The following is a 45130-nucleotide window of genomic DNA, read 5'->3' as shown; positions in this document are numbered from 1 at the left end:
ATAAAAAAGCGAGGTTTTATACCTCGCTTTTACCTTATTATCTTCCTTTGAAGAAATTGGTCGGCTGCGCCAGCCGCTCTTCAGGATCATCTTGGTTAATAAGCACAAACTCAAATTCAGTCACTGGCTTTTTCAAATCATATGGATCAATCACAACAGAGAGTGGCACATCTAATGTCGTGCCTGCAGCTAAGTGCACCTCTTGTTTACCGATCACCTGATAATTACTTAGACCCGTTATTGCAATAGAAAATTTCTGCTCAACTTGCGCTTTGTTTATCACTTTCAGGGTATAGGTATTTTCTACTAACCCTTCAATATTGACACGATAAAGCTGATTTCTATCACGAATAATATCAAGATCCATCGGTTTACGCATCGCAATGTTCGCAACTAATGCCCCCGTGATGACGACTAGAATCATTAAATAACCGATTAATTTACCACGTACTGGTTTAGTCTTTTCGCTAGATGATTCTAAATTGCGCTCTGTAGTGTAAGCAATCAATCCGCGCGGGTAGTTCATCTTATCCATAACACCATCGCAGGCATCGATACACGCACCACAATTGATGCATTCATATTGCAAGCCATTACGAATGTCGATACCGGTAGGACAAACCTGAACGCACAGGTTGCAATCAATACAATCACCTAGACCTAGCGCTTTTGGATCTTGTTTGCGTCCTCGAGGACCTCGACTTTCACCTCGTTCGCTATCATAGGCGACGGTAAACGTGTCCTTATCAAACATGGCTGATTGGAAGCGAGAGTAAGGACAGATGTGTAAACACATGATTTCTCTCATCCAACCGGCATTACCATAAGTGCAAATGGTAAAAACGATGATGCTAATGACGGAATAAAAGCCTGCAGAAAAAGTAAGTAAATCAGGGAGCAAAGAGCGGATTGGGGTAAAGTAACCAACAAAAGTGATTGCGGTATACAGTGAAAAGAGTATCCAGCTGCCGTGTTTTGCAGTTTTCCGCCAAAACTTATCAAAATCCATCGGTCTCTGATCTAGTTTTTTCCGCTGGTTTGCCGTTCCTTCAAACTTTTCTTCAAACCAAATAAAGATAAACGTCCAAACAGTTTGCGGGCAGGTGTAGCCGCACCATACCCGACCATAGAAGGTAGTCACCAAGAACAGAGCAAATGCCGCTATCATTAGAATAAAAGCAAAAATAGTGAGATCTTGTGGCCATAGAGTCATGCCAAAAATATTAAACTTCTGCTCAAAAATATCGAACAACACCGCCTGATGACCGTGAAAGTTTAACCAAGGCAAAGCCATAAATGCCAACATACCAATAAAGCCGATACGCCTTCTTAGCAGTTGGTGTAGGCCTGATACCGCCCGGACATAGATGCGATTGCGAGGATTAAAACGATCGGGCGTAGAGCTATTGAGCGATTTCCCTTCAGTGCCAGCTGTTGGCTTTTGAATTTTTACTTCAGACGGTATATTTTTAACCTTGATTCTTTCGTTCTCCATGGAAGCTCCTTAGTGCTTTGGAACGAGATGCACTTGCTACAGTGACCTTGAAAAATACAGGCTAAACTATTGCAATGTGCCCCATGACATAGTTTAGCGCTTACTATTATACGCTTTGAAACTCTATGATTAATAGTAAGTTGAGCTAAAACCCACCATAAATGATGAGAGACTTGTTGCGACCTGACAGACAAGTTTATTACACTAGGAACAAGATTTTTGTTAGCTAGATCAAATCAGCGTCAGATTATGAAAAAATTCTTAGTATTAGCCATTATAGTCGTTGCTCTGTTTACTGTGGATCATCCATTGATTAAAGAGCCAAGAGATAGATTGCTAGGTCAAGGCGTTGAAGTACTCAGCGAGTCCAGCAAAGTACAACGCAGCACGGCCGCAAGAATCGCCAGAGCCAATGTCGTAAAGACGATTACTATGACAGATGATGAAAAGCGCTATATTGACGAAGCCTTGGCAACAGATGAAAAAGTGAGACTTTTCCATCTCAAGTATTGTAAAGAAAATGACTATAACTTGTATTTTTACGGCCCTGAACTGGTAAAAATCTGTGAAATTGCAGAGCAAGCTATTCAAGAAGCGAAGGGGTTATAATGGATTTTAGTCAATTAAATAAAAAGTCGGCAAAATCCTTTAATGATCAAAAAGCGCTTATCAAAAAGCTTAGCCAAGGACGTGTTGTCAATTGCCCAGACTGTCAGCAACCCATTGTGCTCAGTCTAAGTCAATCGACATCAAATAGAGCTGTGGCTCAATGCCAACAGGGTTGCACATTTATCGAGTTAGATCTCGCATAAAGATTATTCAAATAGTCCGCTATTCACCGCGGCAACTTCGACTAACTCAGCATAAGATGCGGCAAACTCATCAGCTAATTGCGCCTGAGTCAGTTGAAACTCGGTCAGTGACTGTCCTACTTTGTCACAATAAATAGTTAGTTGTTGCTCGCCAAGTGCAAAAAGCCCAAGTTGTTCTGTGCTCACTTGCAAAGCTTGTTTGATATCGTCGGCGAGCGGACTGGACATCAATTGCTCATAAAAGGGCGTCGCCGCCATTAAAAATCCTTCGGCCCAATTAATTTTTTGCTCAAGTGGTGTTTCACCACTCCAAGGCAATTGAAATTCAGTTTCGTATACCTGCTCTGAAATCTCGTGATGTAAAGCCATCAATGCAAATGCAATACTCTCATCTAGTTCGGGATCTGCATTGGTTAAAGTCTTAAGCCACTTATCTACCTCGATACCGTTTGGGTCTATACAGGTAGCAAATAAATATCCTTGTAAAAAAGCAATATCAATAGAAAGTTTGCGCGCAGAAAAGTAGTTCTCTAGATTCAACTGATCCGCTGCGGTAAAAGAGAAGTCGTGCATAGTGTTGCCTTGAACTTAGGCGCCATATCAGCGCCTATAAAAATGCTTTTATATTAATAACTAACCTGAGATTAGATTAACTAAAGTCTGATATGACAGAAGTATATTATAAATTTACTGGGTAGCGACCTTCGCCATCCGGTCTACCCAAAAACTTAACCGCATCGTGTACTTCTTTTGGTAGGCTTGCATCTGGCTTAATATTACCAGAAACGCGAAATTGGAAATTGGCAGCCAGTGTTGCATCGGCCTGTAAACCCAGGCGGTTTTCAGGGTCAACAACCACAGCTATGTCTCCTGACTTACAATCGAGCTGACCACTGAGATCACCAATACTAAACCAACCATTCATGCCTTTCACGTCAATATTTGGACTACTGATCTCACCATTTAGTCCATCACAGTAAGGTGCACCACTTTGGTACTTCTTCACATTGACGATAACACGTCCTTTGGCATCAACCGGTAATGGCAAGGTTACTTGCTCCATAGCTTGTTCAACACTGAAACGAAGTAAGGCATTATTTACCGTCACTGATTTACTTACTAAATTCGATGAGAAGGTGGCTTTGCCCGAGATCTCATTTTTATCTCTCGGATTACCAAACTGTAGGTTACCTGCAAGATTACCCATTAATAGCGATGACGGTTCAAGCTCCCACTTAACCTGATTCAATTGAACGTTATTGAATCTCACACCGCTCACTTGACCATGCCAAACAGAGCCATTTACTGCACCTAGCTGCAAATTAGCTGGCAATTGACCTTTAAAAACTTGCAGCAATACTGCTGCTGGCATAGTAAACGCACTAAAAATAATAAATGCGAGTAAAAAAATAATGAGTAGAGATAGTGTTTTTTTCATAATTATTTCTCTAAAACCAAGCGACTAACACGCACAAAGCCAGGTAAATTCCCTTGTGTAAGGTCTAGGTTTTCTACTTTTACGCCATGCTTATTTGTCAGTTCATCTATCCAAGCAACAAGTTTATTAAATTCCACATCATCGATGGTTAAACGCAAACTTTCGCCACTAGGTTGCATTTTGCTGATATCAATTTGAAAACGGCCACGAGTGTTGTTGACTATCTGGCTGATATTACCGCCGCTGATCACCTGTGCAGGACTGCTAGATTTCAGCTTATTAACGCTTTGACCAACCCAATTTACGAGTTCGTGATTACGTTTTAGCTTAGCTTCGGCATCGCTGACAGCCTGATTTAGCGGTTTGAATATGCCCATTATCAGAACAAAAACGACAAAAATAACGCCGGCAACGATCAGCAGTTTTTGTTCTTGCTCTTTTAAACCACGCCAGTAATTAACTGCTTGCTGCTTCATGCTGCACCTCGAATACGAATTTCACCCACCACAAAGTCGCCATCATTGTTCAAGGCACCCTGTTCAACGCTCACACCACGTTGCTCTAAAATTGCTTTAACCTGACCAAATACTTGGAACTCTTTTGCGCGCGCTCTAATTCTGAGTTCATTCCTACGTTTGTCATAACGCAGCGTTTCAGGGGCAAAGGCATCAATCTCTTCATAAATCGCCACAAAGTGATTAGTTAATTCGAGCAAACCGCCCTGTTCCGTGCCAGATAACGCATCAAGCTCATTCTGGATCTGCTTTTTCAATAAGTGTGGACGCACTACTTTATTTGGAAATGCCTGTTGATACATAGTGACCGCTTGGGTTTCTAGCTGATTAGCTTGATGACTTATCACATACAGCTGTGTGCCTTTAATTGCGATAAAGCTTACTACTGCCACACTCGCCGCTATTAGGCCACTGCGCCAATCTCGCCACCACTGCGGCTGCTTTTTCTTGGCAGCAAACCGCCCTTGACGCAAATTAAAGTCAATACTTGATAGTGATTTCGCGAAGATGGCTAAAGGTAAGTCGTAATCTTGCTGTTGCGCAGTAAGCGTTATCGTTTTTGAGAAATCACTTGCTGGGCTAAAATGCGCTAACTGTTCAACACCCGCAATGGCGAGGTACTCATTGACCCAGCTAAGTTCAGCAGTGCCAATTTGCCAAGCGTTGTGTTTGAATAGCCATTGCTGACCCAACTGCACGGCACTAGTCATCTCTTCATGAAGGGGCAAACATAGGGCATCCGGTAATGCTTTATTTATACTTATCCCTGCATCATCGAAAGTACTAAACCAGCTTTGTAGCCAATTGTTATCACAAATCGCGACATCAATTGTATGTGTGTCGGCTCTCATGCCCGGCTTACCAATTGCGATAAACAGCGCATCAATGTCGGTCGCAACGTGTTCCTCAAGCATAAACGGTAAGGCTTGTTCTAGTTTCCTATTCCATTTTGCTGGTAACTCAAGTGTGCGTAACTGCACCGCTGTCGCTGGTAGTAACAAAACAACCGGTCTTGTATGCGCTTTTTCAGCGAGGGTGCCAAGTTGTTCACTCCCTTCAAGTTCACCACTGGCAATAATTTGTTGTTGTTCTGTTGACCACACTAACCAGTGTATTGTCGCCTGGTGTGACTGATCCACACGGATCAATAATTGTTCTGTCACTCTACGCCTCCAAATTTACGAGCAAGCACGTACGCTTTACCATCTTTTGTTTCTATAATTGATGTGAGAGAAAAGCGTCGCTCATCAAACACAGCAGTTGCTCGCAACTGAAAATAATTGCTGTTAATCGTAAAAATTTTGGAAGTCTTGTTAGGGTTTTTGACCCCTTGATTCGCGACTTCCGTGTAAAATTCGTTGATATCTGTAAAACCTTTTTTTGGTCTTGCAGAAATAATAGCTTCAGCACCTGATTTCGATAAACCTGGTATAAGCGCACTGAGTAAAAGTGCTTGCTCTGGCAGTATCGTATTGACGTTTACTGCGAGCTCCTCACTCCCAGGGATCACACAAACGTAAGGCTTAATCTTTTCCATCACCAGCGGATTAAAGCCCTTAATTACTCGTAGCTCACTAACAGACGCCATCAAATTATTAGCCGTTAAATAAGGCGTCTGATTAGACATATATTCGTCTTCCTCTGCCCCGGAGCGGTAAGTAATGCTGTCTTCATCAAGCCAATCGTAGACACTATCAGCAAGGGCTTCCTCGCTTTCGTTACTCGGCAAATCCTCAATATTCTTCAAAAGCTCCAATAGCGCAGCATGGGCTGGGTTAGTATTCTTTCCACCAACCTGCTTACTACCTTGGTCATTTCCATTTGTTTGTGACTTTGCTCTCAAAGCATTTAGGTTTAGGCATGCCTGTAAGTCTGTAACTTTACCGCTCAACGTACCATGGTCAACAGGGTAAGGCACTTCTTCACGGGCCCAAGGCTGGTCTAGATTAACGGTATCAGGATCATCTTTTTTCGCTTGTACTAATGCTCTTTTGACTAATTCCTCAGCGCCATAGCTATACCACTTGGCTTGTTGCTGAGTTTGAATATTCGAGGCCTTTTGTACCTGCACCATTAAACTACTCGCCATTTCAGCTGCAATTGTCGCGGCCAAAGCGACAATAAAAAGCACTATAACGAGCGCCGCACCTTGCTGCTTCATGGCTGTTGTCCCTTGTCGTCAACAACGCCACTACCTGGCGTTAAAAATAAACGGCTAATCGGATCTGAGTCTTTTCTTTGTAATGTCACTCTAACCGCTTTAGGTAACGATTTAGACTTCCAATCAGCTTGCCACTTTTGCTTGTCATCCAAAAATTCAAACTTTAATTCTTCGACGTCTTCCAAAATAACTTGAGCACGAGGCTCTGTCCCATCTAGTTGATCAACGTATATCCGATAAATACGTTCAAGCTTGTCATCGATAACCCGGTAGCCCACAGCCTGGAGTTCGGAGCGTGGTAATAAACTAATAGGGTTAGTCCAACCATCACGAACAAAAGCGATACCATCATATTGGCTCTCAAGCTCATAACGGCCATGGATGATATAAGTTGGGCTAAAATCCCCAGCTTCATTTCTGACTTCTCGCTTAGTGATCTGATTAAAATCCTGATCCATCAAGCGGAAAGTTGTTTGTAAACCTTCAATTTCGGCTATTTTTTCCGCTGAAGCCGCTTGAGCCTTCAGCGTTGAATCTAAAATCTGATGCGTTGCCGTTACCACTACCGCTAGAATAGCCAGTGCCAACAAGACTTCTATAAGCGTGAAACCACGCTGTGGTGTATGCACTGTCACTACTTACTCCGGTACATAAAAGTGGTGATGTCATACACTGAATTTTTAAGTTCTGGCTCACGAAACACATGAACAGTGAGTTTTACAAAGCTGGGATCTGTGGTCTGTTGGATATGCTGTTGCCAATACCATGTAACCCCTGCCATTTCCTCTTCGCCTTTGTTACCATTCTTCCCATGCCAGTCATCGCCTTGTGCACGTAAAAATACCAAGCGATTTTCTGCTACCCATGACGCATAGGTTTGCTCCTCAAGCGAGCTGATATGATTTATATGTTCGCTCGTTGCTTGCATTGCGGCAATACCAGCAACGGCGCAAATACTTAGTGCAACCATGACTTCAAGCAAGGTAAAGCCTACGCTTTTTCTAGCGTTCATTCTTCAGGTTCCCGCTTAAGCCCGACTGGCGCCATAAACTCACCTTCAATGAAAAATATGGGCTCTTGCAGATCTTTATTTTCCACACTTAACCTAAATGCGCTGACTTCACCGGAAGATAAAATAAGTACTTGCGGGATCTTAAGCTTTTTAAGTTCAAGTAAATTGTCGTCGTCACCACCACTCATCAGCTCTCGCCAATTCGCTTGCTCAAGTAAGTTATCTTGAGACCATGGCAGATCTTCTAGGATCAATTCCACTTTGTACTGCTCAGGCAGCTCAATTGGTTTGTAGATATCGTCGGCTTCGAAAGTTCGCCACTTCTCACCGTCAAAAACCAAAAACTCAATCACACCTTTATCTAAGTGAAAACCAAGTTCAACCTGATTAAGTACCGCAAATTCTGAGGCGAGATTAACCGTTCCCTGCACACGCATAGCCATGGTTTCCAGCTCTTCCTCATCACTATCACTGACAGTATAAGTAATGAGGTTTACTGAAAAAGCAATGATCACCAAGACGATAAGGACTTCAAGTAAACTGAAGCCCTTTGCCTTAGCTAATGCCGGTTTGTACAGGGTGGCTAACATAGATTAACGTTCGTCTTCCGAATCCCAGTTACCAATATCATCGTCGGTTCCAACTTCGCCATCAGGGCCCATTGAAAAAATATCGATTTGACTCATTTCGCCTGGGCTTACTAATTGGTAAGGGTTACCCCATGGATCTTCTGGAAGCTTAGAAATGAAGCCACCTTCAGGGAAACGCTTCGGTACAGGGTCAATATTTGTTTGCGTTACTAGAGCTTCTAGACCTTGCTCTGTGGTTGGGTAGCGCTTGTTTTTTAACTTGTACATCTTCATTGCGTCTTCAATCTGACGAATATCTAGACGTGCCTTTTCTTTTGCAGCTTCTTCTTGTTGGCCCATCACGTTAGGCGCAACGATAGATAAGATCATACCGATGATAACAAGTACCACCATCACTTCTAGTAGTGAGAAACCTGATTGTTTTTTCACAATGTTTACCTCAATGCTGTTATTGATGACCATGCAAAAACATGCGATGGCCTTTCCTTTTTGACTACAATCCTACGGCTTTGTTCATCGCCATAATCGGCTGAAGAATCGCCATAACTATAAACAGTACAATAATTGCCATCGTCGCTATCATCGCAGGTTCTAGCAACTTCAGCGAGACATTTACCATACTTTCAAATTCTCTTTCTTGGTTATTCGCTGCACGCTCAAGCATCTGCTCTAATTCACCCGACTTCTCACCGCTGGCAATCATATGCAGCATCATAGGTGGGAACATTTTAGTCTGTTGCAACGACGCTCTAAGGCTTGCACCTTCACTCACCCGAGTCGCTGCTTCTGCAACAGATGCTTTGATTTTTTCGTTCTCAAGTACTTGGCCTGATATCTTCATACCCTCAAGCAGTGGAACAGAACTCGATGAGAGAATACTTAAGGTACGCGCAAATCGTGCAGTATTCACGCTGCGAGTTACCTTACCAAGACCCGGTAAACTCAACAACTTGCTATCATACCAAAAGCGGATCTTAGGTTTTTGTAATGCTTTTTTAATCGCGTAGGTACCAATGACAACCACTGCCAACGTGATCATCCAGTAGTTTTGTACAAAATTACTGGCAGCCATAACCCACTCAGTTGTCCAAGGCAGTGCTTGCTTAGACTTCTCAAAGGTCTTCAAGATCTTTGGTACTACCGTCCCTAATAGAATGGAAACAATCGCGATAGCAAAGATGACCAAAATAATGGGATACACCATCGCTTGCGTAATTTGGCTACGCATATGTTGGCGCTGCTCAGTGTAATCGGCCAAGCGATTTAGTACTTCATCTAAGTGCCCCGACTTTTCTCCAGCGGCAACCATTGAGCGGTACAAGTGATCAAATACGTGAGGAAATTCCGACATTCCATCTGCAAGCGTATAACCCTCAACGACTTTTGATCTTACCGCCATCAGCATACGCTTTAGTCTTGGCTTTTCACATTGCTCCGCTACCGCCATCACTGCTGCTTCAACAGGTAAAGAGGATTGGATCAAGGTCGCCAACTGACGCGTGATCAAGGCAAGATCTGATACCGAAGGACGATAGCCTTTAAAAAGCGTAAAACCACCACTACTTTGGTTTTTATCTTTCTCAGCAGCAGGCAAAACTTCAAGTGGCATCATGGCTTTTTCTCTCAGCATCTGCCTAACTTGCTTTGCCGTATCCGCCTCTAAAATTCCTTTCTTCTCTTTGCCTTTACCATCTAAAGCGCGGTATTCAAACGCTGCCATTAGCCTTCCTCACGCGTTACACGCATTACTTCTTCTAAGGTTGTTTGACCAGCGAGTACTCGCGAACAGCCATCTTGTCGGATGCTTGGTGTACGCTTACGAATATACTTCTCTACCGCTTGCTCACCTTTACCGTTATGAATCAGTTCACGGATAGGCTCATCGACAATGAGAAGCTCATGAATACCTGTCCGACCTTTGTAACCATTGAAGTTGCATTCTTCACAGCCGACCGCACGGAAGATTTGCGTGCCACTGTCTTTGGCCACACCCAGTAGCTCACATTCTCGTTCATCCGCCAAATGCGCTTCTTTACAATTAGGGCAAAGCGTTCTTACCAATCGTTGTGACAGCACGCCTAGTAGTGATGAACTTAACAGGAACGGTTCAACCCCCATGTCTTCCATACGCGTGATAGCACCAGCGGCCGTATTCGTGTGCAGTGTGGATAATACCAAGTGTCCGGTCAAAGAGGCTTGAACACCAATTTGTGCGGTTTCTAAATCTCGGATCTCACCAACCATCACCACGTCTGGATCTTGACGTAGAATCGCACGTAAACCTCGAGCGAATGTCATATCCACTTTTGGATTTACTTGTGTTTGACCAATGCCTGGGATCTCATATTCAATCGGATCTTCAACCGTTAGAATATTGCGGTCCTTAGAATTGATTTGGGTCATGCCTGCGTACAAGGTCGTACTCTTACCTGAACCCGTTGGACCGGTAACCAATATAATACCGTGCGGTTTAGCAATTATCTCTGCAAATGCGTCGCGGTTTGCTTGAGTCATGCCCAGATCTTCGAGATCTAATCGCGCATTATTTTTGTCTAGTAGACGCAGTACCACGCGCTCACCAAAGCTTGATGGCATCGTTGATACACGTACATCTACAGCACGTCCCGCGATCCGCAAACTGATACGGCCATCTTGCGGTACACGTTTTTCTGCGATGTCGAGCTTAGCCATTACTTTGATACGAGACACTAACAATGAAGACAGTTTCCGGTTTGGCTTCAATACTTCTTTCAGTACACCATCAACCCTAAAGCGAATAACCAGTTCTTGCTCGAAGGTTTCGATATGGATATCTGATGCGCCTTCTTTTATCGCTTCACTCAACATAGCGTTGATGAGCTTGATGATAGGCGCGTCATCATCCGCAGCAAGCAGGTCTTCTGTTTGTGGTAATTCTTCAGCAAGCGAGAACAAGTCCATCTCGTTGCCAATGTCTTCCATCATCTGTTGTGTTTCTGAACTGTCTCTTTGATAAGACGCTTCAAGCATATGCTCAAAACGTTCTTCATCTAATGCTTCGAGATGTAATGTTTTGCCTGCAACGCGACGTACTTCCATTAGCGTTTCGAGATCAAGGGTACCTTTATGGAAAAGCTTAGCTTGATCGCCATCTGGACTAAGTAGTACGCCTTTTCGACGTGCAAACGAAAATGGCAAACGTAATGTGATTGCGGGGACAGGCGGCATTTCAGCCACCTCATCTAGTATTGGCTCTGCGCTTTGAAGCTGCGCTGCCATCTCTTCAGCCTCAGCTCCTAAATCCGGCGTGACTTTCTCATCAATCATTTTCACGCTCTTTTTTGTTTTGTTCTTTTAAGAACTCTTCATACGTCGGTGGCAGAGTCAACTTGTCATCCCACTTTGGTAGGATTGGCGTATTTTCAAATGGCATCAACTCGATACCGTCTTCTCTTTTCTTATACTGCTCACCACGAATGAAGTTATATTTGGAATGACTGATCTCATTCATGCTACGGCTATCGCGCACAATAGTTGGGCGAATAAATACCAACAAGTTGCGCTTCTCTTTATTTGAGCTTGTCGATCTAAATAGATGTCCCAGTACTGGAATATCACCCAATAAAGGTACCTTAGATACCCCTTCGTTTACTGTTTCGTCAATTAGGCCGCCTAAAATCACCATACCGCCATCATCTGCAATAACGGTAGTGTTAATGGCACGTTTCGCAACCCGAATATCCACCGATGTTGCACCTTTCACGCTTGATACTTCCTGTTCAATGGTAAGCTGAACCGCAGAACCATCATTGATTTGCGGAGTTACTTTGAGCTTAATCCCTACTTCTTGACGATCAACGGTTTGGAATGGGTTTGAGTTATTATCATTTGCCGTAGAGCCAGTAACGATTGGTACTTCTTCACCGACAATCATGGAAGCTTCTTCATTGTCCATTGTTGTCACAGACGGCGTGGCCAGAATGTTCGAGTTAGAGTCCGTCGTTACAGCTTGAATAATTGCACCCCAATCATTCTTAACAATACCTGCGGCTAAACCATTAATGCCACCAAGTACTTTTGCTAATCCTGTGTAGTCACCTCGCTGAGTCTCAACAGTGTTCGAAACCTTGTTATCATCACTACCAACGATCGTACCTTTCACCTCAATATCTCGAGCTTGTTGCGCTGCGACGGCTAAAGACCCAATTGGCGCTACTTTACCATCGTTAAACTGTAACATACCGCCTTTCTCTGAGATCCACTGTAAACCAAGGTTAATACCGTCAGCTTCTGAAACCTCAACAATAATTGCCTCAACCAACACTTGCGCTCGGCGAATATCCAGTTTTTTTATCACTTGGCTAAGCGAACGCATGGTGTCCGGCTGCGCTGTGATCACCAGTGAATTTGAATCTTCATGCGCCTCAATGCTAGTTTCATTTTTGCTGCTACTGCGAGTTCTCGCCTGCTGACCTGCCGCTTGCTCTTCTTCAATCGATTTACTCACGCCTTGAAGAACTTTAACCAGATCTTCCGCTTTAGCGTAATTAAGGTAAAAAACCTGAGTGTTGCCTTGAGATTGCAACTCATCGTCTAAACGCTTGATAAGCTCTGCAGCTCGGCTACGTGCTTGCGACTCACCGCTAACAATCACACTGTTGGTACGAGTGTCTGATACTATTTTCGGGATAAGGAAATCCGGTACACCACCTTTGCCTGAATCTTGGAAAATCTTTTCAACGACTTTAACTACATCTTCAGCAGTAGCATGCTTCAATTTAACGATATCAACACGCTTATCACCTGCTTGATCAACCGTTTTAATAATATCAACTAGACGGTTCACTGAGGATGCATGACCCGTTAGCATCATCACGTTTGCTGAATTCAGGTTTGTTACATGACCTCCATCTTTTTGGTCACTAAATTGACGAATAAGTGGACCAAGCTCTTGCACGCTGACATTTCTCACACGAACAACACGCGTTACCATAACGTCACCGTTACCTAGCTCCTCACCAGATACCAAAGGCACGTTCGACTTTTTACCATCAGAACTACGAACCACCTTAAGCACACCACTATCCATTTCAATAACTGAATAGCCATACACTTCAAGCACGTTTAAAAAGAATTGATAATACAGTTTTTCATCCATCAACTCATAACTGCGGACATTGATATTACCGCGTACGTTAGGATCTATGATGATGGTTTTATTCAGCTTATCACTGACGATATTAATGAATTCATTAATATCTGTACCTTTGAAGTTCGCGGCATATTCAACCGCAGAAACAGAAAGTGAAATACCAGCAGCAATCAAGAGCGTTGCATACTTAGCTAACCCTTTTTTGGTTTTTGTGAGGTGTAGCTTTTTACCCATTATTCTAAAACTCCAAAATTAGTAACTTTACAGGCTAAACTGAACATCCATCACTTGACCGTCTCGCTCGATAGTGATGTTTGCATCTGTGCTGGTTCTAAGTTCATTTATAGCTGACATAGCCTGTTTCATATCCGTAAGCTGAAATCCATTTATCGCGATTGCTAAATCATTCGATTGCAGTCCCACCTGTTTAAATAGGTCGGGATCTTTGCCTGGTGTAAGTCGATACCCAACCAATTCACCATTGCGCCGCTCTGGAGAGATTTTTATATAATCAAATAACTTTCCAGGGTCGCTAAGTAACTCTTGACGTCGATTCGCTAATTCACTGGCAGCAGGGTTTGGCGCAGTATTAGTATTAACAATTTGCTTAGCCCTAGATGGCATCGCAACTGTGCGACTGAACTCTAATCCATCCAACATCAGCGTTTCAAAACGTCCACTAACATCCAAAATCACACGATCAGGTAATACTCGGGCAAGCTTCGCGCGAGTTCCTGTAATTGATGCATCCACAGAGTAGGTCTCTTGGCGGCCTTGAGATTCAATAATAGCAAGGCCAGCGCCATCGTCTTGGCTAACCGCTACAATCCCAGTGAGCCTGACATTTAGCGTAGTTTCTGGCGCATCAGAAACCACAGGTTGCGGCTTGATATCAGGTTTAGCATTTGCTTCCCCGAACAAGTTTTGAGTGACAATTCCTTGGCTAGTAATACCGCTACTTGATTGACTATACAGTTGTGATGCTGGGAGCAGAGGCTGCGTTTGCGGCACTGGCCATAACAACCAAAATAATTGCGAAAAGAGAAACGCAACGTAAACAACCGACAGGACAACAAGGATACGACTCAATTTTGCGTGAGGTAAACTAAGCCAAAACTTCTGGAGCTGTTGTAACTGTAATTCCATATAATACTTTTCTTATTCTCTGAACGCCCCAGTGTACCGCCTCGACATTTTTTCAACAAGCGTGCAATTGTTAAACTTTTAATTAAATAGGTACACCCTAGGCCAATTAACTGAATCTAAACTTAACCTTGGAACATAGATACACATATTAGTTCATTTTTTAGGTAAAGTGCGATTAACTCACAAGTTTAGTGCCTGCCATCTACTTTGTTTGCATAACGAAATATGCTAAATTTGCTAGGTTAAATTTCACACTGGCAAATAGTTAACGAATTGTGACAAAACTCCAACAGGAAAACAACCAATCCGAACAGAAAGTTCGTATTGATAAGTGGTTATGGGCTGCTCGCTTCTACAAAACACGAGCACTTGCTCGCGATATGGTCCAAGGTGGCAAGGTACATTACAACGGTCAGCGCTGTAAACCAAGTAAAACGGTTGAAGTTGGCGCCGTGGTAAAGTTAGCCCAAGGATATGAAGAGAAAGAAGTCACCATACTCAAAATCATGGAAAAGCGACAAGCCGCTCCTATTGCTCAAACTCTCTATGAAGAGTCTGAAGCAAGCATTGAAAAACGAACTCAAAATGCGTTGGCGCGCCAAAACAACAGTTTGTTTGCGCCTCGTCCTGCCACTAAGCCGGACAAGAAACAACGCCGTGAATTACTTAAATTGAAATCAAACTAGGATTTTCATTGATGCAGACTGATTTACTTCACCGTTATATTTTCGACAAGTTAGACGTACGTGGTGAGCTTGTACAAATAGAACAGACTTTTACTGACATCATTAGCGGTCACGACTACCCAGAGCCTGTGCAGCAGCTATTAGGCGAGTTATTGGTTGCAACCAGTTTGCTTACCGCTACGCTAAAGTTTGAAGGTGACATTGCTGTTCAGCTTCAAGGTGATGGACCAGTAAAATATGCGGTGATCAATGGTAATCACAAACAACAGATGCGTGGTGTAGCAAGACTGCAATCTGAGGTTTCAGGATCATCTGTACCTGAGCTAATGGGTAAAGGGTATATGGTTATCACCATTACACCGACAAAAGGCGAACGCTATCAAGGCATAGTTCCACTTTCTAAAGCATCACTTGCCGAATGTTTAGAAGAATACTTCGAGCAATCCGAGCAGTTGAAAACCCGTTTATGGTTCGCAACAAGCCTAGTTGGCGATAAAGTAAAAGCTGCAGGTCTATTTTTACAGGTACTGCCTGTCAATAAAGAAAAGTCTATCGCCGACTTCCAACATCTAGAAGCACTAAGCGACACGATTAAAGATGAAGAGCTACTAGATTTGGACGCGAATACCGTACTAACAAGACTGTATCACGAAGACAATCCTCAACTTTTTGAACCACAAGCTATCTCGTTTGTATGTGGATGTAGTCGTGAAAAAACCGAAAATGCGCTGGCCAATGTTGGGCTAGAAGCCTTAATGGAAGACATACAAAAACACGGTGAAGTTAATATTAGTTGTCATTACTGCTTTTAAACGAGCAAGATATAAAATTCCTTTTTAATTAATTTTCGTTTTAGCCCTTAATTACAAAATGAAACCGCCATTTTTGGCGGTTTTTTTATGGCTATTGAGTGATACCGGTGTCATAAAACATATAAAAATTATGACACCGGTATCATTGAAATTATTCAAGTTTTTTGACGTTTTTATGTAATTTTAAGCACTCTAAAGGCTCGAATATCTCAATTTCATCTGTTACTATAAATTTAGCTAAGGGCAAGAGTACCCCAGAGCTATCCCGTTCAACTCTCACTTTTTAGGTATAAACATGACTTCAAGCGCTACTCGTTTTGTCGATTTAACCGCAGCTGAACTTGTCGAACACGCTATCCGTCGTGGCGAGGGCACTTTAGCCGCAAATGGAGCTTTTGTTGCAAAAACTGGTCGTCGTACTGGACGTTCACCAAACGACCGTTTCATCGTGAAAGAATCAAGCACAGAAAATGACATCCAATGGGGTAACGTAAACCGCCCATTCGAAAGTGCTAAGTTTGATGCTTTATGGGCTCGCGTAGAAGCGCACGTTCTTGAAAATGACCACTTCGTCTCTCACTTAGAAGTCGGTGCGGACCCTGAGCATTATTTACCAGTCGTTGTAACGACGGAAACTGCCTGGCACCACATTTTCGCTAAAAACATGTTTATCGAACCTAACTCTTATAACAAAGCTGATTTACCTGAATGGCAGGTGATGAACGTACCTTCTTTTGTTTGTGATCCTGAGCGTGATGGCACAAACAGCGACGGTACCGTTATCATTAACTTTGCACAGCGCAAAGTACTTATCGCAGGTATGCATTACGCCGGTGAAATGAAGAAGTCGATGTTCTCTGTACAGAACTTCTTACTACCAGCAAAAGGCGTACTACCTATGCACTGCAGTGCAAACGTAGGTGAAGGTGGCGACACGACGCTATTCTTTGGTCTATCAGGAACAGGTAAAACCACGCTTTCTGCGGATCCTAAGCGTTTTCTTATCGGTGATGATGAGCACGGTTGGGCGCCTGGTAGCGTATTCAACATTGAAGGCGGTTGTTATGCGAAATGTATCGACCTGTCACAAAAGAACGAACCAGTTATTTGGGATGCAATCCGTTTCGGTACTATTTTAGAAAACGTCGTACTAGATGAAACGCGTACTCCTGATTATACCGATTCAAGCTTAACGCAAAATACGCGTGCAGCTTACCCACTTGAGCATGTTGAAAAACGTAAAGTTGAAAACCGCGCAGGCGAGCCTCGTGCAGTTGTATTCTTAACTTGTGACGTGAGTGGCGTATTACCTCCTGTTTCAATCCTAAGCGAAGAAGCTGCGGCTTATCACTTCCTTAGTGGCTACACAGCGAAAGTAGGCTCAACTGAGATTGGTTCAACCTCTGATATCGAATCAACTTTCTCGACTTGTTTTGGTGCTCCTTTCTTCCCTCGCCCAGCAGGCGTGTACGCTGAGCTACTAATGAAACGCGTGCGTGAGTTTGGCGCTAAAGTTTACCTAGTAAACACAGGTTGGACTGGTGGTCCTTATGGTATTGGCAAACGCTTTGACATTCCAACAACTCGCGCCGTGATTGACGCAATCGTGAACGATACATTAGAAGGCGTTGAGACACAGCACATTGAGGCACTAAATTTAGATGTACCAGTGGCAGTGGAAGGTGTTGATAGCAAGCTACTTAATCCAGTAAATACATGGCAAGATCAAGCTAAGTATGCGGAATATGCAGCTAAGCTTGCAGCTGATTTCAAAGAAAACTTCGCTAAATACGATGTTTCTGAAACGATCAAAGCAGCAGGTCCTCGCGGCTAAATCTAAGAAAGATTCCTTTATCAAAAGCGCCCCTTGTTTGGGCGTTTTTTTGTGCCCATTTTACACATGAATATCTTTCAACAAACTTGGTATTAACATTTAGGTACATACATGCTTATATATTGCTGATTATTTAAACAGCATGTATAAGGAAAACCATGAAATTAAAATTAAAGAAGAAACAACTAAAATCGCTGCAAGCGAAAGATCTAAACAATCAGGCGACCAGAAAGATTGCTGCCGCGGGCGCGACTTTTGGCTCTAGGATTGATTGTGGTAGTTGGCAAATTTGTGATACTCACCCTGCGATTTGTGAATCAATGGGACTTTGCCGTTCAGCAGATATCTGCTAGAAATCAAACCCGTTAATAGGGCGGAAGTCCGCCCTATTACGACGTGCTCCAAAGCTTATTTAACACCAACTTTTTAAAGGTTAATACAAATTGTTTTATCGAGATTGGAATGATAGTCACAAGCGCAATTCCCTTATCAAAGTCGGGATTAACACTGCAGTAAAGTGCAATCTCAGTTTTGCTGCTTTCTCTAAAGCGTACAATTTCAGCCTCACTATAATTGGTTTTACGCCCAACAACCTTCAAACATCTTAAACCATTATAAGAACTTACCAAGCCACTCGGGTTGATAGTGTCATAGAGCGTTGCTATCGCGCTATTTTGAGACAAGTTATTCGGATAGACTTCGGCGATATTTTTTGCCATAGCCCTAAACATAGCGGGACTTAGCATGGTATCTGCATATAACAGTTTTCTACGTGGGTTACGTATATAACGTTTTAATACCTCGATAAGAGAAAACCTAAAGGTACTGTTTTTCCCTCTAAAGTCAGGTAAAAAAGCAGCTGAAGCGCCAACAATACAAACGTCATTATTGCTATCATCAAAGGTCAATAAGCAATAGCCGACAATATCCCCGCCTGATAAAAACAACCGAAGTCTGCGCTTTGTACTTTCACCTTTTTCAAAGTACAGTGCAAAGTAATGCTCTACCTCTACATTGGAAAAGCTTGTCGCTATCACTCGCTTCAATTGGTTTAAATACAGTGTATCTAACATTCCCTTTTGATAGCTTAAATCCCTATGCTTTATTGTGCTCAACTTGCTCGCCCACTCTTTTGAAAATCATGCTTGCTCAAGCTTTCCCCGATAAGCAGGCAAAGAAACCTCCGCGATCAGACCACCACCATCTCGATTTCGCAGTCTTACTTTACCGCCATGTGTGGTCACGATACGTTTGATAATGGCAAGCCCTAAGCCACTTCCCTCACTCCCTCTAGCCTGATCTCCCTGTTTAAATGGTTCGAATACAGACTCTAACTCTGACTCCGGGATACCAGGCCCTCTGTCCATTACTTTTACGATAACAGCACGGTGCTTGGGGCTGTATTCTGTTGTCACCTCAATATCTTGTTCAGAATAACGGATCGCATTTTCAATCATATTAGTGAACACTCGCTTTAACGCGACGGCATTCATCATCACCGCAGGTAAGTATTCCTCTGCTTGCAAGTGAATTGGTCGCTGATGCTGCTGCTCTGCATGAACGACTTCTTCAATAACCGTGTTAACGTCATCTGCCGACATTTCTGCACCATTGTGATGACGGAGATATTCAATGAATTGGTCGATAATCGCATTCATATCTTCAATATCATCGATTATTCCCTCGCGCAGGTAGTCTTCTTCATCCGACATCATTTCAGTTGCTAGACGAATTCGGGTTAAGGGTGTACGTAAATCGTGTGAAACACCAGCCATTAACAGTCGTCTATCACTTTCTAGGTCTGCGATCCCCTTAGACATTTTATTAAATGCCCGAGTCACCTCTATGACTTCAGTAGACCCTTCTTCAACAAGACGGGTTGAAAAGTCCCCGACGCCTACTCGACTAGCAGCAATTTGTAGTGATTTTAGCGGTTTATTTAGATGCCGAGCAAAAAGCCAACCCCCTAACACACTTAAGAAACCAATACTGGAGAGGTAGAAAACTAAAAACTCCATTTTTGTTTCACTGAGTCCGCTCAGCGGCACTCTTACCCAATACCCTGGCGCTTGTGGTGGCTCAACCCAATAAACAACCGGATCTCCTTGGCTTATCCTGACTCGCGCAGAGCCATTAAGTTGCTCCGACATACTACGAGACAGCAATGTATATTCTTTGGCCTGCCCCAGCCCATTTACATACGCCTCTCTTTGTGTCATCACCTCAATGCCGGTTATCTCAAAAAATTTGCGAGATAGTGTATTGTCAACTTCAACACCATCTTCCCAATCAATGAAGACCGTTTTAACCTGCTTAGCAAGCATCAGGTTCACTTGTTCAAAGGTTGGTTTGAAGACGTATAAGGTAACAGTAATGTAAGACACGACTTGATTTATCAATAGCAACGCGCCAACAAAGAAGACAGTTTGACCAAATGCACTACGAGGTAACATGCTGGCTACTTCACGCCATCTGGCACAAATACGTACCCAAGACCCCACACCGTTTGTATATAGCGAGGATTTGACGCGTCATCTTCAATCATACGACGCAAGCGCGAAACCTGAACGTCAATGCTACGCTCAAGTGCGCTATAATCACGCCCTCTAGCAAGGTTCATTAACTTATCTCGACTAAGCGGCTCTCGCGGGTGACTCACCAGTGCTTTAAGTACCGCAAACTCACCTGAGGTAAGTGAAATCGTCGCTTCTCCATGTTGCATCTCTCGCGTCGCTAAATTAAGGGTAAAGTTACCAAAGCTCACTTCATTTTCTTCTGCCGCAGGCGCACCTGGTACTTCTTTGGCACGACGACGAAGAATGGCTTTTATTCGCGCCAGCAGTTCTCTTGGGTTGAATGGTTTTGGAATGTAATCATCCGCGCCAAGCTCAAGGCCAATAATACGGTCAACTTCGTCACCTTTCGCCGTCAACATAACAATTGGGATCTCATTCTCTTTTTGTCTTAAACGACGACAGATGGAAAGGCCATCTTCTCCAGGAAGCATCAAGTCTAACACCATCAAGTGAAAGTTTTCGCGTTCAAGTAATCTATCCATTTGTTCAGAATTGGCTGCGCTGCGGACGATAAATCCTTGCTCAACGAGATAACGTTCTAACAGACTGCGTAAACGCATATCGTCATCAACTACGAGCACTTTGGTGGTTTCATTTCCCATTTATATTTCTTCTATTTATTAATTTACTAAAGCTTGCTGATCTGCGACATTTCGTGCACAAATCATCATCCTGTTCATTTAACGCTCATGGCGATAATGGACCATGATATTATTATGCTTAAATATAATTGAATTTGGTGCTTTTCGACACCATACATTGATACTAGATTGTTACCGAACATTACAAGGGTTTAACCCAAAATACCTGAGAAACATGAAAACGAATTTGATCACGCCCGAAGGATACCGCCAACTGCAGCAAGAACATGATCATCTGTGGTTTGAAAAGCGCCCAGAGATCACCAAAATTGTGAACTGGGCTGCGAGTTTAGGCGATCGCTCCGAAAATGCCGACTACACCTTCAATAAACGCTTATTAAGGCAAATAGATAGACGGGTGCGCTTTTTACGAAAGCGTATGCCCGAACTAAAAGTCGTGGAATACAGTCCCGAACAAGAAGGTAAAGTATTTTTTGGCGCTTGGGTAGAAGTGGAAAGCGAAGAAGGCGAGGTTCGTGCATTTCGTATTGTTGGACCTGATGAGATATACGAGCGCAATGACTACATCTCCATCGATGCACCAATGGCTAGGGCCTTACTAAGCAAACAAGTCGATGATGAAATTACGGTCACCACACCGCACGGCCAAAGACTTTGGTATATCAACCAAATCGAATATCGCAGAAACACCGAACAATGATAACATTGAGCTAAATTTTGTTTGCCCAAGATGAGTATTATCTAGGCAGCACAGACCGATTAAGAAGAGTATAAGGATTTTGCATGAGCAATATCACACAACGTTTAGCAACTGAGCTTAACGCCAGAGAACAGCAAGTTAACGCTGCTATTAGTTTGCTAGACGAAGGGGCAACCGTTCCATTTATTGCACGTTACCGTAAAGAGGTAACGGGTGGCTTAGATGACACTCAACTGCGTTTGCTTGAGCAAAGGTTAGGTTACTTACGAGAGCTTGATGAACGTCGCGAGTTTATTTTAAAAACCATCGATGAGCAGGGTAAACTTACTGCTGAGTTAAATGCAGAAATAAAAGCCGCCGACAGCAAAACCGTACTCGAAGATTTATATCTCCCATACAAACCAAAGCGCAGAACAAAAGGCCAAATCGCGATAGAAGCAGGTTTGGAACCCTTAGCTGACGCTTTATTTGCAGATCCAACGTTAGACCCAGAACAACAAGCGACTCCTTTCATTGATGAGAACAAAGGCGTTGCAGACAGCAAAGCAGCTTTAGATGGCGCTAAATTCATTCTCATGGAGCGTTTTGCAGAAGACGCTAAACTACTTGCTAAGCTCCGAGCACACCTTAAAGACAACGCGCAAATCGAAGCAAGAGTCATCGCAGGTAAAGAAGAAGCAGGAAGCAAATACCGTGACTATTTTGAACATAATGAGCTGCTAAATAAAATTCCATCACACCGCGCGCTGGCGATGCTACGAGCACGTAACGAAGGCTTTTTGCAGTTATCTATCAACCCGGAACCAAGCGCAGAAGACGCCGCTCAATTTTGTGCACAGATCATTGCTGATCATTACCGCCTAGCCGTCTCTGGTAAAGCTGCCAGTGATTGGTTAATGGGTGTGGTCCAGTGGGCATGGAAGATTAAAATCGCCCTGCACTTGGAAAACGAATTCTTAGGGTCAATGCGTGAAAAGTCAGAGCTAGACGCTATCGAAGTTTTCGCGAAAAACCTAAAAGATCTGCTGATGGCTGCGCCTGCTGGTGCAAAAGTGACAATGGGTATTGATCCGGGATTACGTACTGGGTGTAAAGTCGCCATTGTCGATGCCACAGGTAAACTGATTGCAACCAGTACTATCCACCCTCATGCCCCTCAAAACCAGTGGGATAAGTCGCTGAAGACACTAGAGCAAATGTGCCGCCAATACAAAGTTGAGCTTATTGCTATCGGTAACGGGACTGCGTCTCGCGAAACCGACAAACTGGCCGCAGAACTGCTAAAAAGCGCTACCGAATTAAAGCTCAACAAAATCATGGTGAGTGAAGCTGGCGCATCGGTGTACTCAGCCTCTGAATTTGCCGCAAACGAATTTCCAGATCTTGATGTATCTCTACGTGGCGCAGTTTCTATTGCAAGAAGATTACAAGATCCGTTAGCAGAGCTTGTAAAAATCGAACCAAAATCAATCGGTGTTGGCCAATATCAGCATGATGTTTCTCAAAGCCAGTTAGGGCAAACGCTAACTGCTGTGGTCGAAGACTGCGTAAACTCAGTGGGTGTCGATGTGAACACGGCATCGATACCATTACTAACGCGCGTCTCGGGCTTGAATAAAACATTAGCCAGTAACATCGTAAAATACCGCGACGAAAATGGCTCTTTCACGGATCGCAAAGCGCTTAAAAAAGTTGAGCGATTAGGACCGAAAGCATTTGAACAAGCGGCTGGTTTCTTACGTATCGCCAATGGAGATGATCCACTGGATGCATCGGCAGTGCACCCAGAAGCTTACCCTGTTGTCAAAGCGATCTGTCAAAAACAAAATCTAGAAGTGAATTCCCTTATCGGTAATCGCGAGGTCTTGAATGGCCTTGTGGCAAACGACTATGTAGATGATAAGTTTGGAGTACCAACGGTCACTGATATTATCAAAGAATTAGATAAACCAGGCCGAGACCCTCGCCCTGAATTTAAAACAGCGCAGTTTAAAGCAGGTGTTGAGACAATCACAGACCTAAAAGTCGGTATGATTTTAGAAGGGGTGGTCTCTAATGTCGCCAATTTTGGGGCTTTTGTGGATGTAGGTGTACATCAAGATGGACTTGTTCACATTTCAGCACTCACGGATAAGTTTATTTCCGATCCGCGTGAAGTCGTTAAAGCGGGAGATATCGTTAAGGTCAAAGTGATTGAGGTTGATGTGCCTCGTAAACGCATTAGCTTTACCATGCGCCTAAACGATGACATATCTCAAGTTCCAGCGCAAAAGCAGAGCGCAAAAAAACATCAAGGAAAACCGGCGCCTAAGTCTTCTAAGCCAAAGTCACGAGATGCGGGTAATGCTGCGATGGGTAATGCGTTTGCTGAAGCCTTCGCAAAGCTGAAGAAGTAATCTCAACAGAACAGTGAACAAAGAAAAGCGCGGCCTTGGTCGCGCTTTTCGTTTGTCGGGGGTTTTAACTCGTTTTCACTGCAATGACCCGCGGAGGAGAAGGCCAATACCTACGGTTAAATTTGCACTGATAGCGATGCGGGTTGGTTAGGCATCGCTACATGTTGATAAAAATTTGAGATCCTGAGCGATCTTGCTTGGATTTCAGGGTCAGCTTCAATTGGCATCGCAACAGCGTAAGGATCTGCATCCTGCTTAAGCTTAGCTTGCTCCTCTTCACTCTCTGCTTTTGCCTGCTCACCACTCAAGCGGCGAGTTTGAATGTTTTGTACCCGCTTGCTATCACTTTGCTCTTCACCACTGATAGAAGCTTTTGCCAACTCAGCCTGCGCCGCCGAGAGTTTTTGAGTCGCATCCGCCGCGATAGCTCTGTCAGCGCCAGATGGTTCTGCTGGTGCTAACGCTGCCGCTCTCACCGTTTGCATTTTTTCAATCGTGCCCTGCGGGTCCCCTTCAAGCGGCGCAACGTCGATCATTACCTCACCGCCGATAGCGTAGTTATTGCCATCAGGACCACGCTGATATTCATAACTCGGAGAACCAGCATATTGCCCACCTACTCTGGCATGAGCCTGCTCATGTAATCTTACTTCCCTATCTCGAGCTTTTAATTCTTGAATTACCTGCTCATCTTGCTCGGCTTGCTGCTGCTCTTGCTCACTCTTATCTTTTTCTTGGCTTTCGCCTTTTTCGCCTTCCTCTTCGCCTTGAATGGTTTTGCTTTGCTCTGTTTTACCATCAGAACCGTAAACTTTTGCATCGTCTACGTCAGAAGAGCGGCCTTTTTCTGAATCGGAAAGGTTGCGGTTTTCAGTAAATGAGGGATTAGTTGGCGCAGGTTTTGGGATCGCTTCACGCAGCTGGTTATCGCGTACAACCGTTTCGGTGTACACGTTGGCAGTGTTTAAATTCATCGCCGGTGGTGGCGTTACTATGTTCATTACACTTTAATATCAATCAACGTACCTAGCACTTCATCTGCAGTGCGAATAGTTTGTACATTGGCTTTCGCGTTAAACTCTTCAACTTTTAAGGCTACCACGGATTCGGTCAAGCTTGGGGTTTCGCTCACAGGAGCCGTCACAGCTTCACCGGCGCTGGCACCCTGCAACTGCCGCCCAGATGCACGTTCAGAATCGCTTTGTTGATCGATGGCAGCGCGGTTAATATCAGCACTTGCTTGGGCAATCCCCTGAGCAGCGCGGTTATAACCGTCGATTCCATTATTTAACACATCACCTATTGGCATATTCGCACCTAGATAAACCTTTTCTTACTGACTAATTATTGCGCAAAATATCAACAAAGAAAAGTAAAAGCGGCAATTTTTTGCCGCTTTATTGTTCCAAATATCTAAATAATTGATTTAAGGAGTGATAAAAAGGCTTCTTTATGAGAGATAAAAGGCGCATGAGAGGCTTTTGCAAGCGTATGAGCCTTAAAATTTGGATTGAGTACCTGCATTTTCTCTACAGCCGCTTGTGGCACAAGAGAGTCTAAACGGCCGAATATGCCTATTGTGGGGAGTTGCAGCCGTGAAAATTCATCACGTAAGTCCTGCGATTTCAATATCTCCAGTCCACCAGCTAGTGCTTTCGCCTCCGCTTCCGGCAGTGTACCCAGTAACGCTTTAAGTTGTTTGATGTCTTCTCTGGCATGTTCACTGCCCATCGCTTGAATAGCTAAAAACCTTTCTATCGTTTTTGCGCTATTGGTTTGCAGTTGAGTCTCAAAGTTGTTTAGCACCTTAGGGGCTATTCCGGGCCAATCAGCTTGCTCACAAAAAAATGGCGTTGAAGCGACCAAAATAACCTTGCTAACTTTGTCTGGAAAATGAGCAGCTAAATACAATGCAAATAAGCCGCCCAAAGACCAGCCTATCAACACGCTTTGCGGCATCAGCTGCTCAGCAATAAGTAAAGCGTTACGCTCAAGAGAATAATCCCCCTCGGCGCTTGGTGTACCACCAAATCCAGGAATATTGACCGCTTTAACTGGCGTTGTAGGTGCTAAAGCTTCCTCGCATAACTGCCACACCGCTTTGTTCATCCCCCAACCATGGAGCAGCACAACTTCATTTTGCATTTATCTGTTCTCTATACCAAACTTGACGCCATGATAGCTAACCCGGGATGGAAAGCAATGATCCAACTTAATCGGTTATTACCTAAGAAGTGGTGTCAGCCTTGTGTATGCTGTGAACAACGCACAACAGAAACCTTGCTTTGTCCACACTGCTTACAAGCCTGCTTAGACTTTATGGATCAAGAGATTAACCTACTTAATTACCCCAATATCCAACGCATGGTTAGCCTTGAAGACTGCGATGGGTTAACCGTGGCAAGTTGGTATCGCACGCCTATAAACACATGGTTGCAAGGAGTAAAGTTTAACCACAGTAAAGCGTATCAATGTGCCTTAAATCTGCTGGCTCAAACACTATGGCAGCGCTTCAGTGAAGAAAATGGCTTCCCTGTAGACCTTGTTTGTTGTTTGCCACTACACCGAAGACGGTTAATCCGACGAGGTTACAATCAAGTTGAGCAAATTTGGCAAGGGCTACCACTCACCCAAACAATACTCAAAAGAACAAAGCACACCAAGCCGCAATCTGAGCTGACCAAAGCTAAACGAAAACATAATTTAAACAATGCCTTTGTACTCAACCAATCTGTTGAAGGAAAAAATATCATATTGCTTGAGGATGTGATCACAACGGGCGCGACCATGAATGCAGCGGCAAAAGTGTGTAAACAAAACGGGGCAAAAATGGTGTGGGCGATGGCTATCAGCCTCACACCATTCGACGCTTAAAAAGCGTATTATTTGCTTGATATCACGACAATAGATATCAATCAAATCGCTAAAAATCTCACTGCACAGATAAACTTATCTGGACCTTATCTTATGCCGTGAGCAAAGAACAACGCGTTATTTAGCAGTCGGCTAGAACCGAACCAAAAGCCACGAAATACCGGGTTATCAGTCATTCCTACAGCCACTCCACGTCCAGACTTTGACGCAATCAAGACTGAGGAACCTGCGATCTGCTCAACGTTAGTATTGTCAGCATACCCTGCCAATAAAGGCTTTTTAGTATACGTCAACGACTCGATAAATGGCTTATTATTACGATGCATCACCCAAGTGCTATTTTTAAAGACAGGTAATTCCCGGTTCTCGAAGCCAAAAGACAAGGGGTGGCTTAAATCCAAACGCGCGTCAAAAATTGCGCCGGCAATTCGCTGTTTTGCTGAAAGGCTATCTTGATCTGCAAAGGTAAGATTTTTGCTGTCAAACTGGGCTCGCATTTCTTTGCTTGAAACCATTTCAGCGTCTAGTAGCTGCTGTTCGATTAGCCACTGCGCACCTCGCTTTTGTCCCCAAATCACACCGCCTTTAGCAACCCAACTCAAGAGCTTAGCTTTGCTCTTGTCACTTAAATCTCCATATTTACCATCAGCCAATAAAATGTGGGTATAGCGCGTAAGATCGAGTTTCTCGATATGCAGCTTTTCCACAATCGACGGGGCAAGTTTTAAATGCCTATCCAAATGATACCAAAGCTCACCCGCTTCATATTGACTTACACCCGCACCACCTATGATGAGGACTTCTGGCTTTTGCAGCTGTAGCATCTGTCTTGACCCAAAATCGACGCCACTTTGGGTCATACCTGTAGTCACACTATATACTGGAAGTGAAAGCTCTCTGGCGATTGTTTCAAGCTGAGTAAACCAGTCCGCTTGCTGCTGAATACCACTTGCTATCACCAGTGTCCCGGCCTGAAAGTCATGAGAGCCTGAGGTGGTTGATGCTGAAAATGGTGACATTGCAGCCGCTACTTTCACTCCAGCCTGTAAAAGGCGATTTGCTAATTGTGGCGCCAGGTAATGATGCCATTCAATGGTGTAGGCATAACTTCCTGCAACGGGAGCCAATAGATTTGAGTCAGTGATCGATTCACCTTGAAGCTTTAAACCCCAGCCACTTTTTACTGCGGCAAAATCTAGAGCATAAGCATACGGCATCGTCCAACCTGAAACATCGTAGAACGTGTTGTCCTTAAAATGCGTCTGTGTGCTAAATAGTGCTTTTATCAAGCGATATTGCGGCTGGGCTAGTGGAATGTATAAATCCCCTTGCTGATATTCGGTGTTATCAACCTCTTTGGCTTTTGAGAGATATTTCACCTCTATCTGATGCTGTTTCAATAAATCCACAAACGCTTGAAAGCGATAACTATCTTTGCCCCGTGCAACAACGTAGCCGTTGATTTCATCTTTACTCGCAAGCTCGTTCGCTTGTTGATAAAACTGCTGCTGATAATCAAGTAAAGCGCGTCGATGCGTCGTGCTAGCTTGGAATGTTGAGAGACTCGTCGTGACCTGGTTTTTAATCGTTTCAGGAAAACTCAACACACCGTACTGAGTTTCTTGTGCATGCCCTCTACTACTTGCCTGTTCGAACAAAATGCCAACCGCACCATTTACATCGGGGTACGTGGAGCCTTTGCCATAATAAAAGTCATCAAAGCTCTCTTGGGTAAAATATAACTCCCCTTGTGCATCAAGAGCTTTGGCATGAAACTTACCAATCTCATTGGTTAGCGTTACGTTTTGTAGTGGGGTAATTGGGTGAGTCCTTGATGGGATCCCAGGTTGAAAAAAATACGTACTATTTGGGCCCATTTCATGGAAATCGGTCAGTACGTTAGGTTTCCAACGGTGGAATGCTTTGATCCGTGCTTGTGACTCGGGATGTTGTAGTAGTAACCAATCACGATTGAGGTCAAACCAATAATGGTTAGTGCGACTAGAAGGCCAGGACTCATTATGCTCACGATGTGCAGGATCGGTTGATAGAGACATGCTCTTATTGGCGTTTGCCCATGTAGCAAAACGTGATAAGCCATCAGGGTTCAAGGCTGGATCTAACAATATCACTGCATTATCAAGGAGCTGCGTAACAGACTCGCCCTGCGCCGCAGCTAAATAATATGCCATGAGTACCGCAGCATTGCTTCCTGAAGACTCATTACCGTGCACGCTATAGCCCATCCACATCACAACAGGCTGGTCTGAACGGTTTTGGCTACTGCTCAATGAAGCAATATGATCTTGCTGAATACGTGCCAAGTTTTGTTGGTTTTGTGGCGAGCTCGCCTTTAGGAGTAACAAAGGACGTCGCTCATGGCTAAATCCTATTGTTTCGACACTCAGTCTTGGACTCTCACTTGCAAGGGTATGTAGATAATTAACGATTTGATCGTGGCGCAAATGCCACTGCCCAACTTCATATCCAAATGCTTGTTTTGGCGTAGTTATTGTGGGATCAAATTTTACTTCATCGCCAAAATAATAGGCAATGGGCTTGGCCTGCAAGCTAAAGCTCAACAGCACGATAATACAGCTTATTAACCGCATGATAATGTCCTTTAATTCCGATTACTTTTCAAGCTAACAAGCGTACCGCCGATTGCCAAATTTTTACGCCGAACACTAGCGACAACACGACGAGGAGAGTATGATACGTATTAACCGAGTAATTTAGTCAAGTATAGAGCGAATTATGATCCATATTTCAGATTCTGCCCAAAGCCATTTCGCGAAACTATTAGCCGATCAGGCTGAAGGCACTAATATTAGAGTTTTCGTGGTTAATCCAGGCACCTCTCAAGCTGAGTGTGGCGTGTCATATTGCCCAGCAGATGCCGTTGAACAAAGCGATATCCGCTTACCGTTTAATGGTTTTGAAGCCATCGTTGATGAAGAAAGTGCACCATTTTTAGAAGAAGCCGATATCGACTTCGTTACCGATAAAATGGGGAGTCAGTTGACGCTTAAGGCACCAAATGCCAAAGCTAAACGATTACGTGACGATGCGAGCCTTTCTGAGCGCGTAGAGCACATGCTTGTGACAGAAGTAAATCCACAACTGGCCAATCACGGTGGTCAAGTTAGCCTAGTAGAAATTACCGCAGATGGTATTGCTGTACTTCAATTCGGCGGTGGTTGTAACGGCTGCTCAATGATTGATGTCACATTAAAAGAAGGCATCGAAAAAGAGATGATCGCTAAGTTTGAAGAAATCAACGGCGTACGTGACATCACGGAACACGCGCGCGGCGAACATTCTTACTATTAATGAGCAAAACCCTCATTTATCGCTTAGGGTCTCACCCTAAGCGAAGTCTCAAATTCTTCCTTTCTGGCCTTGTTATTGTGTTACTAGCGAGCGCTTTTATCGCACTGGGTTACTATCAAGATCATCGCTTTCAAATCGCTGGTTTAGTGCTTTTGCTTCCTGGTTTATGCTGTGCCTTTTACGGTTATATTGGTATTTTTGCTAATCGCTTTTCTCAAGTTATCGAGGCCAGAGAAAAACGCCGCCAAACTCTAAAAGATAACGACCCATTTGCTTAACGCAGCCCCATTATTCGAGTAAAGCGACCTCTCGAGTGAGCTGGTGATATTTATATGCCAAGGTCAATCCACGCAACCCCATAAAACAACTCATCGCAAGCCAGAGCGCATGATTACCGAGTGGCAAGGCAATCAAAAATGGCAAGAAGAAACCGAATACCGCAGAAACTAGCATGCTATTTCGCATTTCTTTAGCACGAGTAAGCCCAACAAAGATACCGTCAAACAAAAAGCAACTCATGGCAATCAAAGGTAATAGCACCAACCAAGGTAAGTAAGTACCTGCCAATGTTATCACTTCGGGGATATTGGTTAATAAGCTGATGATCCAGCCACCAGCTAGATAAAAAATAGCGCTGTATAAAAGCGCAAAAGCAGCCCCCCAAAACAGGCTTACTTTTACCCATAATTGCAATTGCCCCAACGAGCCTTGTCCTTTTGCTCTGCCGACCTTAGCCTCCGCAGCATAAGCGATACCGTCCATCGCAAAACTAACTAACATCAAAAAATTAAGTAATACGGCGTTAGCCGCTAGCGTAACCTCACCAAGCCTTGCGCCATAGAAAGTCATGAAACTAAAGCAGAGTTGTAAGATCAAGGAACGAATAAAAATATCACGATTCAAGGTGAGTAAGCTGAGCCACTGCGCACGCTTTGGTAGAATGAATTTCAACGCAATACCGTGGCGCTTTGCGACCAATGCACTCAAAAACAAGGATAAGCCTAATGCCGAGTAGTCTGCAATGAGTGAAGCCCAAGCCGCACCTGCCACTCCCCACTCAAATCCGACAACAAATAAAATGTCCAAGGCGATATTCACTATATTTGTGAACAGCACCAAGTAAAATGGCCCTCGCCCATAATGCATCCCAAGCATAAAGCCCAGCAGCACAAGATTCAACATTGCTGCAGGCGCACTAAATACACGGATTTGAAAATATAATTTTGCCTGCTCAAATACTTCAGTAGAAGCATTTGAAAGCTGAGCAATAACTTGGATCAACAGAGGAGATAACACAATCAAACTCACAGCAAAGAGTAGCGCGATAAGCATACTGGTATATAGTGAACGTGTTAGCTTGTCATGGTCTTGCTGGCCGCTTGATTGAGCTATCACTCCTGTTGTACTCATTCGCAGAAAACTTGCAAGCCAGAATAGTACCGAAATAGCGCTAGAGCCAAGCGCAATCCCAGCCAAAAAATGCGCTTCCCCCATATGACCAATCACTGCAGTATCGACTAATCCTAACAGTGGCACCGTAATATTTGATAGTATCATCGGACCTGCAAGTAGTAAGAGGCTCAGATGTTGCGCTTTATGGCATTTAAGAAATTGATACAACATATTATTTTTGGTTTGGCCCTATTCTCAGCAAATAGTTGGAGTGCGGTTATCTTACAGTATCATCATGTGAGTGAGAAACTCCCGGCGGTTACGAGCGTGAGTGAAGAAACCTTTAAATCTCATCTTAACCATATTAAAGAACATGGTTTTTCGGTGATACCTTTACCACAGTTGCTAGATAGCCTAAAGGCAGGTAAGTCTCTACCCGAAAAAACGTTAGCTATCACCTTTGATGATGGCTATGAAAACAATATCACTGCGGCGGCCCCGATCCTGGAATCTTTTGGCTTTCCCTATACCATTTTCGTCAACCCTCAACTTATTGATGAAAAGAAAAGCTATGTGATGACGTGGGATGAGTTGAGAACATTAGCAAAACGCGGGGCTATTATCGCAAATCATAGTGCTAAGCACGATTACCTCCATCTCAAACTAAAAAATGAAACAGCAGCGCAGTGGCGTGCACGCATTGAGCACGATATCACATGGTCACAGCAGCGTATTAAAGAAGAAATTGGCCACGATTACCCATACCTCGCATACCCCTACGGCGAGTTTAATCATGAATTACAAAAGTTAGTGGCAGAGCTTGGCTTTATTGGTATTGGACAACACTCTGGTGCGGTTGGTATTTCTTCAGATTTTACACGTATCGCTCGCTTTCCCGCATCAGGAAATTACAGCAGCTTAGAAACATTAAAAACTAAGCTCGAGACCAAAGCGTTCTCTCTACAAAAATTAGATTACCTTGATAGCGTCACGAATAATAAAACGCCAGCAATCACGTTGCATTTTAACAATAAGGATTTTCATCAGAGTCAATTTGCATGCTACGTTTCAGGTGTTGGGCAAGCAGAGCTGACGTGGCTATCAGAAACCAGCGTACGTATCCAAACCCCAAAAGCACTGCCCATAGGAAGGTCACGATATAACTGTACCGCGCCTTCGATCAAAGACACAGGCCGATATTATTGGTTTTCACAACCTTGGGTTATTGAGAAATAACAGCTTTGGGTAGGAACAAGTTCGCTCCTACCCTTACTTTTTAACTGCGCTCAGCATAGTTTCAGTCACCTTACTCAAAGGTACCAGACTTTGTACTGCACCAAGCTCGTACGCAGCTCTAGGCATTCCCCATACCACACAGCTAAGTTCATCTTGCGCAAATGTATTGGCACCAGCGGCTTTCAAAGCTAGCATCGCTTTTGCGCCATCACTGCCCATTCCCGTGAGCATTGCAGCACAAACATGCTTGCCCATTGGTATAAGGGAGTTAAATAGCACTTCAACTGAAGGTTTGTGACGATTAACAGGCTCTGTATCATCTAATCGGCATACATATCCGGTTGTGGTGTGTGCCACCTTCAGATGTTTGTCTCCCGGAGCTATGAACACATGCCCGGGTAATAAAATATCACCATCTTCCGCTTCTTTTACTGATACAGCACAGGTGCGATCCATTCTTTGTGCGAATGAAGTACTGAAAACTGGTGGAATATGCTGAGTGATTACAACAGGTGGCGCGTGTGTTGGTAATCGCATAAGCACTTCTCTGATAGCTTCAGTTCCCCCAGTTGAGGCGCCTATTGCTAAAATAGTATTACGCGAAAATGTATAGTTACGGCCAATTTCTAGTTCACTTTCTTGGCTTGGTGCTTTAAAAGCCCTCACTCTTGCACCAGCCGCTACCCTAATTTTTTTAATCAGCAAATCCGAATAAGACATTAAAGTGTTAGCGACATTACTGGTCGGCTTTGAAATAAAATCAACTGCACCCAATTCTAATGCTTCTATAGTGGCGGGCGACCCCTCCTGGGTTAATGTTGAGATCATCACTACAGGCATAGGCCTTAGACGCATTAAGTTTTTTAGAAAGTTTATGCCATTCATTTTTGGCATTTCTATATCTAACGTTAATACGTCAGGCGAAGTCGATTTAATGAGTTCTCTAGCTTCATAAGGATCTTCTGCGGTGCCAACGACTTTAATACCATCCGCCTGACTTAATATTTCTTTTAGCAACCCACGAATTAACGGCGAGTCGTCAACAATCAGAACTTTGATCATATTTCACACCTAAAATAGCTCAATATCCGTTTTATTGTCTTGAGCCTCTATGTCATGTAAGTAACGCACTTCACGTTGTTCAATTGTGTTATTGTGCATGGTTCGTAACTTTTTAACTTGCGCTTTGCCACTTTGGGGATGGAAGATAACTTTTCTTGGCCAAGGACCACCAACATCTTGTGAAATTAAATTCAGACTTTCTTCTTCCACATAGGCTTGCGCAAACCTGATGTTGCCTTCACCAATATCAGTCATGGCGCTGATGATTTTTCCGCCACCAAAAAGTTTAATTTTTAAATTGCTTCGAGACGCCCCATTTTTGAGTACTTCATTTATCAGATACTCCATTGCCCAATTACCATAGCGGCAATTTAAGTCATCCGCATGCACCTCTCTTAGCGCCTTTGCTCCGGGTAGCATAAAGTGATTCATACCACCTATCCCTAATTTTTCGTCGTATACGCAGGCGGCGATGCAGGAGCCTAGTACAGTCGAAATCAGTTCATCCTGCTTGGATACATAGAACTCCCCAGGAAGTACTTTTGCAACGACTTTAGCGCGCCCAGAATCCCAAAAGCGCTTTACATGTTCGAAGCCTCTGAGAACCGGTCTAAACTCTCTCATTTAACTGGCCTTTTTGATAAATGGTTTTACCTAAATTTTTAAATTCTAGGTGCTCTTTTCCCATCGTCTCGGAATGCCCAATAAGTAAGTAACCATTGGGAACTAACATGTCATGATATTGCTCAAACAACTTATCTTTGGTTTCTTTATCAAAATAAATCAAAACATTACGACAGAAAATAACATCAAATGGCCCCTTCATTGGCCATGGCTCTAACAAATTGAGCCGCTTGAAATGAATACAGGACTGCAATTTAGGCTTCACTTTATACATTGCTCCATCAGCACTTCTAAGAAACCACTTTTTGAGCTTGTCTTCATCTAAGCCCGTAACATTGCTTGCTGTGTACTCTCCTAAGCTCGCTTTGTCCAATACATTGGAATCTAGATCAGTTGCCAGCACTTTGACATCCCAGCCGCCAGGAAAAGCATTCGCAATGGTCATTGCAATACTGTAGGGCTCTTCACCTGTTGAGCATCCGGCAGACCAGATCCTGACTTTTCTATCGTGTTTGTGCCTGGCAATAATTTCAGGAACTATTCTCTTTGCTAAAAAATCGAAGTGATGGTTTTCTCGAAAAAAAGAAGTTAAGTTAGTCGTTATTGCATTAATAAAATGACTAAACTCTACATCTTGGTTTTCTTCTAAAAAAGATAAATACGCCTCAAACGATTTCAATCCATTTGCTCTTATTCGCCTTGCTAATCTAGAGTAAACCATTTCCTTTTTATGCGGTCCAAGTACTATACCGCATGTGTCATAGACCCGAGCTGCGATCTCGGAAAAATCCTTGTCAGTCAACAGAAACTCTCGCATCGTCGTATTCCTTCAGCCCCCCCAAGTAGGGGAGCTCTATTACCTTATCCTAGAACTCTTCCCACTCTTCCGAGTCATCTGCAAAATGATTACTTCTCGTGTTTTGCTGCGGGACCTTTTTGGAATTCGTTGCCCGTTTTGGTAATTGTTTTTCTGGCGCTTTATAGCTTTTCGGTGGCTCAGGTGCTTCCAAGCTACGGTTTGATGATTCATCTAGTGTGAAGAAATTTAATAGTCTTCTCATATCATTAGCTTGTTCAGCCATCGACTCCCCAGCAGCCGATGCTTCTTCAACTAAGGCTGCATTTTGCTGCGTCATTTCATCCATTTGTGACACTGCTTTATTGACCTGCTCAATACCTGAACTCTGCTCAATAGAAGCTTCGGCAATGTCGGAAATCATATTAGTTACTCGCTTAACTGACTCTACGATTTCTTTCAGCGTTTCACCAGACTCATTCACAAGTAGCGTACCGTCTTCGACTTTACTTACACTGTCTCTGATCAGATCTTTAATCTCTTTAGCTGCTGCCGCAGAACGTTGAGCTAGATTACGCACTTCACCAGCAACCACAGCAAAACCTCGACCTTGCTCGCCCGCTCTCGCGGCTTCAACAGCAGCGTTTAGTGCCAATAAGTTTGTCTGGAAGGCGATTTCATCAATAACACCTATAATGTCCGCAATTTTTTTACTCGAATCATTAATTTCAGACATACTTTCGACTGCTCGTGTAACGACTTCACCACCTTTAGTCGCCTTGTCACACGTTTCTTCAGCCAACTCGTTCGCAACTTTGGCGTTATCTGCATTTTGTCTAACAGTGCTCGTCATCTCTTCCATACTAGAAGCAGTTTCTTCTAGTGAGGATGCTTGTTCTTCAGTTCGCTGACTTAAATCCGCGTTACCTTGGGAAATTTCATCAGCACCACTGGCAACTAAATTTGCAGAAGTACGAACTCGACCCAGCACCTCGGTTAACTTATCTGCGGTAGTATTTGCGTCTTTCTTCAGCTTTTCATAAGCCCCACGGTAATCACCTTCAATACGTCTAGTTAAGTTACCGGTTGCCAATGCATCTAACATATCTCCCATGTCTGTAACCGTTTCATCAATTGTGGAGACTAGGCTATTTAAGCCCTGTGTCAGTCTCAGATAGAAGCCATCTTTCCCATCTTCTGATAAACGAGCACTCAAATTGCCACCATTTGCAGACTGAACTAGGCTACTCACTTCTTTCTCAATCGTAACTTCTGTGGTTCTATCTTCCCATTCGACAACAGTACCTACACGTTCATGGTTACTACCAAATATCGGGTTAGCAACTAAACCAAAAGTTCTTCCACCAACAGTAATTTCGGTTTTATACTCAGTTTCGAGTCGAGAAAGCATACTGCGTTGATGACTCGAATTACGGTGGAATACATCAATATTCGCGCCTAGAAGGTGGTTACTATCGAAATTAGGTAAGTCACGTCTTAAATCGCTCTCAGCATTTCTCATCATGTCTTTCACTGCGCGATTCAAGTAAACGATCTCAAACTGCTCATTTGCTATCATCGTATTCGTTGAAACGTTGTCTAATGCCCTTCGGACGCGTAAATTTTCAGCTGCTGCTGCTTTTTCTTCTTTTTCACGAACTAAGCGTTCTGTTTTGTCATCCCATTCCACGACGGTACCAATCCGTTTCCTCTCGTCATCAAATACCGGTGTCGCAATTAAACCAAACGTAAAACCCGCGACTTTAATATCTGTTCGATAGACGTCACTCAGTTTTTCAAGCAAACCTCTTTGGTGACTGGGATTGGTATGGAATACGTCAATGCACTGCCCAACCAGCGTATCCACATCAAAATTCGGTAATGCCTTTCTTAGCTGTGCTTGATTGTCTCTCAACATTCGAACGACAGAGTCATTAACATAAATAATATTCAACCCTTCATCCGCTAGCATTACGTTTGCCTGACAAACGTCCAGCGCGCTAGATATACGAGCATTATGGCTCGCCAAATCCGCCTGCTTTTTCTCTAGCGCTAATTCTCTTGTAAGGTCTTTCCACTCAACTAAAGTCGCGATCCTTTGTCCTTCATCGTCGAAAACAGGTGTGGCGATAAGATCAAAGGTCAATCCTGCCACTTCTATTTGCGCGACATGTGGACGAGTCAAATTAGCTAGGATCCCTCTTTGATGACTAGGGTTTTTATGGAATATGTCAATATTTGCACCAATCAAGCTATCAACGTTAAAACCAGATAACTCTTGCTGTAACCTAGCCTGATTCTTACGCAGCATACTTGTTACTGAATCGTTCAAGTACACAATATTGAGTGCGGCGTCTGCCAGCATAATGTTGGCTTGGCAGACCTTCAAAGCCAGTAACAAACTTTGGCTATGGTCTTGACTATCTGCCGCGTCACCATTTAATAAATTTGCAACCGCTTTGTATAAAGATGATTGACATGACACACTACTTGCATTCAGCAAGCTCGCATCTTTACTTTCTATAGCGGGAATGATTTTTTCAACATCATGTAACTTAACAAGCAGTAAGTTTGCGCTTTGCTTAAGTAGTAGAATTGCCAGTACCACACTGACAGCAGCTATAAACATTGCAACATAGACTTGTGTAGACATATTAATATTCAACATCTGAACACTAATTGCCAAGCCCACAAATATGATGCCACCTGCAATCAGAACTCTATTATTGAGTTGATTTGCTAATGCTTGATCGCTCATGTTATCCCCCGACAACCAATTGCTCGCTATGCTTTACTTCAAGATCCAATATCTTCTTCAAATTCAAAAGTACGACCATTTTTTCACCAACATTAACAAGTCCTTGTACAAATTGACTATTTTCCGAGTCTTGAAAGTCTGGAACATCTTTCGCTGTTTCTTCATCGATGCTGTATACATCAGATACCGCATCAACAACTAACCCCATAATTTTTGTTGCCTCTTTTATTACAACAGAAACAACGATGACAACTGTTAGGGCCCCATAGTCGATCTGTGGTAGGCCGAATCGAACTCTTAAATCTATGACTGGTACTATCGTGCCACGTAAATTTATTGCACCGTTCACATACTGAGGTGAGTTTGGAATAGCAGTAACTTCTTCCCACCCTCTAATCTCTTGTACAGCTAAAATATCCATACCGTACTCTTCGCCAGCCATCATAAAGGTGAGAAATTGTGTGTCCCCATCCCTGTCGGCAAGTATGACTTGCTCATTAATAGAAGCTTTCTCAGTGATCATGACACCGCCTCATCCAGCTCTTGCTCTACCAATAACTCTTGGGTTCCAGGGCGCTTTAAGCCACTTAGTTTGATAAGACCACTAATATCGACAATTAAAGAAACTCTACCATCACCTAAAATTGTCGCCCCTGAGATCCCATTTACTTTCTGATAATTTGCTTCAAGGCTCTTAATTACGACTTGCTGCTGCGCCAATAAATCATCCACCAGCAATCCTACTTTATGATTGTCACTCTCAACGACTACCAGCAAAGTCTTATCTAACTCTTCTATCGCGCCATCATGGTTAAATAGTTGATACAAGCGGAGTATAGGAATGTATTCATCCCTTAGCCTGAGCACTTCTAAACCATTACCGACTTTGCTCACTTTTTTAATTTGTATCTGCAACGATTCGACAATAGAGATAAGTGGAATAATGTAGGTATGTTTGGCGACTTTAACCAATTGGCCATCAAGAATGGCAAGTGTTAATGGCAACCTAATTGTAAATGTCGAGCCAACCCCTTTTGCAGAAGTTACTTCAACGCTACCATTTAATGCTTGGATATTTCGTCGAACAACATCCATACCCACTCCACGACCAGAGATATCACTCACTTCATCAGCCGTTGAAAACCCGGGCCTAAAGATAAGTTCGTTAACCTCTTCGGTAGTCAGCTCGTCTGTGGCTTGAATTAAGCCATTGGCAATTGCTTTGTTTTTTATTTTTTCGGTATTCAAGCCCCTGCCATCATCCATGATTTCAATTACAATATTTCCGCCTTGGTGGAAAGCATTCAGTGTCACTGTACCGACAGGATCTTTTCCGGCCCTTATTCTGTCTTCCGGTGTTTCCAAACCGTGATCCAGAGAGTTTCTTACTAAATGCACCATAGGGTCTGAAATTTTTTCCATCACGGTTTTGTCTAATTCTGTCTGCTCTCCTAGCAGTTTCAGCTCTACCTGTTTATTCAACTTCTGTGACGTATCTCTTACCAATCGGGGAAAACGACTGAATACAAAACTAATAGGTAGCATCCTGATACGCATTACATTTTCTTGTAAATCACGCGTGTTATGGGCAAGTTGAGCGAGACCTTCTTGCATTGCGGCAAGCGTATTTTCTGTTGGCTCTTGCTCACCTAATTGAGTCAACATAGCTTGGGTAATAACTAACTCCCCTACCATATTGATAAGCGAGTCAACTTTATCAATTCCAACACGGATCGAAGTCGATTCTGCAGATTTTTTACTAGTCTCTGGCTTAGCCTTTGCCGCTAAAGGTGCTTTTGTTACATCAATATTTTGAGTCTCTTTGCCCGTAGTTTTTTCCTTATCAAACTCAGGCTCAGGCGTTGCAGAGGCACTCACATCATCTTCAAATAAACCACCGCATAAAGTGACGGAGATTTCAGCGTCATCTTCGACCCACTCAAATATTTCCTTTATCGCTGATTCAGGTTGGCTAGTTGTCAGATATAACCGCCAACTTAAGTAACAATCCTCAGGATTGAAATCATCTATTTCAGGTATCGCATCACAAAACGCGTGAGTTTCTAAATCACCTAGTTCTGATAGCTCACTAAGCATGTAAAGTGGCTCATTACCAGTTTTAAACAAGTGGGGAAGCGGTTTGAAATCAACTTGATAAGTTTGAGATTCTCGCCCTTGAGGTGCGTTATCTACAGTATCTGAGCTAGCATTCTCTTCACCACCTAAAATTACCTCGAATTTGACTTTCAAATCATTCGCGTTTGAAAGATCCGGTGTTTCTTCAGCTTGCAAGGCAGTTAGTAGGGCTCTCAAACAATCAACGGATTGGAGCAATAAATTGACATGTTCAGCGGTTAACTGTCGACGACCATCTCTGATTTGATCGAGTAAGGTTTCCAATACATGCGTGAAGTTCGCGACAGAAGTAAAACCAAACGTTCCGCTACCACCTTTGATGCTGTGTGCTGCGCGAAAGATAGTATTGATTGTTTCTGAGTCTTCATGGCCTGGCTGTAAATTCAACAGCTCAGCTTCCATTGCGTCTAGCCCTTCAAAGCTTTCTTCAAAAAAGACATCAAAAAATTGGCTTAAATCAATACTCATATCGACGCCTCTCTGTATCTATCTTATGACTTTTTTCAATACCGCTAGTAGTTGTTCAGGGTTGAACGGCTTTACTATCCAACCCGTTGCACCCGCCGCTTTACCTTCTGTTTTTTTATCTAATCCAGACTCAGTTGTCAGCATTAGCAAAGGAGTGAACTTATAGTTGGGTAGACTGCGCAGCTCTTTAATAAGAGTAATTCCATCCATCACAGGCATATTTACATCAGAGATCACAGCATCAAACCCTTGCTGTTTGGCAATAGACAGCGCTTCACTCCCATCTTTTGCTTCTGTGACTTCAAAACCTGCTTTTTTCAAAGTAAAGCCAACCATCTGGCGCATTGACGCAGAATCATCCACAGCTAAAATCTTTTTCATATTCACCTCTTAATTTTCAATACTATGGAATAGATAATGGGTTAATCCCAACTCATTTACCGCCTGCGCTAAAGCCTCACTTTCACCATGCCATACAATTTTATGTTCTAACGAGAGCAAGTGCTTCTGTACGGCACATAGCAGTTGTATAGATGCCGTGTCGGCTCTTTGTACTTCACTGATATCAATCGTGATGTCTGATGTTTCCATAGAGTCTTGGAAAATCTGATGGTACAGGCTTTCCACATGGTTAATCGCCATTTCAGGTGGAAGTTTCAACATGAGCTGAAGACTATCCTTGTAAAAATGAGTAATAAAATTAGCTTAGACCGTGATGGTAAAAATGCCACAAAGATTGATTAAAAATCCGCAAATAATTAACGTGTTAGAGATAACATAGTAGAGCGACACCGAGCTTGAATAGTGCCGCTATAAGATTAATTGATGATCTTTTCTAGATCGGCTAGAAGTAATTTATCATCAATTGTAGGTACAGCTCCTGCTGCATGTGTTGGCTTAAAAATAGCCTCAAGCTGACCTTTTGGATTAATTAATGCTACAGATGCACTATGATCAACATAATATTCTTTCGTCTGTTCCTGATTTATCGCATAAATTAAACCGAGATCTCTAACAAATGGAAATAAGACAGAGTGCTCAGCAGATACCGCTTTAAAATCAGGATCAAAGTGCCTAATGTAGGCTAAACGCTTTTCCTCTGTATCCCTTTCAGGATCGACTGAAATAAACCATACTTGAAGGCTATCTTTGTTTTCTACTGATTGATATACGTGAGTTAATTTCAACAGCGTCATAGGACAAACATCTGGGCAACTGGTGTAACCCAAAAATAGTAAATTCCATTTATCTGTAAAGTCTTGGTTAGTAACTACCTCACCGTATTGATCCTTTAATTCAAACGTTTTGACAGCTTTCGGTTTAGGGTACCAAACCACTTTTTCTGATACATCTGGTGCAGGTCCACAACCAAACAGTATAAAAATAGAGACGATTAAGAGTAACTTTTTCATATAAATGCTTTATCCACAAAAAGTGCAACGAACACTATCAAAAGATGCCAGATAGAGAAATAAAATACGCTCATCGCATACTCTATACTATTTGTTTTCATAAGTTTGGTGGCTTTGTAGATGAAAGCAACATTTGCTATACCAGAGGCCAGCAAATAGATCCAGCCTGACATTCCCACTAAGTAAGGTAGCAAACAAACCAAAGTCAAAATGATGGTATAGAATAGCACGCAGAGTTTTGTAAATTCATTTCCATGCGTTACTGGTAACATAGGAACTCCGGCTTTTTCGTAGTCTCTTTTACGGGCAATCGCCAATGCCCAAAAGTGCGGTGGTGTCCACGCAAAAATGATCATTACCAATAACCAAGGCTCAGCACCGAGTTGGCCAGTCTCACTGACCCAACCTAACAATGGGGGCATTGCTCCCGCTAGCCCTCCTATTACTATGTTTTGAGGTGTTGCGCGCTTTAATAATAACGTATAAACCACGGCATAACCGAATAATGCAGCTAAGGTGAGAAGCGCGCACAGTTGATTGGCGAAAATTGTTAAAAGAGCATAACCGGAAACTGCCAAGCTTATCGCAAAAATTAGAGCTGATGATACAGAAACAGAGTCTGTCGCTAACGGCCGGTTTCGTGTTCGCGCCATCTTTTTATCTATTTCTCTATCTACTATATGATTTACAGCTGCTGCACTACTTGAGAGTAAACCAATGCCAAATAAGCTCATGAATTGTGCCAATAATGTTTTATCACTTTGTGGTGCTAACATCATCCCGACCCACGCAGTGATCACCAACATACATACTACTTTGAACTTACACATGCCAAAATAAGCTTTGAATAGCGTAGTTGCTTTTTGGAGCTCTGGAAAATTAGTTAATTGATACATACTTTCCCCCAACTTTTTGCGCCAGACTGATAAAAAAGCACAATCTAACCATTGCTAATAACACCATAGCCGCCATGAAATTATGGAATAGTGTCAACAGTAGAGGAAACTGGAAATGTACTATTGCAGCCCCCACCAAAACTTGTATAGAGACTAAAGCTAAGACGACAAGCGCTGAGCGTCTGAGTATTTGATTCTGACTAACTTTGAGCAACGGCCAGCACGCTGCAAGTAGCATTAAAACAGTAGTGACTGCCCACACCCTATGGATGAAGTGAATAGATACTCTAGATTCGAACGGTAGCACTCCAAACTCGTAAGTCGCTGAGGCTTCTGGAAGCGTCAATAAACTCTGCCACGAAAAAAGTTGCAGATTGTCACAGAGCGGCAACCCAGTACAATGCGGTGCAGCATAATTGGCGGCAAGCCACCCACCCAACGCAATTTGGATAATCAACACACCAAGAGCCACATAACATAAGCGATAGGTAAGCTTAGTTACGCTAGCAGTAATAGTGTTGTATTTCAGCCTTAGAACCAATAACACCAGCAATGCAAGAATACTAAACCCCCCTAGCAAATGACCCATCACGATGACTGGCTGTAAATTCATAGTCACGGTCCACATGCCGAGTGCCCCTTGAAATAACACGAGCAATAACAGCAAGTAATAATGACGACTAGGACCCTCCGTTTCTCGCTTACTAAACAGTTTCACACATGCAAGTACTAATATAAGCAACCCAAGAAAGCTGGCAAAATAGCGATGGATCATTTCAATCCAAGCTTTTTCTTCTTCCACATCTAAATGTGGAAAGTTGTCTTTGGCTGCCGATAATTCATGACTCTCATTTGGTACCGTTAGAAAGCCATAACACCCAGGCCAATCTGGACACCCAAGTCCTGCATCACTTAAACGCGTAAAAGCACCAAGTGTCACCACTGTTATTGCAACAAAACAGGTAAATACTGCGACTTTTATTCTTACCTTGGACATATTTACCTCCTAACTAGAGCGAGAGTAGTTCAATAGTTTCTTTAGATCACTCAAAAGCCCTTTTTGTACATTTCGCATTGCTTCTAAACTATCTACCGGTGCATACTTAAGTACAAATAACCCTTTATTATCAACCAAATATAGATAATTATCTTCTAGCTGGTTGAGGTGTATCGGTAAAGAAGTTGCGAACTCAATACTTTTTTCATTTTGATCTTGTAATACCACAAGCGATACTTTTTGCTGGTTTTTCCCAAGTGCTAAATACAAATTAGGTAAGCTGTCGAGTAGTAAAGAGCATTGCTTATTGCACTGCTTTGGTCGCTGATAAACAATACTCCATTCGGTCTCTAGCGCTAGCTCTGATTGACGAACCTCCTGACTTAAAAATTCACCATGATTAGTGGTACCATCAGGTATCCAGCCGACTTTTAAAGCAATAAATGCCAACAACACTGGGAGTACGAATAGCCCTATAAACCACGCTGCACTTTTAGACATTTTTAATCTCCTTTTTTGAAAGCTTCCAGCCAATAACCAACGCGGCCAAGGCAATGAGTAACCACTGCAAAGCGTAAGCTTCATGTTTTTGCGGTGACATTACTACAGGCTGATAGTGAGGCTCAGTTCCAGCCAACCTATTTTTAGTCATATAGGCGATTAAAGGTAAAAGAGGTTTATCTGACTCCTTAGATAAGTAATTGACATCAATGTACTGGATCACAGGTTGTCTTGTCGCCTCATCTGCTGCAGACTTGGCTAGTGTGAACCGCTTGTTTTCACTAGATTTGATATAAACAGGTAGAGAAACTGTACCGGTTGGAAGAGAAAAAGCGGTAGGTACGCGACTAGCCTGTTGCGGCACAAAGCCTAAGTTAACAGCCAAGTGCTCATCAGTTTTGGAAATTTTAAAAATACCAATCACATCAAAACCAATCCGGCCTTTTACAACTTGGTTATCTAAATACCAAACAGCACCGTCTACAAAGCTCCCTGTTATCGAAACCTCAGCATTAATACTTTGAGTGAGCGGCAGGGGCGTTGCTTGCGGTCCGTTAATTACGTCTTGCGCCTTTTTTCTCTCAATTTTTTGCTGCAGCACATGTTTTTGCTGTGCTCTTTGCAATTGCCAATAAGAAAGTGAACCGCATAAGAGAACAACGATTAACGCTGCCAATATGGGGGTTTTTGATCTACCTTTAAAAAGTGCACCTAAATCCATCGGACACCCCTTATGATT

General features: G+C 43.1%; 46 protein-coding genes and 1 pseudogene. 12 read left to right on the top strand and 35 right to left on the bottom strand.

Annotated elements, in window-relative coordinates; all coding sequences use genetic code 11:
- Positions 1 to 37: 37 nt before the first annotated feature.
- Positions 38 to 1495, bottom strand: coding sequence for a cytochrome c oxidase accessory protein CcoG (gene ccoG / locus L1D50_RS08760; protein WP_128725428.1), 1458 nt, complete (start codon positions 1493 to 1495; stop codon positions 38 to 40).
- A 249-nt stretch (positions 1496 to 1744) separates the two neighbouring features.
- On the opposite strand from ccoG, the gene L1D50_RS08755 reads away from it, so the two are divergent.
- Complete coding sequence (locus L1D50_RS08755; RefSeq protein ID WP_235956582.1) at positions 1745 to 2104, top strand: hypothetical protein; 360 nt, start codon at positions 1745 to 1747, stop codon at positions 2102 to 2104.
- On the top strand, positions 2104 to 2307 hold the full coding sequence (locus L1D50_RS08750) for a hypothetical protein (RefSeq protein WP_128725426.1): 204 nt from the start codon (positions 2104 to 2106) through the stop codon (positions 2305 to 2307). The genes L1D50_RS08755 and L1D50_RS08750 overlap by 1 nt, the downstream gene beginning before the upstream one ends.
- Before the next feature lie 3 nt (positions 2308 to 2310).
- Here L1D50_RS08750 and L1D50_RS08745 read toward each other — a convergent pair whose 3' ends face one another.
- From L1D50_RS08745 to gspC, 13 genes are all read right to left on the bottom strand, one after another.
- Positions 2311 to 2880: a UPF0149 family protein gene (locus L1D50_RS08745; RefSeq protein ID WP_128725425.1), complete on the bottom strand. Its 570-nt coding sequence runs from the start codon at positions 2878 to 2880 to the stop codon at positions 2311 to 2313.
- Between the two features lie 106 nt (positions 2881 to 2986).
- Positions 2987 to 3745: a type II secretion system protein N gene (locus tag L1D50_RS08740; RefSeq protein WP_128725424.1), complete on the bottom strand. Its 759-nt coding sequence runs from the start codon at positions 3743 to 3745 to the stop codon at positions 2987 to 2989.
- A gap of 2 nt (positions 3746 to 3747) precedes the next feature.
- Positions 3748 to 4221 carry a type II secretion system protein M gene (locus L1D50_RS08735; protein ID WP_128725423.1) on the bottom strand — a complete coding sequence of 158 codons (474 nt, stop codon included), beginning with the start codon at positions 4219 to 4221 and terminating at the stop codon, positions 3748 to 3750.
- Positions 4218 to 5423, bottom strand: coding sequence for a type II secretion system protein GspL (gene gspL, locus L1D50_RS08730; RefSeq protein ID WP_128725422.1), 1206 nt, complete (start codon positions 5421 to 5423; stop codon positions 4218 to 4220). The genes L1D50_RS08735 and gspL overlap by 4 nt, the downstream gene beginning before the upstream one ends.
- Complete coding sequence (gene gspK / locus L1D50_RS08725; protein ID WP_128725421.1) at positions 5420 to 6421, bottom strand: type II secretion system minor pseudopilin GspK; 1002 nt, start codon at positions 6419 to 6421, stop codon at positions 5420 to 5422. Before gspK ends, gspL begins: the two co-directional genes overlap by 4 nt.
- The gene (gene gspJ, locus L1D50_RS08720) at positions 6418 to 7056 is read right to left on the bottom strand and encodes a type II secretion system minor pseudopilin GspJ (RefSeq protein ID WP_128725420.1); all 639 of its coding nucleotides are present in this window, start codon (positions 7054 to 7056) and stop codon (positions 6418 to 6420) included. The genes gspK and gspJ overlap by 4 nt, the downstream gene beginning before the upstream one ends.
- Positions 7056 to 7433, bottom strand: a complete 378-nt coding sequence (gene gspI, locus L1D50_RS08715; protein ID WP_128725419.1) for a type II secretion system minor pseudopilin GspI — start codon at positions 7431 to 7433, stop codon at positions 7056 to 7058. The genes gspJ and gspI overlap by 1 nt, the downstream gene beginning before the upstream one ends.
- Positions 7430 to 8023 (bottom strand): prepilin-type N-terminal cleavage/methylation domain-containing protein, encoded by a 594-nt coding sequence (locus L1D50_RS08710; protein WP_128725418.1) that lies wholly within the window; start codon positions 8021 to 8023, stop codon positions 7430 to 7432. The genes gspI and L1D50_RS08710 overlap by 4 nt, the downstream gene beginning before the upstream one ends.
- Positions 8024 to 8026: 3 nt before the next feature.
- Positions 8027 to 8452: a type II secretion system major pseudopilin GspG gene (gene gspG / locus L1D50_RS08705; protein WP_275669069.1), complete on the bottom strand. Its 426-nt coding sequence runs from the start codon at positions 8450 to 8452 to the stop codon at positions 8027 to 8029.
- 64 nt (positions 8453 to 8516) lie between these two features.
- A complete protein-coding gene (gene gspF, locus L1D50_RS08700) occupies positions 8517 to 9743 on the bottom strand; it encodes a type II secretion system inner membrane protein GspF (protein ID WP_010378505.1) in 1227 nt (408 codons plus the stop codon).
- The gene (gene gspE, locus L1D50_RS08695) at positions 9743 to 11230 is read right to left on the bottom strand and encodes a type II secretion system ATPase GspE (protein WP_174171065.1); all 1488 of its coding nucleotides are present in this window, start codon (positions 11228 to 11230) and stop codon (positions 9743 to 9745) included. Before gspE ends, gspF begins: the two co-directional genes overlap by 1 nt.
- A gap of 91 nt (positions 11231 to 11321) precedes the next feature.
- Positions 11322 to 13388 carry a type II secretion system secretin GspD gene (gspD, locus tag L1D50_RS08690; RefSeq protein ID WP_128725415.1) on the bottom strand — a complete coding sequence of 689 codons (2067 nt, stop codon included), beginning with the start codon at positions 13386 to 13388 and terminating at the stop codon, positions 11322 to 11324.
- A gap of 27 nt (positions 13389 to 13415) precedes the next feature.
- On the bottom strand, positions 13416 to 14300 hold the full coding sequence (gene gspC, locus L1D50_RS08685) for a type II secretion system protein GspC (protein ID WP_128725414.1): 885 nt from the start codon (positions 14298 to 14300) through the stop codon (positions 13416 to 13418).
- 275 nt (positions 14301 to 14575) lie between these two features.
- Here gspC and hslR point away from each other — a divergent pair, with 275 nt between their 5' ends.
- The 4 genes and pseudogenes from hslR (at position 14576) to L1D50_RS08665 (ending at position 17985) form a co-directional block, all read left to right on the top strand.
- On the top strand, positions 14576 to 14986 hold the full coding sequence (gene hslR, locus L1D50_RS08680; protein WP_010378496.1) for a ribosome-associated heat shock protein Hsp15: 411 nt from the start codon (positions 14576 to 14578) through the stop codon (positions 14984 to 14986).
- A gap of 11 nt (positions 14987 to 14997) precedes the next feature.
- Positions 14998 to 15830, top strand: a pseudogene (hslO, locus tag L1D50_RS08675) (Hsp33 family molecular chaperone HslO).
- Between the two features lie 263 nt (positions 15831 to 16093).
- Entirely contained in the window at positions 16094 to 17632 is a 1539-nt protein-coding gene (locus L1D50_RS08670) for a phosphoenolpyruvate carboxykinase (RefSeq protein ID WP_128725412.1), read from the top strand.
- Positions 17633 to 17790: 158 nt separating this feature from the next.
- The gene (locus L1D50_RS08665) at positions 17791 to 17985 is read left to right on the top strand and encodes a hypothetical protein (RefSeq protein ID WP_128725411.1); all 195 of its coding nucleotides are present in this window, start codon (positions 17791 to 17793) and stop codon (positions 17983 to 17985) included.
- 36 nt (positions 17986 to 18021) lie between these two features.
- On the opposite strand, the gene L1D50_RS08660 is transcribed toward L1D50_RS08665, so the two are convergent.
- The 3 genes from L1D50_RS08660 to ompR are packed head-to-tail and all read right to left on the bottom strand — an operon-like array spanning position 18022 to position 20810.
- Positions 18022 to 18747 (bottom strand): hypothetical protein, encoded by a 726-nt coding sequence (locus L1D50_RS08660; RefSeq protein WP_235956583.1) that lies wholly within the window; start codon positions 18745 to 18747, stop codon positions 18022 to 18024.
- Positions 18748 to 18771: 24 nt separating this feature from the next.
- Complete coding sequence (gene envZ / locus L1D50_RS08655) at positions 18772 to 20085, bottom strand: two-component system sensor histidine kinase EnvZ (protein WP_128725410.1); 1314 nt, start codon at positions 20083 to 20085, stop codon at positions 18772 to 18774.
- Positions 20086 to 20090: 5 nt separating this feature from the next.
- A complete protein-coding gene (gene ompR, locus L1D50_RS08650) occupies positions 20091 to 20810 on the bottom strand; it encodes a two-component system response regulator OmpR (protein ID WP_010378483.1) in 720 nt (239 codons plus the stop codon).
- 214 nt (positions 20811 to 21024) lie between these two features.
- On the opposite strand from ompR, the gene greB reads away from it, so the two are divergent.
- Positions 21025 to 21510 (top strand): transcription elongation factor GreB, encoded by a 486-nt coding sequence (greB, locus tag L1D50_RS08645; RefSeq protein WP_128725409.1) that lies wholly within the window; start codon positions 21025 to 21027, stop codon positions 21508 to 21510.
- An 83-nt stretch (positions 21511 to 21593) separates the two neighbouring features.
- Entirely contained in the window at positions 21594 to 23906 is a 2313-nt protein-coding gene (locus L1D50_RS08640) for a Tex family protein (RefSeq protein WP_239965888.1), read from the top strand.
- Positions 23907 to 24022: 116 nt separating this feature from the next.
- Here the strand turns inward: L1D50_RS08640 and L1D50_RS08635 are convergent, their stop codons facing one another.
- The 3 genes from L1D50_RS08635 to bioH all read right to left on the bottom strand — a co-directional run bounded on the left by L1D50_RS08635 (position 24023) and on the right by bioH (position 26051).
- Entirely contained in the window at positions 24023 to 24907 is an 885-nt protein-coding gene (locus L1D50_RS08635; protein WP_138522144.1) for a putative metalloprotease CJM1_0395 family protein, read from the bottom strand.
- Positions 24907 to 25215, bottom strand: coding sequence for a hypothetical protein (locus L1D50_RS08630; RefSeq protein ID WP_010378475.1), 309 nt, complete (start codon positions 25213 to 25215; stop codon positions 24907 to 24909). The genes L1D50_RS08635 and L1D50_RS08630 overlap by 1 nt, the downstream gene beginning before the upstream one ends.
- 104 nt (positions 25216 to 25319) lie before the next feature.
- A complete protein-coding gene (gene bioH / locus L1D50_RS08625; RefSeq protein WP_239965887.1) occupies positions 25320 to 26051 on the bottom strand; it encodes a pimeloyl-ACP methyl ester esterase BioH in 732 nt (243 codons plus the stop codon).
- Between the two features lie 57 nt (positions 26052 to 26108).
- Between bioH and L1D50_RS08620 the strand changes: the two genes are divergently transcribed.
- Complete coding sequence (locus L1D50_RS08620; protein ID WP_138522140.1) at positions 26109 to 26780, top strand: phosphoribosyltransferase family protein; 672 nt, start codon at positions 26109 to 26111, stop codon at positions 26778 to 26780.
- Between the two features lie 86 nt (positions 26781 to 26866).
- Here the strand turns inward: L1D50_RS08620 and L1D50_RS08615 are convergent, their stop codons facing one another.
- Entirely contained in the window at positions 26867 to 29392 is a 2526-nt protein-coding gene (locus L1D50_RS08615) for a M14 metallopeptidase family protein (protein ID WP_239965886.1), read from the bottom strand.
- Between the two features lie 145 nt (positions 29393 to 29537).
- On the opposite strand from L1D50_RS08615, the gene nfuA reads away from it, so the two are divergent.
- Positions 29538 to 30113, top strand: coding sequence for a Fe-S biogenesis protein NfuA (nfuA, locus tag L1D50_RS08610; RefSeq protein WP_239965885.1), 576 nt, complete (start codon positions 29538 to 29540; stop codon positions 30111 to 30113).
- Entirely contained in the window at positions 30113 to 30391 is a 279-nt protein-coding gene (locus L1D50_RS08605; RefSeq protein WP_128725403.1) for a hypothetical protein, read from the top strand. Before nfuA ends, L1D50_RS08605 begins: the two co-directional genes overlap by 1 nt.
- A gap of 10 nt (positions 30392 to 30401) precedes the next feature.
- Here the strand turns inward: L1D50_RS08605 and L1D50_RS08600 are convergent, their stop codons facing one another.
- Entirely contained in the window at positions 30402 to 31670 is a 1269-nt protein-coding gene (locus L1D50_RS08600) for an MATE family efflux transporter (RefSeq protein WP_239965884.1), read from the bottom strand.
- A 27-nt stretch (positions 31671 to 31697) separates the two neighbouring features.
- Here L1D50_RS08600 and L1D50_RS08595 point away from each other — a divergent pair, with 27 nt between their 5' ends.
- A complete protein-coding gene (locus L1D50_RS08595) occupies positions 31698 to 32741 on the top strand; it encodes a polysaccharide deacetylase family protein (protein ID WP_239965883.1) in 1044 nt (347 codons plus the stop codon).
- A 33-nt stretch (positions 32742 to 32774) separates the two neighbouring features.
- Here the strand turns inward: L1D50_RS08595 and L1D50_RS08590 are convergent, their stop codons facing one another.
- From L1D50_RS08590 to L1D50_RS08530, 13 genes are all read right to left on the bottom strand, one after another.
- Positions 32775 to 33803: a chemotaxis response regulator protein-glutamate methylesterase gene (locus L1D50_RS08590; protein WP_128725400.1), complete on the bottom strand. Its 1029-nt coding sequence runs from the start codon at positions 33801 to 33803 to the stop codon at positions 32775 to 32777.
- 9 nt (positions 33804 to 33812) lie between these two features.
- Entirely contained in the window at positions 33813 to 34427 is a 615-nt protein-coding gene (gene cheD / locus L1D50_RS08585; RefSeq protein WP_010378457.1) for a chemoreceptor glutamine deamidase CheD, read from the bottom strand.
- On the bottom strand, positions 34414 to 35244 hold the full coding sequence (locus L1D50_RS08580) for a protein-glutamate O-methyltransferase CheR (RefSeq protein ID WP_128725399.1): 831 nt from the start codon (positions 35242 to 35244) through the stop codon (positions 34414 to 34416). Before L1D50_RS08580 ends, cheD begins: the two co-directional genes overlap by 14 nt.
- A gap of 49 nt (positions 35245 to 35293) precedes the next feature.
- A complete protein-coding gene (locus tag L1D50_RS08575; RefSeq protein WP_128725398.1) occupies positions 35294 to 37981 on the bottom strand; it encodes a methyl-accepting chemotaxis protein in 2688 nt (895 codons plus the stop codon).
- A gap of 1 nt (position 37982) precedes the next feature.
- A complete protein-coding gene (locus tag L1D50_RS08570) occupies positions 37983 to 38504 on the bottom strand; it encodes a chemotaxis protein CheW (protein ID WP_128725397.1) in 522 nt (173 codons plus the stop codon).
- Positions 38501 to 40585 carry a chemotaxis protein CheA gene (locus L1D50_RS08565; protein ID WP_128725396.1) on the bottom strand — a complete coding sequence of 695 codons (2085 nt, stop codon included), beginning with the start codon at positions 40583 to 40585 and terminating at the stop codon, positions 38501 to 38503. The genes L1D50_RS08570 and L1D50_RS08565 overlap by 4 nt, the downstream gene beginning before the upstream one ends.
- 18 nt (positions 40586 to 40603) lie before the next feature.
- Positions 40604 to 40966, bottom strand: a complete 363-nt coding sequence (locus tag L1D50_RS08560; protein WP_128725395.1) for a response regulator — start codon at positions 40964 to 40966, stop codon at positions 40604 to 40606.
- A gap of 9 nt (positions 40967 to 40975) precedes the next feature.
- Positions 40976 to 41248, bottom strand: coding sequence for an STAS domain-containing protein (locus L1D50_RS08555; RefSeq protein ID WP_128725394.1), 273 nt, complete (start codon positions 41246 to 41248; stop codon positions 40976 to 40978).
- 155 nt (positions 41249 to 41403) lie between these two features.
- On the bottom strand, positions 41404 to 41997 hold the full coding sequence (locus L1D50_RS08550) for an SCO family protein (RefSeq protein ID WP_128725393.1): 594 nt from the start codon (positions 41995 to 41997) through the stop codon (positions 41404 to 41406).
- A complete protein-coding gene (gene cyoE / locus L1D50_RS08545) occupies positions 41994 to 42893 on the bottom strand; it encodes a heme o synthase (RefSeq protein ID WP_128725392.1) in 900 nt (299 codons plus the stop codon). Before cyoE ends, L1D50_RS08550 begins: the two co-directional genes overlap by 4 nt.
- Entirely contained in the window at positions 42877 to 43890 is a 1014-nt protein-coding gene (locus L1D50_RS08540) for a COX15/CtaA family protein (RefSeq protein ID WP_128725391.1), read from the bottom strand. The genes cyoE and L1D50_RS08540 overlap by 17 nt, the downstream gene beginning before the upstream one ends.
- Before the next feature lie 9 nt (positions 43891 to 43899).
- Positions 43900 to 44391 (bottom strand): transmembrane cytochrome oxidase associated protein, encoded by a 492-nt coding sequence (locus L1D50_RS08535; RefSeq protein WP_128725390.1) that lies wholly within the window; start codon positions 44389 to 44391, stop codon positions 43900 to 43902.
- Positions 44384 to 45130 (bottom strand): SURF1 family protein (locus tag L1D50_RS08530; protein WP_239965882.1); only part of this gene is annotated, 747 nt, incomplete at its 5' end. The genes L1D50_RS08530 and L1D50_RS08535, both read right to left, overlap by 8 nt.

It is taken from the genome of Pseudoalteromonas sp. Isolate6 (assembly GCF_022398435.1).
Classification (GTDB): domain Bacteria; phylum Pseudomonadota; class Gammaproteobacteria; order Enterobacterales; family Alteromonadaceae; genus Pseudoalteromonas; species Pseudoalteromonas galatheae.
The sequence above is the reverse complement of the archived record's forward strand: the minus strand, read 5'-3'. Positions and strand labels throughout refer to the sequence as shown.

What these genes read in the sequence shown, in the direction of transcription:
- L1D50_RS08605 (WP_128725403.1), top strand. Translation starts at nt 30,113, where the DNA reads ATGAGCAAAACCCTCATTTATCGCTTAGGGTCTCACCCTAAGCGAAGT.
- ompR (WP_010378483.1), bottom strand. Translation starts at nt 20,810, where the DNA reads ATGGGAAATGAAACCACCAAAGTGCTCGTAGTTGATGACGATATGCGT.
- L1D50_RS08565 (WP_128725396.1), bottom strand. Translation starts at nt 40,585, where the DNA reads ATGAGTATTGATTTAAGCCAATTTTTTGATGTCTTTTTTGAAGAAAGC.
- gspI (WP_128725419.1), bottom strand. Translation starts at nt 7,433, where the DNA reads ATGAACGCTAGAAAAAGCGTAGGCTTTACCTTGCTTGAAGTCATGGTT.
- L1D50_RS08540 (WP_128725391.1), bottom strand. Translation starts at nt 43,890, where the DNA reads ATGTCCAAGGTAAGAATAAAAGTCGCAGTATTTACCTGTTTTGTTGCA.
- L1D50_RS08740 (WP_128725424.1), bottom strand. Translation starts at nt 3,745, where the DNA reads ATGAAAAAAACACTATCTCTACTCATTATTTTTTTACTCGCATTTATT.
- gspD (WP_128725415.1), bottom strand. Translation starts at nt 13,388, where the DNA reads ATGGGTAAAAAGCTACACCTCACAAAAACCAAAAAAGGGTTAGCTAAG.
- L1D50_RS08550 (WP_128725393.1), bottom strand. Translation starts at nt 41,997, where the DNA reads ATGAAAAAGTTACTCTTAATCGTCTCTATTTTTATACTGTTTGGTTGT.
- L1D50_RS08665 (WP_128725411.1), top strand. Translation starts at nt 17,791, where the DNA reads ATGAAATTAAAATTAAAGAAGAAACAACTAAAATCGCTGCAAGCGAAA.
- L1D50_RS08580 (WP_128725399.1), bottom strand. Translation starts at nt 35,244, where the DNA reads ATGCGAGAGTTTCTGTTGACTGACAAGGATTTTTCCGAGATCGCAGCT.
- L1D50_RS08615 (WP_239965886.1), bottom strand. Translation starts at nt 29,392, where the DNA reads ATGCGGTTAATAAGCTGTATTATCGTGCTGTTGAGCTTTAGCTTGCAG.
- L1D50_RS08670 (WP_128725412.1), top strand. Translation starts at nt 16,094, where the DNA reads ATGACTTCAAGCGCTACTCGTTTTGTCGATTTAACCGCAGCTGAACTT.
- gspF (WP_010378505.1), bottom strand. Translation starts at nt 9,743, where the DNA reads ATGGCAGCGTTTGAATACCGCGCTTTAGATGGTAAAGGCAAAGAGAAG.
- L1D50_RS08620 (WP_138522140.1), top strand. Translation starts at nt 26,109, where the DNA reads ATGATCCAACTTAATCGGTTATTACCTAAGAAGTGGTGTCAGCCTTGT.
- L1D50_RS08570 (WP_128725397.1), bottom strand. Translation starts at nt 38,504, where the DNA reads ATGATCACTGAGAAAGCTTCTATTAATGAGCAAGTCATACTTGCCGAC.
- L1D50_RS08555 (WP_128725394.1), bottom strand. Translation starts at nt 41,248, where the DNA reads ATGTTGAAACTTCCACCTGAAATGGCGATTAACCATGTGGAAAGCCTG.
- L1D50_RS08595 (WP_239965883.1), top strand. Translation starts at nt 31,698, where the DNA reads ATGTTGCGCTTTATGGCATTTAAGAAATTGATACAACATATTATTTTT.
- cyoE (WP_128725392.1), bottom strand. Translation starts at nt 42,893, where the DNA reads ATGTATCAATTAACTAATTTTCCAGAGCTCCAAAAAGCAACTACGCTA.
- cheD (WP_010378457.1), bottom strand. Translation starts at nt 34,427, where the DNA reads ATGAGAGAGTTTAGACCGGTTCTCAGAGGCTTCGAACATGTAAAGCGC.
- nfuA (WP_239965885.1), top strand. Translation starts at nt 29,538, where the DNA reads ATGATCCATATTTCAGATTCTGCCCAAAGCCATTTCGCGAAACTATTA.
- L1D50_RS08630 (WP_010378475.1), bottom strand. Translation starts at nt 25,215, where the DNA reads ATGCCAATAGGTGATGTGTTAAATAATGGAATCGACGGTTATAACCGC.
- L1D50_RS08575 (WP_128725398.1), bottom strand. Translation starts at nt 37,981, where the DNA reads ATGAGCGATCAAGCATTAGCAAATCAACTCAATAATAGAGTTCTGATT.
- L1D50_RS08755 (WP_235956582.1), top strand. Translation starts at nt 1,745, where the DNA reads ATGAAAAAATTCTTAGTATTAGCCATTATAGTCGTTGCTCTGTTTACT.
- L1D50_RS08750 (WP_128725426.1), top strand. Translation starts at nt 2,104, where the DNA reads ATGGATTTTAGTCAATTAAATAAAAAGTCGGCAAAATCCTTTAATGAT.
- ccoG (WP_128725428.1), bottom strand. Translation starts at nt 1,495, where the DNA reads ATGGAGAACGAAAGAATCAAGGTTAAAAATATACCGTCTGAAGTAAAA.
- gspC (WP_128725414.1), bottom strand. Translation starts at nt 14,300, where the DNA reads ATGGAATTACAGTTACAACAGCTCCAGAAGTTTTGGCTTAGTTTACCT.
- L1D50_RS08745 (WP_128725425.1), bottom strand. Translation starts at nt 2,880, where the DNA reads ATGCACGACTTCTCTTTTACCGCAGCGGATCAGTTGAATCTAGAGAAC.
- bioH (WP_239965887.1), bottom strand. Translation starts at nt 26,051, where the DNA reads ATGCAAAATGAAGTTGTGCTGCTCCATGGTTGGGGGATGAACAAAGCG.
- gspE (WP_174171065.1), bottom strand. Translation starts at nt 11,230, where the DNA reads ATGCCGCCTGTCCCCGCAATCACATTACGTTTGCCATTTTCGTTTGCA.
- L1D50_RS08640 (WP_239965888.1), top strand. Translation starts at nt 21,594, where the DNA reads ATGAGCAATATCACACAACGTTTAGCAACTGAGCTTAACGCCAGAGAA.
- L1D50_RS08735 (WP_128725423.1), bottom strand. Translation starts at nt 4,221, where the DNA reads ATGAAGCAGCAAGCAGTTAATTACTGGCGTGGTTTAAAAGAGCAAGAA.
- envZ (WP_128725410.1), bottom strand. Translation starts at nt 20,085, where the DNA reads ATGTTACCTCGTAGTGCATTTGGTCAAACTGTCTTCTTTGTTGGCGCG.
- L1D50_RS08635 (WP_138522144.1), bottom strand. Translation starts at nt 24,907, where the DNA reads ATGAACATAGTAACGCCACCACCGGCGATGAATTTAAACACTGCCAAC.
- gspK (WP_128725421.1), bottom strand. Translation starts at nt 6,421, where the DNA reads ATGAAGCAGCAAGGTGCGGCGCTCGTTATAGTGCTTTTTATTGTCGCT.
- L1D50_RS08590 (WP_128725400.1), bottom strand. Translation starts at nt 33,803, where the DNA reads ATGATCAAAGTTCTGATTGTTGACGACTCGCCGTTAATTCGTGGGTTG.
- greB (WP_128725409.1), top strand. Translation starts at nt 21,025, where the DNA reads ATGAAAACGAATTTGATCACGCCCGAAGGATACCGCCAACTGCAGCAA.
- L1D50_RS08560 (WP_128725395.1), bottom strand. Translation starts at nt 40,966, where the DNA reads ATGAAAAAGATTTTAGCTGTGGATGATTCTGCGTCAATGCGCCAGATG.
- L1D50_RS08710 (WP_128725418.1), bottom strand. Translation starts at nt 8,023, where the DNA reads ATGTTAGCCACCCTGTACAAACCGGCATTAGCTAAGGCAAAGGGCTTC.
- L1D50_RS08600 (WP_239965884.1), bottom strand. Translation starts at nt 31,670, where the DNA reads ATGATACTATCAAATATTACGGTGCCACTGTTAGGATTAGTCGATACT.
- L1D50_RS08535 (WP_128725390.1), bottom strand. Translation starts at nt 44,391, where the DNA reads ATGTCTAAAAGTGCAGCGTGGTTTATAGGGCTATTCGTACTCCCAGTG.